Source organism: Streptomyces sp. NPDC026672, from assembly GCF_040638185.1.
GTDB lineage: Bacteria > Actinomycetota > Actinomycetes > Streptomycetales > Streptomycetaceae > Streptomyces.
In genome coordinates, this window is record NZ_JBEZXS010000005.1 from 112270 (window position 1) to 167614 (window position 55345).

The window sequence follows — 55345 nt, forward strand, 5'->3', positions numbered from 1 at the left end:
GGTAGCCGCGGTACGTCGCGCCGAGGCACACGGAGAGGAAGTCCCCCTCCTCCACCCGCCGGTCGGTGGGCCGGTGGCCGCGGCGGCCGGAGTGGGGGCCGGTGGCGACGGAGGTCGCCAGGGCGGGGCCGTCGGCGCCGTGGTCGACCAGCCGCCGCTCCAGCTCCAGGGCGAGGTGGCGCTCGGTGCGGCCGACCAGGATGGACTCCAGCAGCTCCCCGAGGGCCTGGTCGGCGATCTCCGCGCCGACCCGCAGACAGGAGATCTCCTCCTCGTCCTTGACCACCCTGAGCTGTTCGACCGCGCAGCCGAGGTCGGCCAGGCGCAGCCCGGAGGCGACCGAGGCGAGGGCGCGGTGCCGGGAGACGGTGAGGTGGTGCTCCTCGACGGCGAGGGCGTCGGCGCCCTGGCCCACCGCGAGGCCGGCCGCGGCGACGGCGGCGTCGCCGCCCGCCGGGGGCAGGACGTGCAGGCGCAGGTTCTCGTCGGGGCGGCCGTCGGAGGGGCGGTCGTCCGGCGGGGCCGGGCAGACCAGCAGGTCCTCGTCGCCGCTCCGGCCCAGGAGCAGCACGGAGTCCTGCGGGGCGGCGCCGGAGAGGTAGCGCACGTTGGCCGGGCGTGACACCAGCGCTGTGGCGGTGCCGGACGCGTTGTGGCGGTCTCTCAGCCTGTTGCGGCGGGCCGCGTACACCTCGGACATGACACGAGCGTAGGAGGCGGGGGCGGATCGTGCCGGTTGGAGCGGTGCGGTCGGGGGATTCACGGGGGTGACGGGCCCGGCCGCCCCTGCGGGAGCGCCGTCGGCTACCAGGCGGGCGGGCTGGCTATCGACCTGGCCAGGACCTCGTCCAGGAGGCGGGCCGTGGTGGGGACGTCGAGCTGGGAGTTGTCGATGATCGGCAGGCCGGAGCCGTACCAGCCCGCCATGCGGCCGTGGATGCGGGCCACCTCCTCGTCGGTGAGGCGGCGGTTGCCGGAGCGTTCGGCGTTGCGTTCCAGGACGACGTCCAGGCCGGGCAGCAGGACGACGGGGAGCAGGCCGGGGCCGACGTGCCGCTTCCAGCCGCCGAGGCCGACGACCGGGCGGTCCGGGAAGACGGCGTCGTCGAGGATGCAGGAGATGCCGTTGGCCAGGAAGTTCCGGGCGGCGAAACCGCAGGTGCGGCGGGCGAGGCGGTACTGCGCCTCCGAGTTGTCGTTCCAGCCGGACTGGGGGTCGGCGAAGCCCGAGCGGACCCATTCGCGCACGTCGTCGAGGCTGATGTGGGCGGTGGGGACCCGGCGGTGGTCGGCCCAGTACTTGGCGACGCTGGTCTTGCCGGCGCCGGCCGGGCCGATCAGCAGCACGGCCAGGGTCGTGCCCGTGGGGTCGGGAGCGGCCGTCGCGGGCGGCACGCTGGGCATCGCGACGGGGCCGCCGGGCGGCAGCGGGACGTGGCCGGTGCTGTCGGGCACGGGCGGCACCGGGGCGTGCCTGGGAGGCGCGGGCGGCACCGGTCCGGGAGGGACCTGGGCCCCCGTGAAGCCGGGTGCGGGTGGCGGTGGGGGCACGGCCGCGGGACCCTGGGGGGTTCCCGGGTGGTGCGGGCCCGGATGGTGCGCGGCCGGCGACCATCCGGCGGGCGGTGCCTGCCCCGGCTGGTGGGACGGCGGCAGCGGAGACCCCACTGCGTGCTGCATCCGGTGCACTCCGTCTCGTGTCTCTTGGCTCGCGATCGGCGCTTGCGGCGGAGTGCGCACCCCGCTCCCTACCGAACGGTACCGTCCCCTGCCGTCGTTTGGTGAAACGGCCGGGGACGGTCCGAAGTGCCCGTGCCGGAGGGCGAATCGGGCGGATGGGATGCGGGAGGACCTACTGTCCGACCTCGCCGTACGCCGCGAGCAGCACGGCCGGGTCGGGACCCTCCAGGACGGTCGGCTTGCCCAGTCCGTCCAGGACGATGAAGCGCAGCAGGTCCCCGCGGGACTTCTTGTCGACCTTCATCGTCTCCAGCAGCTTGGGCCACTGGTCGTGGCGGTAGTGCAGGGGCAGTCCGACGGACTCCAGCACGGTGCGGTGGCGGTCGGCCGTGGCGTCGTCCAACCTGCCCGCGAGGCGGCCGAGTTCGGCGGCGAAGTGCATGCCGACCGCGACGGCCGCGCCGTGCCGCCACTTGTAGCGCTCGTTCTTCTCGATGGCGTGGCCCAGCGTGTGGCCGTAGTTGAGGATCTCCCGCAGGCCCGATTCCTTGAGGTCGGAGGAGACCACCTCGGCCTTGACCCGGATGGACCGCTCGATCAGCTCGGCGGTGTGCGGGCCCGCCGGGGTGCGCGCCGCCCCGGGGTCGGACTCGATCAGGTCGAGGATCGCCGGGTCGGCGATGAAGCCGGCCTTGATGATCTCGGCGAGCCCGGAGACGTAGTCGTTGACCGGGAGGGAGTCCAGCGCGGCGAGGTCGCACAGGACACCGGCCGGGGGGTGGAAGGCGCCGACGAGGTTCTTGCCCTCGGCGGTGTTGATGCCGGTCTTGCCGCCGACCGCCGCGTCCACCATGGCGAGCACGGTCGTCGGTACGGCGATCCAGCGCACCCCGCGCAGCCAGGTGGCGGCGACGAAACCGGCGAGGTCGGTGGTGGCGCCGCCGCCGACGCCGACGATCACGTCGGTGCGGGTGAAGCCGGACTGGCCGAGCGCCTTCCAGCAGTAGGCGGCGACCTCGGCGGTCTTGGCCTCCTCGGCGTTGGGCACCTGGACGGCGACCGCCTCGTAGCCCTGTTCGGCCAGGTCCGCGCGGAGGGCGTCACCGGTCTCGGCGAGCGCCTCGGGGTGGATCACCGCGACCCGCTTGGCCCGGTCGCCGATCAGACCGGGCAGCTCATCGAGGAGCTGACGGCCGATCAGAACCTCGTAGGGCTCGGTGCCCGCCGTGCCGCCGACCTGGATCCGCGTCACCGACTCGCTCATGCTTCCTTCAACTCCAGTGCGTCCAGGGCGATTTGGGTGACCTCTTCGGGGGTGCGCCCGTCGGTCGCGACCACGGCCGAGGCGACCTCCTCGTACAGGTGCCGCCGGGCCTCCATCAGCTCGCGCCACTGCTTGCGCGGGTTGACGGCGAGCAGGGGGCGGGCGACGTTGAGGCCGGTGCGACGCACCGCCTCCTCGACGTCCATCGAGAGGTAGACGACGCGCTGCCCGCCGAGCAGGGCGCGGGTGTCCTCGTCGAGGACGGCGCCGCCGCCCAGGGCGAGCACGCCCTCGTGCTCGGCGAGCGCCTGCCGCACGGCGCTCTTCTCCAGCGCGCGGAAGGCGTGTTCGCCCTCGTCCACGAAGATCTCGGCGATGGCGCGGCCCTCGGCGGCCACGATGTCGTCGTCGGTGTCGCGGTAGCCGACGCCGAGCCGATCGGCGAGCAGCCGTCCCACCGTGGACTTGCCGACGCCCATCGGACCGACGAGGACGACGGCCGGACCGGCGCTCACCGGATGGCCAGGTGGTCGAGGTAGGACCGCACGTTGCGGCGGGTCTCGGGGACGCTGTCGCCGCCGAACTTCTCCGCCACGGCGTCGGCGAGGACGAGCGCGACCATGGCCTCGGCGACGATGCCGGCCGCCGGGACGGCGCACACGTCGGAGCGCTGGTGGTGGGCCTGGGCGGTCTCGCCGGTCACGACGTCGACGGTGCGCAGCGCGTGCGGCACCGTGGCGATCGGCTTCATCGCGGCGCGCACCCGCAGCAGCTCGCCCGTGCTGAGTCCGCCCTCGGTGCCGCCGGAGCGGCCGGAGGAACGCCTGATGCCCTCGGGTGTGCCGAGGATCTCGTCGTGCGCCTGGGAGCCGGGCACCCGTGCCAGCTCGAAGCCGTCGCCGACCTCGACGCCCTTGATCGCCTGGATGCCCATGAGGGCGGCGGCGAGCCGTGCGTCGAGGCGCCGGTCCCAGTGCACGTGCGAACCGAGGCCGACCGGGACGCCGTACGCCAGCACCTCGACGACGCCGCCGAGCGTGTCACCGTCCCGGTGGGCCTGGTCGATCTCGGCGACCATCGCCTTCGACGTGTCCGCGTCCAGGCAGCGCACCGGGTCGGCGTCCAGCTTCTCGACGTCGGCGGGGGTCGGGAGGACGCCGTACGGCGCCTTCGCGGACGCCAGCTCCACGACGTGGGAGACGATCTCGATGCCGGCCGTCTCCTTGAGGTAGGAGCGGGCGACGGCGCCGAGCGCGACCCTGGCGGCCGTCTCGCGCGCGGAGGCGCGCTCCAGGATCGGGCGGGCCTCGTCGAAGCCGTACTTCTGCATGCCGGCGAGGTCGGCGTGGCCGGGGCGGGGCCGGGTCAGCGGCGCGTTCCGCGCGAGGCCCGCCAGGACCTCCGGGTCGATCGGGTCGGCGGCCATGACCTGTTCCCACTTGGGCCACTCGGTGTTGCCGACCATGATCGCGACCGGTGAGCCGAGGGTGAGGCCGTGGCGGACCCCGCCGAGGAAGGTGACCTCGTCACGCTCGAACTTCATACGGGCCCCGCGGCCGTAACCGAGGCGCCGGCGAGCGAGGTGGTCAGCCACCGTCTCCGTGGTGATCGGCACGCCGGCGGGAAGGCCCTCCAGCGTCGCGACGAGTGCGGGACCGTGGGACTCCCCCGCGGTCAGCCAACGCAGCCTGCTCAACGGTGCTCCTCCGTGCTCGCGCCCCGGTACTGCCCTGCGCACGTGCTTCCTCACGTGCGACGACGGTCCGACCGGGGGCGCGGTCCCGGTCGCCACTTCCGATCCTCCCACGACCGGTGCCCGATCCCGGCGGCGGTCCGGAGGGCGGACGCGGGCGCGGCGGCCGTCAGCGCTCGGCGAGGGCCCGCTCGCCGGCCCTGCGCATGGCCTCCAGCGGGGCCGGGGAGCGGCCGGTCATCCTCTCCACCTGGAGCACGGCCTGGTGGACGAGCAGGTCGAGGCCGCCGACGACCGCGCCGCCGGCCATGGACCAGCGGGCGGCGAGGTCGGTGGGCCAGGGGTCGTAGAGCACGTCGAAGAGGACGGCGGGGCGCTCGGGCACGGCGGCGGCGAGCGCGTCGGTGGTGCCGGCGGGGGTGGTGGCGATCACCAGGGGCGCGCGCAGCGCGTCGGCCGCGTCCGCCCAGTCGGCCGTGCGGACCCCGACGCCGAGCCGGGCACCCCACTCGCGCATCTCGGCGGCGCGCTCGGCCCTGCGGACGTAGGCGACGACCTCACCGGTGCAGATCCGGGCGAGGGCGGCGAGCGCGGAGGACGCGGTGGCGCCGGCGCCGAGGACCGCGGCGGAGTCGACCTTCTCGACGCCGTGTTCGCGCAGCGCGGCGACCATGCCGGGGATGTCGGTGTTGTCGCCGGTCCTGCGGCCGTCGTCGGTGAACACAACGGTGTTGACCGCGTCGACGGCGGCGGCCGTCTCGCTGATCTCGTCGAGCAGCGGCAGGACGGCCCGCTTCAGCGGCATGGTCAGCGAGAGGCCGGCCCACTCGCCGCCGAGGCCGTCGAGGAAGCCGGGCAGGCCGGCCTCGTCGATCTCGAAGCGGTCGTACGACCAGCCGGTGAGGCCGAGTTCGGCGTACGCCGCCCGGTGCAGGACCGGGGAGAGCGAGTGGGCGACGGGCGATCCGAGCACGGCCGCCCGACGGGCGTCAGCGGCCCGAATTGGCATTGAACTTTTCCTTGAGCTTCAGGAACTCGTCGTAGGTCTTGGCGAACTCGGTGTTGTTCTGGCCGTCGGTCGCCACGAAGTAGATCCAGCCGTCGTCGGTCGGGTTCAGCATCGCCTTCAGCGCGTCCTCGCCGGGGTTTCCGATCGGACCCGGCGGCAGACCCTTGTTGGTGTACGTGTTGTACGGGTCCTTGTTGCTCTGGATCTCGTTCTCGCCGATGTGGATGTTGCTCTCGCCCTTCAGGTAGTTGAAGGTCGAGTCGAACTGGAGCAGCTGGTTGGTCTGGGTGTTCGTCGGCTTGAGGCGGTTGTAGATCACCTCGGCCATCTTGCGGAAGTCGTCGTGCGTCTTGCCCTCGGCCTGCACCAGGCTGGCGACGATGACGAGCTGGAACGGGCTGTCCAGGTCGAACGAAGCGGCCTTGCCCTCCAGGTCGTACTTGGTGTACTGCTCCTTGGCCTGGCCGACCATCTGCTTGAGGACCGCCTCGGGCTTCATGCCCTTGGCCGCGGGATAGGTGCCCGGGAAGAGGAAGCCCTCCAGCGGGTCCATGACGCCCTCGTGGTTGAGCGCCCAGCTCGGCAGCCCGAGGCTCTTGTACTCCTTGCCGGCGACCTTCTTGGTGGTGCCGCCGGACAGGCCGAGCCGCTTGTCGATGGCCGCGTAGACGGCGGCGTTGCGCTGGCCCGGGGTGACCATCAGGTTGTTCTGGCTCTTGGGGTCCAGCATCATCTGGACCGCGCTGGCGGCCGACATCTCCTTCTTCAGGAGGTAGGCGCCGGCCTGGATCTGTTTGCCGTTGGGATTCTGCGACTGCGCGGCGACGAACGCGTCGACGCTCTTGACGACGCCGGCCTCCTTCAGCTTGCGCCCGATGTCGTAGCCGCCGGCGCCCTTGGGGATCTCGACGGTGACCGCCTCGGACGTACCACCGCCCGCGTAGTCCGGGGCCGGGCCAAAACGATTCTGGAAGTACTGGAACCCCAGATATCCGACTCCGCCGACACCGCCGCCGAACACCAGCACGACCACCAGGCAGGCACAGCCGCTGCGCCGCTTCTTTGCGCCTTTGCCGCCCTTCGCTCCCTTGCCCCGCCGGTCGCCACGGCCGCGGCGGTCCTTGGGGTCGTCGGTGAGGCCGTCGTCCTCGTCGTCCTCGTCGGAGAAGAAGGCGTGCTCGCCCTGGTCGGGGCCCGGGTCCCAGCCGGTCTCCGGCTCCGGCTCGGGACGTCTGTGTCCGGGCGGCTCCGGCGGCGGATAGGCGTCGGGGGTGCCGTAGAAGTCGGGCTGCTCGGCGCCGTACGCGATGGGCTGCTGGCCGTAGGGGTCGCCGGGGTCGGCCGCGAAGGGGACCTGGCCGTGGGTGCCCGTGGCGTCCCAGCCGCCCTGGTGGTACTGCTCCGTCTGCGGATACTCGGCGTACTGCTGGTGACCCTGCTGGCCCTGGTGGTCCTGGTGGCCCTGGTGGCCCTGGTGGCCCTGGTGATCCTGCTGACCGTAGTACTGCTGGTACTGCTGCTGGTCGTACCCGCCCTGCTGGGCCTGGCCCCAGTCGCCGTACTGCTGCTGCGGCTCCTGCGGATACTGCTGCTGCGGCTGGCCGCCGTAGGGGGACTGCTGGCCCGCGTGGGCCTGCTGTCCGCCCCATCCGCCGTCCCCGTACAACGGGTCCTCCGGATGCCACGGTTCGGAGCCTGGGCCCCGGCCATACTCAGTCATCGATCCCCTAGAGCCGCGAGGCGGCGGTCACGCGGCTTGCCGGCCGGCTCCCGTTCCGCCTCTTGCTGTGCGTCGGCTGTTCGAACACCACCGCATCGCGCGGAACGTTACCGTATCGCGATCAGATGACCACTTCGACGCCCTCGCCGGGTGCTCTGCCTGACACCCGTTCGGATTCCAGGGCCTGCTGGAGGATCACGACGGCCGCCGCCTGGTCGATCACCGAGCGGCCCTTCTTCGCTTTCACGCCCGAGGCGCGCAGCCCCTGACTGGCCGTCACCGTCGTCATCCGCTCGTCGACCAGGCGCACCGGTACCGGGGCGATGCCCTTCGCCATCTCCTGGGCGAACGCCCGGACTTTGACCGCGGCGGGACCCTCACCGCCCCGCAGGGAACGGGGCAGCCCGACGACGACCTCGATCGGCTCGTACTCCTCGACCAGTTGCCGCAGCCGCCGGTGGGCCGCCGGGACGTCCCGCCCGGGAACCGTCTCGACGGGGGTCGCGAGGATGCCGTCGGGGTCGCACGAGGCGACCCCGATACGGGCGTCCCCGACGTCGATCGCGAGTCGACGTCCTCTTCGCATCTTCCGACCGTTTCCTTACTCTGCCGGTCCCGATCCTTACTTGGCCGTCTCGGCGACGAGGCGCTCGACGGCGTCCACGGCGTCACCGACGGCGGCCGGGTGCTGACCGCCGCCCTGGGCGACGTCCGGCTTGCCGCCACCGCCGCCGCCGAGGGTCTTGGCGGCCGTGCGGACCAGTTCGCCGGCCTTGAGACCGCGCTCGCGGGCGGCCTCGTTGGTGGCGATGACCGTGAGCGGCTTGCCGTTGTTGACCGTGAACAGGGCGACCACGGCGGCCCGTCCGCCCTGGATGCGGCCGCGCACGTCGAGGACCAGCCGGCGCAGGTCGTCCGGCGCGGTGCCGTCCGGGACCCGACCGGTCACAAGTGAGATGCCGTTGACGTCCTTGGCCGACTCGGCGAGACCGGCGGCGGCCTGGAGCACCTTCTCCGCGCGGAACTTCTCGATCTCCTTCTCGGCGTCCTTCAGCTTGCCGAGCATGGCGGAGATCTTCTCCGGCAGTTCCTCCGGACGGCCCTTGACCAGTTCCTGGAGCTGGGCGACGACCGTGTGCTCCCGGGCGAGGAAGTTGTAGGCGTCCACACCGACCAGGGCCTCGATACGGCGCACGCCCGAGCCGATCGACGACTCGCCGAGCAGCTTCACCAGACCCAGCTGGGCGGTGTTGTGGACGTGGGTGCCGCCGCACAGCTCCTTGGAGAAGTCGCCGATGGTCACCACCCGCACGCGCTCGCCGTACTTCTCGCCGAACTCGGCGATGGCGCCCTGCTTCTTGGCGTCGTCGATGCCCATGATCTCGGCGCGCACGTCGAGCTCGCGGGCCAGCACCTCGTTGATCTTCTGCTCGACGTCGGTCATCACGGCCGTCGGAACGGCGGAAGGCGAGCCGAAGTCGAAGCGGAAGCGGCCCGGCTGGTTCTCGGAACCGGCCTGGGCGGCCGTCGGGCCGAGGGCGTCGCGCAGGGCCTGGTGGGTGAGGTGCGTGGCCGAGTGGGCGCGGGCGATGGCCGTGCGCCGGCGCTGGTCGATGCCGGCGTGGACCTTGGCGCCCACGGTGACCTCGCCGACCTGGACGACACCCTTGTGCACGTAGACACCGGGCACCGGCTTCTGGGTGTCGCGGATCTCGACGACGGCACCGGAGTCGGCCCTGATGCGGCCGGTGTCGCCGATCTGGCCGCCGCCCTCGGCGTAGAACGGGGTGCGGTCGAGAACGATCTCCACCTCGTCGCCCTCGCCGGCGGCCGGGGAGGACACGCCGTCGACGAGGATGCCGACGATCGTGGACTCGCCCTCGGTGTCCGCGTAGCCGATGAAGTCGGTCTCGCCGGCGCTGTCGGCGATCGCACGGTAGGCACCGAGGTCGGCGTGGCCGGTCTTCTTGGCCTGGGCGTCGGCCTTGGCGCGCTCCCGCTGCTCCTTCATCAGGCGGCGGAAGCCGTCCTCGTCCACGGACAGCCCCTGCTCGGCGGCCATCTCCAGGGTGAGGTCGATCGGGAAGCCCCAGGTGTCGTGGAGCAGGAACGCCTTGTCGCCGGGCAGCACGGCGGAGCCGGAGGCCTTGGTCTCGGTGACGGCGGTGTCCAGGATGTTGGTGCCGGCCTTCAGCGTCTTGAGGAAGGCGTTCTCCTCGGCGAGGGCGACCTTCTCGATGCGCTCGCGGTCGGTGACCAGCTCCGGGTACTGCTGCCCCATCATGCCGATCACCACGTCGATCAGGTCCTTGACGACCGGACCGGTGGCGCCGAGCAGCCGCATGTTGCGGATGGCGCGGCGCATGATGCGGCGCAGGACGTAACCGCGGCCCTCGTTGCCGGGGGTGACGCCGTCACCGATGAGCATGGTGGCCGTGCGCATGTGGTCGGTGACCACGCGCAGGGAGACGTCCGAGGCGTGGGCCTCGCCGTAGGCCACACCGGTCAGTTCGGTGGCCCTGTTGATGACGGCCATGGAGGTGTCGATCTCGTACATGTTCTGCACGTCCTGCAGAATCATGGCGAGGCGCTCCAGGCCGAGGCCCGTGTCGATGTTCTTGCTCGGCAGGTCGCCCAGGATCTCGAAGTTGTCCTTGCCGATGCCCTCGCCCCGCTCGTACTGCATGAAGACGAGGTTCCAGATCTCCACGTACCGCTCGTCGTTGACGGCGGGGCCGCCCTCGACGCCGAACTCGGGGCCGCGGTCGTAGTTGATCTCGGAGCAGGGGCCGCAGGGGCCGGGGACGCCCATGGACCAGAAGTTGTCCTTCATGCCCAGGCGCTGGATGCGCTCCTTGGGCACGCCGACGACCTCGTGCCAGATCTTCTCGGCCTCGTCGTCGTCCTTGTAGACGGTGATCCACAGGCGCTCGGGGTCGAGGCCGTAACCCCCCTTGTCCTGGGGCGAGGTGAGCAGCTCCCAGGCGAGCTTGACGGCGCCTTCCTTGAAGTAGTCGCCGAAGGAGAAGTTGCCGCACATCTGGAAGAAGGTGCCGTGCCGCGTGGTCTTGCCGACCTCTTCGATGTCGGGCGTGCGCACGCACTTCTGCACGCTGGTGGCGCGCGGGAACGGCGGCCTGACCTCACCGAGGAAGTAGGGCTTGAAGGGCACCATGCCGGCCGGGACGAGGAGCAGAGTCGGGTCGTCCGCGATGAGCGACGCCGAAGGGACGACGGTGTGACCGCGCTCCTCGAAGAAGCTCAGCCAGCGGCGGCGAATCTCGGCCGACTCCATCAGTGGTCCTCATTCCGGTTGTGCGAGTACGTCGTGTTCCCGAGGTGCTTCGGGGTGGTGCGGTTGTTCTCGATGGCGGCGAACCGCCGGGGCGCGGGGAGTTCGGGGTCCGCGTCGATGCCCAGCGCCTCCCCCAACTCGGCCTCCCGCTGCGCCATGTTGTGGCGGACGTCGAGCGCGAAGACGACCGCGCGGTCCTTGAGGCGCTGCCCCGTCTCCAGTGCCTTGTTGGCCGCGGTCGCGGCGAGGCTCTCCGGAGTGAGCTGCCTGAGCTTGCGGTTGACCTTGGTGGTGGCCCACACACCGGCGGCGACACCGGTGGTGAACCAGAACGTACGACGGAACATCGCTCGGTCTCAGTCCTTCTTCCGCTTGCGTCGTGCGCCGGGGACCGTGCGACCCACGATCACCGTACGCCGGGCCGCGCTCACGGGCGCGTCGTCCTTGCGGCCGCCGAGGGCGCGGCGCACGCCGTAGCCGAAGGCCGCGACCTTGACCAGGGGGCCGCCGAAGGTGGAGGCGACGGTCGTGGAGAGCGCGGACGCGTTCGACGTGACCTCCTGGACGTCGGAGGCGATCGCGTCGACCCGGTCGATCTGGGTCTGCGCGGAGCGCACGGCCGCGGAGGCGTCGGCGAGCAGCGGGACGGCCTGGTCGGTCACGTCCGCGACGAGCTTGGTGGTCGCCTTGAGCGTCTGGGCCACCCTCGCCAGCGCGACGGCGAGGAAGGAGACCAGGATCGCCCAGAAGACGGCCACCAGGATCCCGGCCACCTCTCCACCGGACACCGTGCGCACCCGCTCCCTGAAACGTGATCCGAGCATCGGAAACATAAAAACCAGTGCACCGAGCCTATCGCGCCGGGTGCGCAGCTCCGTACCGCATTACCGCCCGCCGCGGGCGCGGTTCGGGAGGGGATTGTACGGACCGAACACGCTTCAGTACGCTCCGTGTTCCATGCGACGCCCTCAGGACACCGGCCCCTCGACGGACGGCGGCCTGCCGCCGGAGCCCACGGCCTTCGTGGGCCGCGCGGCCGAACTGGCCCGGCTGACCGAGGCGCTCGGCACCGCGCGGCTGGTCACGGTGACCGGGGTCGGCGGTGTGGGCAAGTCGCGGCTCGCGGCGCGGGCGGCGCGGCGGGCGGCACCCCGGGACGGGGTGTGGCGGGTCGAGCTCGCCTCCGTGCGGGACGCCGGACTCCTGGACCACGCGCTGGTGGAGGCGCTGGGGCTGACCGACCACACCACCCGGCCGCCGCGCGAGGCGCTGCTCGCCCGGCTCGCCGGGAACGGCCGGCCGCTGCTGGTCCTGGACGGGTTCGAGCACCTGGTGGCGGAGTGCGCGGCGCTGGTCGGCGACCTGCTGCGGCGGGCACCGGGGCTGCGGGTGCTCGCGGTGGGGCGGCGGCCCCTCGGGCTGACGGGCGAGCGGCTGTTCCCGCTCGCGCCGCTGGCCGAGGACGAGGCGGTCGAGCTGTTCACGGACCGGGCGGCGCAGCAGGGGCTCGACGTGCGCGGCCACGGGGACGTACGGGAGCTGTGCCGGCGGCTGGACGGGATTCCGCTCGCGCTCGAACTGGCGGCGGGCCGGCTGCGGGTCCTGTCCCCGGGGCAGGTGCTGGAGCGGCTGGACGACCGGTTCCGGCTGCTGACCGGCGGGTGCCGCGACGCCCTCCCCCGGCACCAGACGCTGCGCACGGCGATCGGCTGGAGCCACGAGCTGTGCGCGCCGGCGGAGCGGCTGCTGTGGGCGCGGCTCTCGGTGTTCGCGCACTCCTTCGACCTGGAGGCCGCCGAATACGTGTGCAGCGGGGACGGCCTGCCCGCCGAGGACGTCCTCGACACGCTGTCCGAGCTGGTCGCGCAGTCCGTGGTCGCCCGCGAGGAGGGCGCGACGGGTGTGCGCCACCGGATGCTGGAGACGGTCCGGGCGTACGGCGCCGACTGGCTGGAGGCCACGGGCGACGCGCCGCGGCTGCGGCGGCGGCACCGGGACTGGTTCATGGGTCTCGCGACCTGGTGCGAGCTGGACTGGTTCTCCCCCCGGCAGGCGGAGGTGGCCGCCCGGGTGGAGGCGGAGCTGCCGAATCTGCGGGTGGCCCTTGAGCACTGTCTGACCGAGCCGGACGAGACGCATCTGGGCCAGTACCTCGCGGCCTCCCTGTGGTTCTACTGGGCGGGCTGCGGGCGTCTTTCGGAGGGGCGGCGCTGGCTGGAGCGCAGTGTGGAGCCGGCCGCCGGGAACGGCGGGTACGAGCGGTCCCGGCTGAAGGCGCTGTGGGTGCTCGGGTACGTGGCGATCCTCCAGGGCGACAAGGTGCCGGCGCTGGCCGCGCTCCAGGAGTGCCGTGCGGAGGCGGAGCGGGTGGCGAACCCGGCGGCGGAGGCGTACGCGGAGCACCGCACCGGCTGTCTGGCCCTGGTCACGGACGACATGCCGCGCGCGGAGGCGCTGCTGCGCTCGGCGCTGGCCCGCTACCGGGCGATCGGCGAGCTGAACAGCAACGTACTGATGGGCCAGGTCGAGCTCGCGATGGCGCGGGCGTTCCGGGGGGACCTGCCGGACGCGGTGCGGCTGTGCGAGGACGTGCGCCGGGTGTGCGAGGACCACGGGGAGCGCTGGACGCGGTCGTACGCGTTGTACGTCCTGGCCTACGCGGCCTGGCGGGACGGTGATCCGGCGGGCGCCCGCGCGCTGCTCGCGGAGTGCCTGGCTGCGGCGCACGCCTTCCGTGACCTGCTGGGTTCGGTGCTGGCGGTCGAGCTGCTTGCCCTGGTCACGGCGACGGAGGGCGATCCGGAGGAGGCGGCGGTGCTCCAGGGCGCGGCGAGCGTGATGTGGCCTTCGGTGGGGCTGCCGCTGTTCGGTTCGGCGTACTACAACGCGCCGCACGAGCTGTGCGAGGCGACGGCCCGTGCGGCGCTCGGGGACGAGCGGTACGCGGCGTGTGTGCGCGACGGCGCGGGCCTGGACCGGGAGACGGCGGTGGCGCGGGCGCTCGGCGGGCACGGGGGCCGGCCGTCGGCCGCGCCGACGGCGCCGCGCGGGTCGGTGCGGGCCGCCCGGGAGGGGGCCGGAACGCGAGAACCCGCCGCCTCCCCCACCCGGAAGGGCGGGGAGACGGCGGGCTGAGGTACCGCGCCGGGGCTGGGGTCAGCGGGCGTAGTACTCGACGACGAGCTGCTCGTCGCAGATGACCGGGACTTCCTTGCGGTTCGGCTCGCGGTCCAGGCGGAACGCCAGGGCCTTGAGGTTCACCTGAAGGTAGCGGGGGGTCTCGCCGTCGGGGGCGAAGCCGCCCTCACGGGCGATCTGGAAGAGCGTCTTGTCCTTGGAGCGGTCGCGGACCTGCACGACGTCGTCCGGGCGGACGCGGAAGGACGGCTTGTCGACCTTCTGGCCGTTGACCTGGATGTGGCCGTGGACGACCATCTGGCGGGCCTGGTAGATCGTGCGGGCGATGCCCGAACGCAGGACCAGCGCGTCGAGGCGACGCTCCAGCTCGACGATCAGGGCCTCACCGGTCTTGCCCTGGACCTTGGACGCGCGGTCGTAGGCGCGGACCAGCTGGCGCTCGGAGATGTCGTACTGAGCGCGCAGGCGCTGCTTCTCGAGCAGACGGACCTTGTAGTCCGAGTTCTGCTTGCGGCCGCGGCCGTGCTCACCCGGCGGGTAGGGACGGGCCTCGAAGTACTTGACGGCCTTCGGGGTCAGCGCGATGCCGAGGGCACGCGACTTCTTGACCTTGGGACGGGACTGGTTCGCCACGTTCTTTTCCTTCTTCGATTCGGCTGCCTCAGGGTTACGGGAGGTCGCATCCGCAGCCTGGGAATCCCGGCGAGTCCCTGGGGACGTGCCAGGCAGCCGCTCCCTGGTCTGGGCACATACGTGCAGCACACGAACGGCCCACCGACCGGTCCCGGAACCCCGGGTGGTGGTGGGCTGCCCGCGACACCTACGACGGTGCGCGACGCTCCTGGATCCGAAGATCCGGCTGGTCGTCCCGCCTGAGGCGCCGACCTGGGGCCGGACACGGGACTCAGCACTGCTCGGGATTCTACAGGGTGGTCAGGACCGCTTGCGACCGAGGTGCTTCCTGGTCCATTCGACCGCGTCGGCGTAGCGCGCCTCGGCGCCGTGCCGGGTCGGGGTGTAGTACTCGCGGTCCTGGAGGGCCTCGGGTGCGTACCGCTGGGCGGCGATGCCCTCGGGCAGGTCGTGCGGATACACGTACCCCTGGGCGTGGCCGAGTGCGGCGGCGCCCTTGTAGTGGCCGTCGCGCAGGTGCGGCGGTACGGGGCCCGCCAGTCCCTTGCGCACGTCCTCCAGGGCGGCGCCGATGGCGGTGGTCGCGGCGTTGGACTTGGGGGCCAGGGCGAGGGCGATGGTGGCGTGGCTGAGGGTGAGGGCGGCCTCGGGGAAGCCGATCATGGCGACGGCCTGGGCCGCGGCGACCGCCGTGGGCAGGGCGTTCGGGTCGGCTAGGCCGATGTCCTCGCTGGCGGAGATCATCAGTCGGCGGGCGATGAAGCGGGGGTCCTCGCCTGCCTCGATCATCCGGGCCAGGTAGTGCAGGGCGGCGTCGACGTCGGAGCCGCGGATGGACTTGATGAGGGCGCTGGCGACGTCGTAGTGCTGGTCGCCGTCGCGGTCGTACTTCACGGCGGCCCGGTCGACCGTCTCCTCCAGCGTGGCCAGGGCGATCTCGGCCTCGCCCTTGTCCAGGGCGGCACCGGCGGCGGCCTCCAGGGCGGTCAGCGCGCGACGGGCGTCCCCGCCGGCGATGCGCAGCAGGTGGTCCTCGGTGTCCTCGGGCAGGGCGACGGCGTCCTTGAGTCCGCGTTCGTCGCTCAGGGCCCGGCGCAGCAGGCCGCGCACGTCGTCGTCGGTGAGGGGTTCGAGGGTCAGCAGCAGGGAGCGGGAGAGCAGCGGGGAGATCACCGAGAAGTACGGGTTCTCGGTGGTCGCCGCGATCAGGGTCACCCAGCGGTTCTCGACGGCCGGGAGGAGGGGGTCCTGCTGGGCCTTGCTGAAGCGGTGGATCTCGTCGAGGAAGAGGACGGTCTCCTTGCCGAAGCCGCCGGTGGCGCGGCGGGCGCCGTCGATGACCGCGCGGACCTCCTTGACGCCCGCGGTGATCGCCGACAGTTCCACGAACCGCTTGTTGGTGGCCTTGGAGACGACGTAGGCCAGGGTGGTCTTGCCGGTGCCCGGCGGGCCCCAGAGGATCACCGAGGAGGGCCCCGCGGGTCCGCCGGCGCCCTCGCCGACGAGGCGGCGCAGGGGTGAACCCGGCTTCAGCAGGTGTTGCTGGCCCACCACCTCGTCGAGGGTGCGCGGGCGCATCCGGACGGCCAGGGGACTGCCGGCCGGGTCCTTCTCCTGGCGTTCTTCTGCTGCGGCGGTGAACAGGTCGGGTTCCACGCCTGAAACCCTAGTTCACCGCACTGACAGTCCCCTCCGGACCGTCAGCCGGTCCAGAAGTCCCACCAGCGGGTCAGGATCAGCATGCCGATGACACCGATGTGCACGACCGGCAGGACCCAGGTGAACTCGCCGAAGAAGCCCTTGAGCCAGCTCGGGGCGGGCAGGAAGCCCTTGCGGACGTTGAACGACGTCACGTACCAGAACATGACGATCGTGGCGACCCAGGCGAGGCAGCACCACAGGCACAGGGCGTTGATCCGGTACAGGGACTGGAACTGGAGCCAGGTGACGAATCCGACGCCGAACAGCGTGCCGAAGTTGAAGGTGAGCCAGTACCAGCGCGGGAAGCGGGCTCGGGTGAGCAGGCTCATGCCGACGCAGATCACGATGCCGTAGCAGACCAGGCCGAGCATCGGGTTGGGGAAGCCGAAGGCGGCGGCCTGCTTGCTCTCCATGACGCTGCCGCAGGAGACGACCGGGTTGAGGCTGCACCCGGGGGTGAACGTCTTGCCCTCGACCTTGGCCTCGAGGAGCTTGAACTTGTCGATCGTGATGACCCACGCGGCGAGGAGGCCGGCCGCGCCGGTGATCAGCAGCAGCACGGCGAAGGCGCGGCTGCCGCCCTCGGTCCGGGCGGCGGCGGGGGCACGCTCGGGTCCGGGTTCGGTGGAGACGTCCTTGACTGTCGTCTTGCTCATCACGCCGATTCCGTCTGCTTGAGAGTTGGAACTTCTTCGGGCACGGGTCATTGTGCCGTACCAGGGGGCTCGTCCACCGTTCGGTGGACATAAGGAGGTACGCGCGAGCGCCTCTGACCGTTCGGTTCCAGCCTGCACCCGGGTGCGGAAATCGTCCCTCCGGGGGAGGTGGCGTGCGCCGGGTTGACGCCCCGCGCCAGTGTGCGGTGCCCGGGTACGGCGAAGGCGCCGGTTCCCGGTGGGGACCCGGCGCCCTGGCGTCGCGGATCAGCCGAGGCGGGACTCCAGCTCGGCCACGATCTCGTTCACGCCGATCGCCGTCTGCTCACCGGACTCCATGTCCTTGAGCTGGACGACGCCCTCGGCGAGGTCGCGCTCGCCGGCCACGAGCGTGTAGCGCGCCCCGCTGCGGTTGGCGTTCTTCATCGCGCCCTTGAGCCCCTTGTGGCCGTACGAGAAGTCGGCGGCCACGCCCGCCCGGCGCAGCTCGGTGACCTTGGCGAACAGCAGGCGGCGCGCCTCCTCGCCGAGCGGGACGGCGAACACGCTGGTCGCGGAGGGCAGTTCGAGGCGTACGCCCTCGGCCTCCAGGGCCAGGACCGTGCGGTCGACGCCGAGCGCCCAGCCCACCGACGGCAGCGCGGGGCCGCCGATCATCTCGGACAGGCCGTCGTAGCGTCCGCCGCCGCCCACCGCGGACTGGGAGCCGAGCCCGTCGTGGACGAACTCGAAGGTCGTGCGCGTGTAGTAGTCCAGGCCGCGCACCAGCCGCGGGTCGTCCTCGAAGGCCACGCCCGCCGCGGTGATCAGCTCGCGCACCTCCTCGTGGTACGTCTTGCAGGCGTCGCACAGGTAGTCGCGCAGCAGCGGGGCGTCCGTCAGCTGCTTCTGGACGTCGGGACGCTTGTCGTCGAGCACGCGCAGCGGGTTGATCTCCGCCCGGCGCAGGGTGTCCTCGTCCAGGTCGAGACCGCGCAGGAAGTCCTGGAGGGCGGCCCGGTACACCGGACGGCACTCCTTGTCGCCCAGGCTGTTGAGCAGGATGCGGAAGTTCCTGAGCCCGAGCGAGCGGTACGCCTGGTCGGCCAGGATGATCAGCTCGGCGTCGAGCGCCGGGTCCTCGGCGCCGATCGCCTCGGCGCCGACCTGGGAGAAGTGGCGGTAACGGCCCTTCTGAGGGCGCTCGTAGCGGTAGTACGAGCCGGAGTACCAGAGCTTGACGGGCAGGTTGCCGGTCTTGTGGAGGTTGGCCTCCAGCGCCGCGCGCAGCACGGACGCGGTGCCCTCGGGCCGCAGGGCGAGCCGGTCGCCGCCCTTGGTCTCGAAGGCGTACATCTCCTTGGTCACGATGTCGGTGGACTCGCCGACACCGCGTGCGAAGAGCTCGACGTTCTCGAAGCCCGGCGTCTCGACGTAGCCGTAGCCGGAGGTCCGCAGCGGGGCGGCGATGGCCTCGCGGACCGCCAGGTACGCCGCGGAGTCCGGCGGGATGAGGTCGTACGTGCCCTTGGGGGCCTTGAAGGTGCTCACGGAGTCTTTCGTCACATTCCTCGTCGGGGAGCGTCCGCGCTCCCGAGGCCGGCGGCCACCTGTCGCAGATACGAGTTGGTGGCGCGTTCCTGGCCGATGGTCGTCTGGGGGCCGTGGCCGGACAGCACCACGGTCGAGTCGTCGAGCGGCAGGCACACGCGGGCCAGCGAGTCGAGCATCTCGGCCATGTCACCGCCGGGCAGGTCGGTGCGTCCGATGGAGCCGGCGAACAGCAGGTCGCCCGAGAAGAAGACCGACGGGACGTCGGCGGTCTCGGGCATCCGGAAGGTCACCGACCCCTTGGTATGGCCCGGTGCGTGCGCGACGGAGAACTCCAGGCCCGCCAGCTCCAGCCGGCTGCCGTCGGACAGCTCCCTGACGTCGTCCGGCTCCCCCACGGTCAGCTCGCCCAGGAGCGGCATGCCGATGGACCGGCCGATCCCCTTGCCGGGGTCGCTCATCATGTACCGGTCGGCGGGGTGGATCCAGGCCGGCACGTCGTGCGCTCCGCACACGGGGACGACCGAGGCCACGTGGTCGATGTGGCCGTGGCTGAGGACGACGGCGACGGGCTTGAGCCGATGCTTCTTCAGCGTCTCCTCGACTCCCCGGGTGGCCTCGTGGCCCGGGTCGATGATCACGCACTCCTCACCGGCGGCGGGGGCGACGAGGTAACAGTTCGTCCCCCAGGCCCCGGCGGGGAACCCGGCAATGAGCACGATCGTCCTTCGTTGTGTCGATACGGGCGGGCCCCGGAACGGGCCACACCTGCCGTCAGAGCCTACCGGCGCTGCCGTTTCCTCAGCCAACCCATATACGGTACGGGGCTACACGCAGCAGTCGGCTCGCAGAACGCGTACGTACCGGTCGACACACGACACGCATGAGGAGAGAACCCGGTGGTCAGCCAGGAGCAGCGGCGGCGTCAGCTCGCCCGGGAGAAGTTCTTGCGGCAGCAGCAGCGACGCACCAGCGCACGGCGCAAGTCACGCATGCGCAACTCCGTGATCGCGTCGGTGCTGGGCGTCATCGTCATCGGCAGCGTCGCGCTGTACACGACCGGGGTGCTGAAGGACGACGACGGCAAGGCGAACGCCAGCTCGGACGTCACCCCCAGCGCCGCCCCCAGTGCCGCCCCCACCAGCAAGGCCCCCGACCCCTGCGAGAAGCCCGCGGCGGGTTCGGTCGGCAAGCTCCAGTGGAAGAAGGAGCCCGCACAGACCGTCGACAAGTCGGCGAAGTACACGATGAAGCTGGCGACGACCTGCGGTGACATCGACATCGCGCTGAAGGCGTCGGCGGCACCGCACACGGTGAACTCGTTCGACTTCCTCGCCGGGAAGGGCTTCTTCGACCACACCAAGTGCCACCGGCTCACCACCAACGGCATCTACGTGCTCCAGTGCGGCGACCCGACGGGCACCGGCAGCGGCGGGCCGGGCTACACCATCCCGGACGAGAACCTCAAGGACAAGAGCCTGAAGGGCAACGTGTACCCGGCGGGCACGGTGGCGATGGCGAACACCGGTCAGCCGCACTCCGGCGGCAGCCAGTTCTTCCTGGTGTACCAGGACAGCCAGCTGCCGCCCACCTACACGCCGTTCGGCACGATCGACGCCGCCGGCATGAAGGTGCTGACGAAGATCGCCGCCGCGGGCGAGAACACCGGCGCCGGCGACGGTGCGCCGAACGCCACCGTCGTCATCAACAAGGCGACGGTCCAGAAGTCCTGATCATCCCGACGGTCGGCTGCGGAATTTCGGTCGTGCTGGATGCGGACAGGCAACCCGCCGGTCGCCTATGTTGGCCGTGACGAAACTGTGGACGATGCCCGGGGGCACAGCAGCCCCTCGCAGGCATCATGTGGAGGAGGCGCTGTGAGCAGCGACCCGTGGGGCCGCGTCGACGAGACGGGGACCGTGTACGTGCGTACGGCCGACGGCGAGCAGGTCGTCGGTTCCTGGCAGGCCGGCTCCCCCGAGGAGGCGTTGGCCTACTTCGAGCGCAAGTACGAGGGCCTGGTTGTCGAGATCGGCCTCCTCGAGAAGCGCGTGCGGACCACCGACCTGTCCGCGAAGGACGCGCAGGCCGCGATCGACCACCTCCGGGAGCAGGTCGAGGCGCACCACACGGTCGGTGACCTGAGCGCGCTGCGGACCCGGCTCGAGCAGCTCGTGGCGACGGTCGACGCGCGCCGCGAGGAGCGCAAGCAGCAGCGGGCGAAGCAGTCCGACGAGGCCCGCAAGGCCAAGGAGGACCTGGTCACGGAGGCCGAGCAGCTGGCGCAGTCCGACCAGTGGCGGGCGGCCGGTGAGCGGCTGCGGGCCCTGGTGGACACCTGGAAGGGGCTGCCGCGTCTCGACCGCAAGTCGGACGACGAGCTGTGGCACCGCTTCTCGCACGCGCGCTCGGCGTTCTCCAAGCGCCGCAAGGCCCACTTCGCGCAGCTCGACGCGCAGCGCGAGGACGCCCGCAAGGTCAAGGAGAGACTGGTCGCCGAGGCCGAGTCGCTGTCCGACTCGACGGACTGGGGCGCGACGGCGGCCCGTTACCGCGAGCTGATGGCGGACTGGAAGGCCGCGGGCCGCGCCCAGCGCGAGCACGAGGACGACCTGTGGAACCGCTTCCGCGGCGCCCAGGACGTCTTCTTCGCCGCCCGCAGCTCGGTGTTCGCCGAGCGGGACGCGGAGCAGTCGGAGAACCTGAAGCTGAAGGAGGAGCTGGCCGAGGAGGCCGAGAAGCTCCTGCCGATCAGCGACCTGAAGGCGGCCCGTGCCGCCTTCCGCTCGATCAACGAGCGCTGGGAGGCCATCGGGCACGTGCCGCGCGACGCGCGTCCGAAGGTCGAGGGCCGGATGCACGCGGTGGACCGGGCGCTCCAGGACGCCGAGGAGACGGAGTGGCGCCGGACCAACCCGGAGGCGCGTGCGCGTGCCGCGGGTCTGACCGGTCAGCTCCAGGCCGCCGTGGACAAGCTGAAGGGCCAGATCGAGCAGGCCCGCGCCCAGGGCAACTCGGCCAAGGCCGACAAGCTGGAGCGGGAGCTGGAGGGCCGCCAGGCCCTCCTGGACCAGGCCCTCAAGGGCCTCCAGGAGTTCGGCGGCTGACCCAGTCGGCAGTCAGCACGGAGAGGGTCCCGTACGGACTACGTACGGGACCCTCTCCGTGCCCCGAAGGGGCGCGGGGAACTGCGCGACCAGCCACAACGCACCCGCAGCTGAAAACGGCGCACTCAGCGAGGCGTCACGCCCGGGTACGAGCGGACGTCACCCGGTACACGTCGTACACGCCCTCCACACCACGTACCGCCTTGAGGACGTGCCCCAGGTGCTTGGGGTCGCCCATCTCGAAGGTGAAGCGCGAGGTGGCGACGCGGTCACGGGAGGTCTGGACGGCCGCCGACAGGATGTTGACGTGCTGGTCGGACAGGACGCGGGTGACGTCCGACAGCAGCCGGGAGCGGTCCAGCGCCTCGACCTGGATCGCGACGAGGAAGACCGAGGACTGCGTGGGCGCCCACTCGACGTCGAGGATGCGCTCGGGCTCACGGGACAGCGACTCGACGTTGACGCAGTCGCTGCGGTGCACCGACACACCGCTGCCGCGGGTGACGAAGCCGATGATCGGGTCGCCCGGGACGGGTGTGCAGCAGCGCGCGAGCTTGACCCACACGTCGTCCACGCCCTTGACGACGACACCCGGGTCGGCGCTGGAGCGGCGCTTGCGGCCTCGGGTGCGAGTGGGCGGGACGGCCTCGTCGATCTCCTCGGTGGCCGCCTCCTCGCCGCCGAGCGCGGAGACGAGCTTCTGCACCACGTTCTGCGCGGCGACGTGGCCCTCGCCGATCGCGGCGTACAGCGCGGAGATGTCCGGGTAGCGCATCTCGTGCGCGAGGGTGACCAGCGAGTCGCCGGTGAGGATGCGCTGGATCGGCAGGTTCTGCTTGCGCATCGCGCGGACGATGGCGTCCTTGCCCTGCTCGATGGCCTCGTCGCGGCGTTCCTTGGAGAACCAGGCCCGGATCTTGTTGCGGGCGCGCGGCGACTTGACGAAGCCGAGCCAGTCGCGGGAGGGGCCTGCGCCGGGTGCCTTGGAGGTGAAGACCTCGACCAGGTCGCCGTTGTCCAGGGTGGACTCGAGCGGTACGAGGCGGCCGTTGACCCGTGCTCCTATGGTCCGGTGGCCGACCTCGGTGTGGACGGCGTACGCGAAGTCGACGGGGGTGGCCCCGGCCGGGAGCGCTATGACGTCGCCCTTGGGCGTGAAGACGAAGACCTCGTTGCGGGACAGGTCGAAGCGCAGGGACTCCAGGAACTCGCTGGGGTCCTCGGTCTCCTTCTGCCAGTCGAGGAGCTGCCGCAGCCACGCCATGTCGTTGAGGTGGTCGTCCTTGCCCTTGCCGGACGACTTGGGCACGTCGGTGCGGACCTTGGAGGCGCCGGCGACGGCCTCCTGCTTGTACTTCCAGTGCGCGGCGATGCCGTACTCGGCGCGGCGGTGCATGTCGAAGGTGCGGATCTGCAGCTCGACCGGTTTGCCGTTGGGTCCGATGACCGTCGTGTGCAGCGACTGGTACATGTTGAACTTGGGCATCGCGATGTAGTCCTTGAACCGGCCGGGGACCGGGTTCCAGCGCGCGTGCACCGTGCCGAGGGCGGCGTAGCAGTCGCGGACGGTGTCGACCAGGACGCGGATGCCCACCAGGTCGTAGATCTCCGCGAAGTCACGGCCGCGGACGATCATCTTCTGGTAGACGCTGTAGTAGTGCTTGGGGCGGCCGGTGACGGTCGCCTTGATGCGGGCGGCGCGCAGGTCGGCCTGGACCTCGTCGGTCACTATGGCCAGGTACTCGTCACGCTTCGGTGCCCGCTCGGCCACCAGCCGGACGATCTCGTCGTACATCTTGGGGTAGAGGATCGCGAACGCGAGGTCCTCCAGTTCCCACTTGATGGTGTTCATGCCGAGGCGGTGGGCGAGGGGCGCGTAGATCTCCAAGGTCTCGCGCGCCTTCTTCTCCTGCTTCTCGCGCTTGAGGTAGCGCATGGTGCGCATGTTGTGCAGGCGGTCGGCGAGCTTGATGACCAGGACGCGCGGGTCCTTGGCCATCGCGACGACCATCTTGCGCACGGTCTCGGCCTGCGCGGCCTCGCCGAACTTGACCTTGTCGAGCTTGGTGACGCCGTCCACGAGCAGCGTGACCACGTCGCCGAAGTCGCGGCGGAGGTCCTCCAGGCCGTACTCGGTGTCCTCGACGGTGTCGTGCAGCAGGCCGGCCATGAGCGTGGCCGGATCCATGCCCAGCTCGGCGAGGATGGTGGTCACCGCGAGGGGGTGCGTGATGTACGGGTCGCCGCTCTTGCGCTTCTGGCCGCGGTGCCAGCGCTCGGCGACCTGGTAGGCGCGTTCGATCTGGCGGAGCGTGGCGTTCTCGATCTTGGGGTCGTTGCTGCGCACTATCCGCAGCAGCGGCTCCAGGACCGGGTTGTACGGGTTCGCGCGCTGGACGCCGAGCCGGGCGAGGCGGGCGCGGACGCGGTTGGAGGAGCCGGAGCGGGCGGGGGCGGTTGCCGACGGGCGCACGGCCGGGGTGGCCGGTTTGGGACGCACGGCCTCGGCCGGCTTGTCGGCGGGAGCGGACTGGGCGTGCTCGACCGGCCCGCGGGTGTCGTTCTTCGTGGTCGACACGTTCGGCGCGGGCTTGGCCGCGGGCGCCGAGCCGGGCTCGGGCTTGGCGGCGGTCAGTGGCTGGGCCTCGTCTGGCAAGAGGGCTCCTCGTGCGCGATCCGGGTCCCCCGGTCAGGCTCCGGAGGACCCATGGTAGCGATCCTCCGCTCCGGCATCCCCTTCAGCCGGGTGTGAGGGCCGTCTACGGGAGAAACACGAGGGGTTGCCACAGGATTCCGTCGGCCTTGCCCCGGGGTGCGCGGCAGGTGTCCTGCGGGTGCCCCGGATGTGCCGCCGTGGAACGCCGACGGCCGCCCCCTGGTCCGGGGGCGGCCGTCGGTGTTGTCCGCGGTGGTGGCCGAAAAGGGCCGTCAGAGCTGGAGCAGGGCCTCCAGGGGTGCGCCGGCCAGGGCCGGCGACAGGCGGCCGCGGCCGCCGAGGAAGCCGAGTTCCATGAGGACCGCTATGCCCGCGACCTCGGCGCCCGCCCGGTGGATGAGCTGGACCGCCGCCCCGGCGGTGCCGCCCGTGGCGAGGACGTCGTCGACGATCAGCACCCGGTCGCCGGAGCTCAGGTCCTCGGCGTGCACCTCGATCTCCGCCGAGCCGTACTCCAGGTCGTACGCCTGGCTGAGCGTGGCTCCGGGGAGCTTGCCCGCCTTGCGCACGGGGACGAATCCGACGCCCGCGCGGACGGCGACCGGGGCGCCCAGGATGAAGCCCCGGGCCTCCAGGCCGACGACCTTGGTCGCGCCGGTGTCGACGGCGACCGCGGCCAGCGCGTCCGTGAGGGCGGTGAACGCCGCCGGGTCGGCCAGGAGCGGGGTGATGTCCTTGAACATCACCCCCGGCTCCGGGTAGTCGGCCACATCACGGATCCGGCTGAGCAGCAGGTCTGCGAGTTCGGTCATCGACGCTTCCCCGAGGGTCGGCCGCGGCCCCGGCCGCGGGACGCGGGCTGGTTGCGCGGACCCACCACGGCGGGCGCCGCGTCCTCAGGGTCCTCGACGGCCGCGGTCCGACCGTCGGCGAGTTCCTCCTCCGCGGCGGCCTGGGCCCGCTTGGCCAGGACGCGCTTCCTGAGCGCCTTCATCTGCGGCTCGCGTTCCTTGAGGTCGGCGACGAGCGGCGTGGCGATGAAGATCGAGGAGTACGCGCCGGCCGCGAGGCCGACGAACAGCGAGAGCGAGATGTCGTTGAGCGTGCCCGCGCCGAGGAAGCCGCCGCCGATGAACAGCAGGCCGGCCACCGGGAGCAGGGCGACCACGGTGGTGTTGATGGAGCGGACCAGCGTGCCATTGATCGACTGGTTGGCGACGTCGCCGAAGGTGAACCGGGTCTGCTTGGTGATGTCCTTCGTCTGCTCCTTGAGGCTGTCGAAGACGACGACCGTGTCGTAGAGCGAGTAACCGAGGATCGTCAGCAGACCGATGACCGTACCGGGCGTGACCTCGAAGCCGACCAGGGCGTAGATGCCGGTCGTGATGGTGATGTCGTGGATCAGGGCGACGAGGGCCGCGAGGGCCATGCGCCACTCGAAGGCGATCGCCAGGTAGATCACCACGAGGACCATGAAGATGCCGAGGCCCTCCCAGGCCTTGTTGGCGATCTGGTCGCCCCAGCTGGGGCCGACGAGGTCCGCGTTGATGCTCTCCGGGTTGAGGTCGAGGTCCTTGGCCAGCTCCGCCTTGGTGGCGTCGGACTTGTCGGTGTCCATACCGGCGATCTGGATGCGCAGACCGCCGGTGCCGAGCTTCTGGACGACCGCCTCGTGGCCGGCGGCCTCCTGGGCGTAGCTCTCCGCCTGCGCCACCGAGACGCTGGTCTTCGGGGTGGTGAAGACGGCGCCGCCCTGGAAGTCGATGCCCATGTTGAGGCCGCGGACCGCCAGGCCGACGATGGCCGTGATGGTGATCAGGATCGAGATGCCGTACCAGAGCTTGCGCTTGCCGACGAAGTCGTAGCTGATCTCGCCGCGGTGCAGTCGGGCGCCGAGGTTGCCGAGTTTCGACATGCTCACGCCTCCTTCGTCTCGACGGGGGCGGAGGGACGGCGGGTGCGGCGCAGCGGCGGTTGGGCACCCAGGCTCTTCGGGTCGAGGCCGGACCACTTGTGGCCCTGGGCGAAGAACTTCCGGCGGGCGAGGATCGTCATCAGCGGCTTGGTGAAGAAGAAGACGACGACCACGTCGAGCACGGTGGTGAGACCGAGGGTGAACGCGAAGCCCTGGACCTTGCCGACGGTGACGATGAACAGCACCGCGGCGGCGAGGAACGACACGAAGTCGGAGACCAGGATGGTGCGCCGGGCGCGCGGCCAGCCCCGCTCGACGGCGGGACGCAGCGAGCGGCCCTCCCGGATCTCGTCCCGGATGCGTTCGAAGAACACGATGAACGAGTCCGCGGTGATACCGATGGCGACGATGGCACCGCAGACCGCCGGCAGGTTCAGCGCGAAGCCGATGGCCGGGCCGAGCAGCGACATGAGCACGTAGGTCAGGATCGCGGAGACGATCAGGGAGGCGATCGCGACGAGCGACAGACCGCGGTAGTAGACCACCAGATAGATCACGACGAGCGCGAGGCCGATGGCACCGGCGAGCAGACCGGCGTGCAGCTGCTCACCACCGAGGGCGGCGGTCACCGTGGTGACGCTCTGCTCCTTGAAGGACAGCGGGAGCGCGCCGTACGACAGCATGTTGGCGAGGCTCTGGGCCTCCTCCTGCGTGAAGCTGCCGGAGATCTCCGCCTGGCCGCCGGTGATGGACTGGCTGACGTACGGGCTGGAGACGACCTCGCCGTCGAGGACGATGCCGAACTCGTTCTGCGGCTGCTGGTTCTGGGCGAGCTTGCCGGTGATGTCCGCGAACTTCTTGGCTCCGCCGGAGGTGAAGTTCATCTGGACCTGCCAGCCGGAGGCGGTCTGGGTGTCGAAGACCGCCTGGGCCTTCTTGACCTCGGTGCCGTCCACGGCCGCCGGGCCGAGCGCGTACTTGTACCAGACCTTGTTGATCTCGCCGCAGGCCAGGGTGGGCTCGCCGGGCTTGACGCCCTGACCGACGTTGGCACGCTCCGACGCCTTGTCGCAGTTCAGCTTGGCGTAGGCGGCCTGGAGCGCGGCGGTCGCGGCGTCGCCGCCGTCGGTCGCCGGGGCGGAGGGGGGCGGGGAGGCCGGGGCGGTCGGCGACGGCGTGGTGTCGGCCTTCAGACCCTCGGGGATCACACGGCCCTGCGTGGTGGCGGAGGCCGTCGGGGACGCGGAGGAGGACGAGGTCGCCTTCTCGCCGGAGCCGGCGGACCCGGAGGCGCTGCTCGACGGGCTCGGCGAGCCGCTCGCGCCGGACGCGGTGGGCGAGGGGCTGGGCGTCTGTGCCGCCGGGGTGCTCGGCTCGCTGTTGAGGACCGGGCGGAAGTACAGCTTCGCGGTGGTGCCGACCTGCTGGCGGGCCTCTTCGGAGTTGGTGCCCTTGGGGATGTTGACGATGATGTTGCTCGTCCCCTGGGTCTGCACCTCCGCCTCGGAGACACCGAGGCCGTTGACACGGCGGTTCATGATGTCGACCGCGGTGTCCATGTTCGCCTTGTTGATGGCGGACCCTTGGTCGGCCTTCGCCTGGAGCGTGATGCTCGTCCCACCGGCCAGGTCGATACCGAGGCGCGGGGTGGTGTGTCCGGAGGCGAACATGCCACCGGTGAGCGCCACGATGGCGATCAGGATGAGGGCCAGCGAGCGCCCTGGCTTGCTCTGGGCGCTCGCGCTCCGGCCCTTCTTAGGTGCTGCCACCTTCTCGAACTCCCTCTCGGGCCGCTCCGCGCCGGGTGGGTGCGGTCGGCCATGGCATGGTGTCGGGATCCCGTACGCAATACGCACGTGCCCGGGGGGTGCGGGGCGCGAGCGGATCGCGCCGCACTGCCCCGGACACGGCTACTTCGCGTCGGAGTCGCCGTCGGTCTTCTTCGGCTCGTCGTCCGTCGTGGCGCCGGCGGGCTCGGCCTTGTCGGCCGGCTTGTCGGCGGCGTCCTTCTTCCCGAGGTCGACGGCCTGGTCGGCGGAGGCGGCGGCAGCGTCGGCGGACTCGTCGTCCTCGGTGAGGGAGGAGGCGTCGTCGGGGACGACGTCGGAGTCGTTCTTCAGGTCGTGCTCGATGCCGTGGACGATGCGGTTGTACTCGTCGTCGGTGAGGACGGCACCGATCGCGTTCTTCGCGAAGAGCAGTTCGACGCCGGGGCCGGCGTCGAGGAGGACCGTGTCCTCGTTGACTTCCTTGACCGTCGCGTACATGCCCCCGATCGTGCGGACTCCGGAGCCGGGCTGGACGTCGTTCCGCATGGCGGCGGCCTGCTGCTGCTTCTTCTTGGCCGAGCGCGTCATCAGGAACATGGCCGCGATGAGCACGATGAACGGGAGAAGGGTCAAGGTATTCACGGGACGGGGTTTCCTTCGCGCGACCGCGGCGGACGGCGGCCTGGGGGATGGGGTGTGGACGGCGCCACCCGTGAGGGCGGCATCGGCGGAGTCTAAGCGAGTCCGCGCGCATGGAACAACGCTCAGCATCGCACCTGGGTTCCTGACGCGGCCAATGCCCTCGCCGTCACGCCCCGAACAGGTCCTGTTGTCCGTTTCCCGCAGTTGACGAGCCGGGTGCGGTGAGACCGAGGTGTGCCCAGGCCGCCGGGGTGGCGACGCGTCCGCGGGGGGTGCGGGCGAGCAGTCCCTCACGGACCAGGAAGGGCTCGGCGACCTCCTCCACGGTCTCACGCTCCTCCCCCACCGCGACGGCGAGCGTCGACAGACCGACCGGTCCGCCGCCGAACAGCTTGAGCAGGGCCTCCAGGACGGCGCGGTCGAGCCGGTCGAGGCCGCGGGCGTCGACCTCGTACACGGCGAGGGCGGCTGAGGCGATGTCCCGGGTGATGAAACCGTCGGCCTTGACCTGCGCGTAGTCCCGCACGCGGCGCAGCAGGCGGTTGGCGATGCGGGGCGTGCCGCGGGAGCGGCCGGCGATCTCGGCGGCGCCGTCGGCCTCGACCTCGACGTCGAGGAGGTGCGCGGAGCGGTGGACGACGCGCTCCAGTTCGGCGGGCTCGTAGAACTCCATGTGCGCGGTGAAGCCGAAGCGGTCGCGCAGCGGAGGCGGCAGCAGTCCCGCGCGCGTGGTGGCGCCGACCAGGGTGAAGGGCGGGAGGTCGAGGGGGATGGCGGTGGCACCGGGGCCCTTGCCGACGATGACGTCGACGCGGAAGTCCTCCATCGCCATGTAGAGCATCTCCTCGGCGGGCCGGGACATGCGGTGGATCTCGTCGAGGAAGAGGACCTCGCCCTCCTGGAGGGAGGAGAGGATCGCCGCGAGGTCGCCCGCGTGCTGGATGGCGGGGCCGCTGGTGATGCGGATGGGGGCGCCCATCTCGGCGGCGATGATCATGGAGAGGGTGGTCTTGCCGAGGCCGGGGGCGCCGGAGAGCAGCACGTGGTCGGCGGTGGCGCCCCGCGCGCGTGCGGCGCGCAGGACCAGGTCGAGCTGTTCGCGCACCTTCTCCTGGCCGATGAACTCGCCCAGGTCCTTGGGACGCAGGGCGGCCTCGACGGCCTGGTCCTCACGATCGGCGGACGCACCGACGAGCCGCTCGGGGGCGGGGCTGTCGGTGGTGTCGTCCCAGTTCACTGCGGGTCTCCTAGCGGGGTGTGCCGGGGAGGGTCGGTCGGCGGGCGCGGGGCCGTGGTCAGCGGGCCCTGTTGAGGGTCTGAAGGGCCGCCTTGAGCAGGGGGCCCACCTGGGGCGCGCCCTCGGCGGCCTCGGCCTGCGGGGTCACGGCGGCGACGGCCTCGTCGGCCTCGCGGGTGGCGTAGCCGAGGCCGATCAGGGCGGCGTGCAGCTGGTCGCGCCAGCCCTGGGTGACGGGGGCGCCGACGACGGGGGCGCCGAGCGGTTCGCCGAGGCGGTCCCTCAGTTCCAGGAGCAGCTTCTGGGCGCCCTTCTTGCCGATGCCGGGGACGGCGGTGAGCGCCTTCTCGTCGCCGGTCGCCACCGCCCTGCGCAGGGCGTCCGGGGAGTGCACGGCGAGCATGGCCTGGGCGAGGCGGGGGCCGACGCCGCTGGCGGTCTGGAGCAGCTCGAAGACCTGGCGCTCGTCGTCGTCCGAGAAGCCGTACAGCGTCAGCGAGTCCTCCCGTACGACGAGGGAGGTGGCCAGCTTGGTCTGCTGGCCCTTGCGCAGCCGCGACAGGGTGTCGGGGGTGCACTGGACCGCGATGCCGATGCCGCCCACCTCGACCACCGCGGAGTCGGGGGCGAGGGCGGCGACCGGTCCGCTCACGAAGGCGATCATCCCGTACGGCCTTTCGATGTGTGCAGGGCGACGGCCTGCTGGAGTCGGTTCTGCGCGGGGGCGCGCCAGATGTGGCAGATGGCGAGTGCGAGGGCGTCGGCGGCGTCGGCGGGCCTGGGCGGCGCGTCGAGCCGCAGGAGCCGGGTGACCATGGCGCCGACCTGGGCCTTGTCGGCGCGGCCGCTGCCCGTGACGGCGGCCTTGACCTCGCTGGGTGTGTGCAGGGCGACCGGGATGCCGCGGCGGGCGGCGCACAGCATGGCGACGGCGCTCGCCTGGGCCGTGCCCATCACCGTGCGCACGTTGTGCTGGCTGAACACCCGCTCCACGGCGACGAATTCGGGCCGGTGCTCGTCCAGCCACGCCTCGATGCCCTGCTCGACGGCGACGAGTCGGTGGCCCAGTTCGGCGTCCGCGGGTGTGCGGACGACGCCGACGCCGAGCATGGTCAGCGGCCGGCCCGCGACCCCCTCGACCACCCCGACACCGCATCGGGTCAGTCCCGGGTCCACTCCCAGCACGCGCACCCGCGCCCCTCCCTTCACTCTCCCCCGGCCACCGCCGGGCGATACCCCCGGATCGTGCAGGCTATCCGGTGGCACTGACAAAGCGACGGGCCGACGGGTGTGTCCCCGTCGGCCCGTTGAGACCGTGCAGCCCGCGGTGGCGCTACGCGTCGACCTTCTCCATGATCTCGTCGCTGACGTCGAAGTTGGCGAAGACGTTCTGCACGTCGTCGCTGTCCTCCAGCGCGTCGATCAGCCGGAAGATCTTGCGGGCGCCCTCCTCGTCCAGTTCGACCTGGACGGACGGCACGAAGCTCGACTCGGCGGAGTCGTAGTCGATCCCGGCGTCCTGGAGGGCGCTGCGGACCGCGACCAGGTCGGTGGCCTCGCTGACCACCTCGAAGGTCTCACCGAGGTCGTTGATTTCCTCGGCACCCGCGTCCAGGACGGCGCCGAGGACGTCGTCCTCGCCCAGTCCGCCCTTGGGGACGATGACGACGCCCTTGCGGCTGAACATGTACGACACCGAGCCCGGGTCGGCCATGTTGCCGCCGTTGCGGGTCATGGCGACCCGGACGTCGGAGGCGGCGCGGTTGCGGTTGTCGGTGAGGCACTCGATGAGCACGGCGACACCGTTCGGGCCGTAGCCCTCGTACATGATCGTCTCGTAGTCGGCGCCGCCGGCCTCCAGGCCACCGCCGCGCTTGACCGCGGAGTCGATGTTCTTGTTGGGGACCGACTGCTTCTTGGCCTTCTGGATGGCGTCGTAGAGCGTCGGGTTGCCCTCGATGTCGACGCCGCCCATCCGCGCGGCGACCTCGATGTTCTTGATCAGCTTCGCGAAGAGCTTGCCGCGCTTGGCGTCGATCACGGCCTTCTTGTGCTTCGTCGTAGCCCATTTAGAGTGGCCGGACATCTGCCTGTCTCCTTCGCGTAACCCATCTCTGCAACGAACTCCCCCAGACCTTAACGGCTGGAGGGAACCCCCGGAGATCCTACAAGGACTCGGGTGTCCGGTTGGCGCGCACCATGTCCACGAACAGCGCGTGCACACGGTGGTCGCCGGTCAGCTCCGGGTGGAACGACGTGGCCAGCGCGTTGCCCTGGCGGACCGCGACGATGTGGCCGTCGTGCTCGGCGAGCACCTCGACCCCGGCGCCCACGGACTCCACCCAGGGGGCACGGATGAACACCCCCTCCACAGGATGGCCCGGTACGCCCCGGACGTCGACCGCGGCCTCGAAGGACTCGTTCTGCCGGCCGAAGGCGTTGCGGCGCACGATCATGTCGATGCCGCCGACGGTCTCCTGGCCCGAGCGCGGGTCGAGGATCTTGTCGGCGAGCATGATCATGCCGGCGCAGGTGCCGTAGACCGGCATGCCGTCCCGCACGCGCGCCCGGAGGGGTTCCATCATCCCGAAGAGGACGGCCAGCTTGGAGATGGTCGTGGACTCGCCGCCCGGGACGACCAGACCGTCGACCTCGGCGAGTTCCTCGGGGCGCCGCACCGGCCTGGCCACGGCGTCGGCCGCGGCCAGGGCGACGAGGTGCTCCCGTACGTCGCCCTGGAGGGCCAGGACGCCTACGACAGGAGTGTTCATGGGGCGACTACCAGCCGCGTCCGGCGTAGCGCTCGGACTCGGGGAGGGTGTCGATGTTGATGCCGACCATGGCCTCGCCGAGGTTGCGCGACGCGTCCGCGACGACCTTGGGGTCGTCGTAGAAGGTGGTGGCCTTGACGATGGCGGCGGCGCGCTTGGCCGGGTCGCCGGACTTGAAGATGCCGGAGCCGACGAAGACGCCCTCGGCACCGAGCTGACGCATCAGGGCGGCGTCGGCCGGGGTGGCGACACCGCCGGCGGAGAACAGCACGACCGGGAGCTTGCCCAGCTCGGCGACCTCCTTGACCAGCTCGTACGGGGCGCGCAGCTCCTTGGCCGCGGCGTACAGCTCGTGGTTGTCGAAGCCGCGCAGACGGGCGATCTCGTTCTTGATCTGGCGCAGGTGGCGCACGGCCTCGACGACGTTGCCGGTGCCGGCCTCGCCCTTGGAGCGGATCATGGCCGCGCCCTCGGCGATGCGGCGCAGTGCCTCGCCCAGGTTGGTGGCACCGCACACGAACGGCGTGGTGAACGCCCACTTGTCGGAGTGGTTGACCTCGTCGGCCGGGGTGAGCACCTCGGACTCGTCGATGTAGTCGACGCCGAGGGACTGGAGGACCTGGGCCTCGACGAAGTGGCCGATGCGGGACTTGGCCATGACCGGGATCGAGACGGCGCCGATGATGCCCTCGATCATGTCCGGGTCGGACATGCGGGCCACGCCGCCCTGCTGGCGGATGTCGGCGGGGACCCGCTCCAGCGCCATGACGGCGACGGCGCCCGCGTCCTCGGCGATCTTCGCCTGCTCCGGCGTGACGACGTCCATGATCACGCCACCCTTGAGCTGTTCGGCCATGCCGCGCTTCACGCGCGCGGTGCCGGTCTCGGGGGCCTGGTTTTCGGAGAGCGTGCTGGACACGGGTGACCTCACTCGGTGAAGACGGAGTTCTGTGCTGGACCGAGGAAACGTGAGTGGACCAGTCCACGGCAAGGGCCAATGAAAGGGCAGTGGATCATTTTCGGCCGGGCGGCTGCCCCTCAGGCGGCGCGGTCGACCAAAGCCGTGGGGGGTTCGTCGTCCATTTCGAAGGCCAGGGGGAAGGGGGCGTGGCCGGCCAGGCGGAACCAGCGGACCTTGCGGTGCTCGCGCAGCCGGCGGGCCGCGCCCACCGCGTCGTTGTGGAAGCGGCGGGCCATCGGCACACGGCGCACCGCCTCGGTCAGTTCGCGCGCCGCCGAGTCCCCGCCTGGCGCCTCCCGAACCGCCTCCACCTGCGGCGCCTCCGCGAAGACCGCGCGCAGCGCTTGGCTCAGCTCGCTCTCGGCGACCTCCCGCTGCTCCTCCTCGGCCTGCCGGGCCGCGTGCGCCGCCTCGTACAGGACGATCGAGGCGGCCGGGTCCAGCACGCCCGACGTCGCCAGTTCCTGCGCCACGGACGCCCGGCGCAGCAGCTGGGCGTCGAGCGCGGCGCGGGCCGCGTCGATGCGGGCGTGCAGCCGGTCGAGCCGGCCGGCGGTCCAGCTCAGGTAGAGGCCGACGGCGACGAGGACGGCGATGATCCAGAAGAACGTAGCGCTCACGGGCGGCACGATAGCTCTGCCGAGCGGGCGGTGGGGTCGTGCGGGATGTTGTTCTGCCGTCCGGGGGCTGCCGCCCCCGGGCCCCCGCTTCGGCCTTCGGCCTCGTCCTCAAACGCCGGACGGGCTGAAAAAGCCCCAAACCAACCCGGGTCAGTCCCTCGCCAGGCCCAGGCGGGCGCGCAGGCCGCTGCCTCCGCCGCCCGTGCGGTCGTCCGTGGCCACCGCCGCCGCGCCCGCCGTGACCGTCTCGTAGACCGAGAGGATGTCCGCGCCCACCGTCGACCAGTCGAAGCGGCGCACGTGGGCGCTGCCGCGTTCGCTCAGTTCGGCGCGGCGGGCCGGGTCGGCCAGCAGGCGCAGGGCCGCCTCGGCCAGCGCGTCCGCGTCCTCGTTGGCGAACAGCTCGCCCGCCGCCCCCTGGTCCAGGACCTGCGCGAAGGCGTCCAGGTCGGAGGCGAGGACGGGGGCGCCCGCCGACATCGCCTCGACCAGGATGATCCCGAAGCTCTCGCCGCCGGTGTTGGGGGCGACGTACAGGTCCACGCTGCGCAGGAACCGCGCCTTGTCCTCGTCGCTGACCATGCCCAGGAACTCGACGCGCGGGCGGAGCTCGGCCGGCAGCGTCTCGACGGCCTCCTCCTCGTCGCCCCGCCCCGCGACCAGCAGCCGGGTCCCCGGACGGGCCGCGAGGATCGCGGGCAGGGCCCGCATGAGCACCGGCAGGCCCTTGCGGGGCTCGTCGATGCGGCCGATGAAGCCGATGGTGTCGCCCTGCCAGCGGGGCTCGGGCTCGGCCCGCGCGAAGAAGTCGACGTCGACGCCGTTGGGGATCACCACCGCGTCGCCGCCCAGGTGCTCCACGAGGGTCCGGCGGGCGTACTCGCTAACCGCGATGCGCGCGCTGATCTTCTCCAGGGCGGCCTGGAGGATCGAGTACGCGGCGATCATCGCCCGCGAGCGCGGATTGGAGGTGTGGAACGTGGCGACGATCGGCCCCTGCGCCGCCCAGCAGGTCAGCAGGCCCAGGGACGGCGACGTCGGCTCGTGGATGTGCACCACGTCGAACGCGCCCTCGTGCAGCCAGCGCCGCACCCGCGCCGCCGACAGGAAACCGAAGTTCAGCCGGGCCACCGAGCCGTTGTACGGCACCGGGACCGCGCGGCCGGCGGAGACGACGTACGGCGGGAGCGGGGTGTCGTCGTCGGCGGGGGCGAGCACGGACACCTCGTGGCCCAGGCGGATGAAGTACTCGGCCAGGTCCCTGATGTGGAACTGGACGCCGCCCGGCACGTCCCAGGAGTACGGGCAGACGATGCCGATCCTCACGGCGTTCCCCTCCCGGGGTCCAGGTCCGCGAGCCACAACCGCTGAAGCATGTGCCAGTCCTCCGGATGGTCGGCGATTCCCGTGGCGTAGGCGTCGGCCAGCGCCTGTGTCATCACAGACGTCTTCTCGGCCCGGGTACCTGTCCCGGGTACCTCGACCGGGGGATGGACCCGGCCCTGCATGACGGGTGAGTCGTCGTACCAGAGGGTGACGGGCAGCAGCAGCGCGCCCGTCTGCTGGGCGAGCAGCGCCGGGCCCGCGGGCATCCGGGCGGCCTCGCCGAAGAAGTCGACCCGCACCCCGGAGGTGGACAGGTCCCGGTCGGCGACCAGGCACACCAGGCCGCCGTCGCGCAGCCGCCGGGCCAGGGTGCCGAAGGCGGAGCCGCCGCTGTGCGGCAGCACCTCCATGCCCAGGCCCTCGCGGTAGGCGACGAACCGGTCGTACAGCGTCTCCGGCTTGAGGCGCTCGGCGACCGTGGTGAACGGCGTCTCCAGCTTGGTGGTCACCCAGGCGCCCGCGAGGTCCCAGTTACCCAGGTGCGGCAGCGCCAGGACCACCCCGCGGCCGGAGGCGAGGCCGTCGGTGAGGTGGTGGAGGTCCTTGGGGTCGAAGCCCGACCTGATCCGCTCGGGGCTCCAGGCAGGCAGCCGGAAGGACTCCATCCAGTAGCGCAGGTACGAGCGCATGCCCGCGCGCGAGAGCTCGGCCAGGCGCTCGGGGCTCGCGTCCGGCACCACGCGCGCGTAGTTGCTCTCCAGCCGCTGGACGCCCTTGCCGCGCCGCTTCCAGGCGGCGTCGGCGATGGAGCGGCCCAGACGGGCGGCGACCGGCTCGGGGAGCTTCTTCACGGTGCTCCAGCCGGCGCCGTACAGCGCGTCGGTCAGCCGCTCGGCGACGCTCACGTCGTCGCCTCCCGCTGCGCGGCCGCCTCGGCCTCGGCGGACTCGCGCCGGACGGTGACGACCCGCTGGACCAGGGTGACCAGGCTGCCCACGGCGACGATCCACAGGGCGACGGGCAGCAGGTACTGGATGCCGGGCACGCCGAACTTGTGCAGGCCCGCGAAGCCGGCCGCGACCAGCGAGATCACCAGCCGCTCGGCACGCTCGACCAGCCCGTTGACGGCGACCGGCAGGCCGATCGACTCGCCGCGGGCCTTGGTGTACGAGACCACCTGACCGCTGGCCAGGCAGAAGATCGAGACCGCGCACAGCACGTTGTCGTCGCCGCCGCCCGCGTACCACAGCGCGAAGCCGCCGAAGATCGCGCCGTCGGCGACCCGGTCCAGGGTGGAGTCCAGGAAGGCGCCCCAGCGGCTGGAGCGGCCCAGCTGGCGGGCCATGTTGCCGTCGACGAGGTCGGAGAAGACGAAGAGCGTGATCACGACCGTCCCCCAGAAGAACTCCCCCCTGGGGTAGAAGACCAGCGCGCCCGCGACCACGCCCGCGGTGCCGAGGAGCGTCACCGTGTCGGGACTGACGCCCCGGCGGATGAGGAACGAGGCGAACGGTGTGAGAACACGCGTGAAGAAAGCACGCGCGTACTTGTTCAGCATGGCCTTCCCGACGGTCGGTGTGGCCGCGCGGCCCCTGCTGGCCACCGGCTGGCCCATCGTAGCCACGCGCGCGCGTGGGCGGCGGGCGGGCACCCGGACACGTACCGGTGTCCGCGCGACGGCGCCCGGGTGACGTCCGGCGACGCGAACGACGTCCGCCGTATGGACGCACCGTGACGGGAGTGGAAAGCTCGAAGGACCGCGGGCGTCGCCGGAGCCGCACCGCACGCGGCCCGGTCTGCCCGCGCCCACAGTGACCTCACCGTGCACGGGAGGCAGGATCATGGGCGACAAGGCGAACGCACACCCCGGGGCCGCCGGCAGGGCAACGGCGGCCGACCACCCCGCGTCCGTACGGAATGTGGTGCTGGTCGGCCACTCCGGAGCGGGCAAGACGACCCTGGTGGAGGCTCTCGCGCTCACCGCGGGAGCCGTGAACCGGGCGGGCCGCGTCGAGGACGGCGGCACCGTCTCGGACTACGACGAGATCGAGCACCGGCAGCAGCGCTCGGTGCAGCTCTCCCTGGTGCCCGTCGAATGGGACGGGATCAAGATCAATCTTCTGGACACCCCCGGGTACGCCGACTTCGTCGGGGAGCTGAGGGCCGGTCTGCGGGCGGCGGACGCGGCCCTCTTCGTCGTCTCGGCCGCGGACGGCGTCGACGGCTCGACCCGCATGGTCTGGGAGGAGTGCGCGGCCGTCGGCATGCCCCGCGCCATCGTCGTCACGCACCTGGAGGCCGCCCGCGCGGACTTCGAGGAGACGACCCGGATGTGCGCGCGGGCGTTCGGCGGCGACGACCCCGACGCCGTGCTCCCGCTCTACCTGCCGCTGCACGGCCCCGAGGGAGCGGACGGGCACGCGCCCGTGACCGGACTGGTCGGCCTGCTGTCGCGCAGGCTCTTCGACTACTCGTCCGGGCGGCGCGAGGAGTCCGAGCCCGGCCCCGACCGGCTCCCGGACATGGACGAGGCCCGCGACCGGCTCATCGAGGGGATCATCGCGGAGAGCGAGGACGAGACCCTGATGGACCGCTACCTCGGCGGCGAACAGGTCGACGTCAAGACGCTGATCGAGGACCTGGAGCGGGCCGTCGCGCGCGGTGTGTTCCACCCCGTCCTCGCGGCGGCGCCCGCGGCCGAGGGCGCCCGGCAGGGCATCGGCACCGTCGAACTCCTCGACCTCATCACCCGCGGCTTCCCGACCCCGCTGGAGCACGTGGTCCCCGGGGTCGCCACGGTCGACGGCAGGGCACGCGAACTGCGGCCCTGCGATCCGGACGGCCCGCTGGTCGCCGAGGTCGTGAAGACCTCCTCCGACCCCTACGTCGGCCGGGTCTCCCTCGTCCGCGTCTTCTCCGGCACCCTGCGCCCCGACGAGACGGTGCACGTCTCCGGGCACGGGCTCGCCGACCGCGGACACGAGGACCACGACGTCGACGAGAAAGTCGGCGCCCTGTCCACGCCGTTCGGCAAGCAGCAGCGCCCGGTGACCCACGCCGTCGCGGGCGACCTCGCGTGCGTGGCGAAACTCGGCCGCGCGGAGACCGGGGACACCCTCTCCGCCAAGGACGACCCGCTGCTGATGCAGCCCTGGGAGATGCCCGACCCGCTGCTGCCGCTCGCCATCCAGGCGCACAGCAAACCCGACGAGGACAAGCTCTCGCAGGGCCTCGGCCGGCTGGTCGCCGAGGACCCGACGATGCGCCTGGAACAGAACCAGGACACCCACCAGGTCGTCCTGTGGTGCCTCGGCGAGGCCCACGCGGACGTCGCCCTGGAACGGCTGCGCAACCGCTACGGCGTCCAGGTCGACGTCGTCCCCCACAAGGTCTCCCTGCGGGAGACGTTCGGCGGCCGGGCGGCCGGGCGCGGACGGCACGTCAAGCAGTCCGGCGGGCACGGGCAGTACGCGATCTGCGAGATCGAGGTCGAACCGCTGCCCGGCGGCTCCGGCGTCGAGTTCGTCGACAAGGTCGTCGGGGGCGCCGTGCCGCGGCAGTTCATCCCGTCGGTGGAGAAGGGCGTACGGGCACAGTGCGCCAAGGGGGTCGCGGCCGGCTATCCGCTGGTCGACGTCCGCGTCACCCTGCTCGACGGCAAGGCGCACTCGGTGGACTCCTCCGACGCCGCCTTCCAGACGGCGGGCGCGCTGGCGCTGCGGGAGGCCGCGGCCGACGCCAAGATCCATCTGCTGGAGCCGGTCGCCGAGGTGAGCGTCCTGGTCGGCGACGACTACGTGGGCGCCGTGATGAGCGACCTGTCCGGGCGGCGCGGCCGGGTCCTCGGCACCGAACAGATCGGCTCAGGACGGACGTTGATCCGCGCCGAGGTGCCCGAGTTCGAGATCGGCCGGTACGCGGTCGACCTGCGCTCCCTCTCGCACGGCACGGCCCGCTTCGACCGCGCCTACGCCCGGCACGAACCCATGCCCCCACAGGTCGCCGAGCGCATCCGCGAACAGGCGGGGGACGCCCCGTAACCGACCGGCGCGCACGCGATGCGGAGCGCAACCCTCCGATACGGCGGACGGCTTCGGCCGTCCGCCGACGGATGTCGGCGCGGCCGGATACGCTGAACATGTGATCACGCCGTGCCACTTCGGCACGACGGCCTGTTCAACAGGTGTGCGGGGCGCGGAAGTCGGGAAGGCCGCAGGAGCGACACGGCGGCGATGGGGGGCGGGATGTCGATCGGAACCGAGTGGGACGGGCCACAGGTGCCCGTCGCGGGCGACGGGGCCCAGGCGGCGACCATGGCACTGGCCTCGGCGGCCTACCGGGACTCCCCGGTCGAGGACATCAAGAAGGCCGACAACGACTGGCACAAGTCCTCCGTGAAGCCGCCCAGGCTCGCCCTGTTCCGGCCCAACCTCGGCGAGGCGTTCTCCCGCGCCGTGGTCGACCGGATGCTCGGCGGCGGCCGCAAGCCTCTCATCCAGTCCTTCGGCATCGAACCCCAGGTCGTCGTCGAGCACGCGCTCGCCGCGAACAACATCCGGCGCACGCGCGACAACCAGCTCAGCACGATCATGGTGCTCTGCGGACTGCTCTTCCTGCCGGGGCTCATCGTGTGGCTGCTGGTCTTCCAGCTGCGCGCCATCGTCGCCAAGCGCCCCGACAAGCGCGCCGGCACCCTCGCCACCGCCCTGCTCGTCGGCGTGGGCGTGGTCGCCCTGATCTTCCTGATCCGCATGCCGTTCACGGGCTTCTGGGCCTGGTACGCACGCGCGGCGGTCGTCGCCCCCGTCCTCGGCTGGTACTGGGCCCGCCGGGTCTGCGAGCGCACCGCCAAGGACCTGCGCGACCGCTGGGACGGCCTGCTGTCCGGCACCAGCATCGGCGCCAAGGTCCCCGAGGCCGTGCCGAGCAGCCCCGGCGAGACCGCCGCCGAGGCGCTGCGGCAGTCCCTGGCCCGGCTCAGCGCCGAGCAGCAGTCCAACTCGGTCTTCTACGCCGGCCCCAAGGGCATACTCGGCATGGGCACCCGCTGGGGCAGCTGGCAGCTCGCCGAGGACCTGGTCTCCGCCGACCCCGGCCGCGAGATCCACCCCTTCCGCAGCTGGGACGTCATCCGCTCCATCCACGACCAGCTGGGCATGCTCCAGCGCGGCCCGCTCAACACCGGCGGCTTCCCCAAGCCGTCGATACGCCACTGGATCGTCACCCCCATCGGCGAGAACGCGGGCGGTGTCTCCCGCCCCGAGGGCACGGACATCGAGGCGTACCAGTACAAGCCGCACGCCATACAGGAGATCTGCAACAAGCAGCAGTTCGGCAGCGGCGACCGGCACTACCTCGGTGTGCAGTGGACCCTGTGGGACGGCCAGCTCGTCATCACCATGCTGATCACGGTGACCGTGCTGCACCAGACGCTCCGCATCGAGGTGACGGGACACGCGCTCGGCCCGGTGCACTCCCTGTTCACGTCGAAGTCCTCGGCGCCGACCCGGACGGTCAACAAGTCGGTCAAGTTCTGGGAGACCCGCACGATCAAGCTGCCGCTCGTCCCCGCCGACGAGGTCGTACGGCTGGCCGCGCGGGCACCGCTGAACTGGTACCCGCCGCTGCTCAACTGGCTCGGCGGCTCGCTGGGCCTGCCCGAGCCGTTCGGACTGCGGCACGCCTGGGCGGACCAGCCGTGGCGGCACCGCTTCATGGCCGACGACGCGCTGCGCGCGGCCACCCCGGTGCTCCGGGTCGTCCACTCCGCGGCCATCAAGGTCCTGGAGGAGAACGGCGTGGACACCTCCAAGTTCAGCGCCCGCTCGTCCGCCCTCAGCGGAGGCGTGCAGGACGCCTCCCCCAAGAAGGCCGACCTCTACGACGCCTGAGCCCGCGGGGCTCCTCAGCCCTGCGGCCAGGCGCCCGCGAGCATCGTCCGGGTGTCCGCGAGCAACTGGGGCAGCACCCTCGTGTGACCGACGACCGGCATGAAGTTCGTGTCCCCGCCCCAGCGCGGGACGATGTGCTGGTGGAGGTGGGCCGCGATCCCGGCGCCCGCCACCGTGCCCTGGTTCATGCCGATGTTGAACCCGTGCGCCCCCGACGCCGTCCGCAGCGCCGTCATCGCCTGCTTGGTCAGCTCGGCCAGCTCCACGGTCTCCGGCCCGGTCAGATCGGTGTAGTCGGCGACGTGCCGGTACGGCACGGTCATCAGATGACCACCGTTGTACGGGTACAGGTTGAGCACCGCGTACACGTGCTCGCCCCGCCGGACGATCAGCCCGTCCTCGTCCGACTTCGCCGGGATCGAGCAGAAGGGACAGCCGTCCTCGGCCCCCGGACCGGTGGGCTTGTTCTCGCCCTGGATGTAGGCCATCCGGTGGGGCGTCCACAGGCGCTGGAACGCGTCCTGCGTCCCCACTCCGATCTGCTGTTCCGGCTCACTCGTCATGCCAAGCAGCATATGGCTTCGCCCGTTCGCGGCGTGTCGCCGGGGTTGCGGGAACCCGGTCCCGGGCGAAGCTGACCGGGTGGACGACGACAGCCCCGAGGCACGCTGGGAACACCGCGCCGAGATCCCCCTCTCCGTGGCGTCGCTGGTCTTCCTGGGCGCCTACGCCGTCCTGGTCCTGTGGCCCCGCCCCGGCACCACGTGGGACGACCTGTGGCTGGCCGTCCTGTTCGCCGCGTGGGCACTGTTCGCGGTGGACTACGCGGCCCGCTGGCGGCTGAGCGGACAGGGGCCGCGCTTCGTGCGGATCCACTGGCTGGACACGGTCGTCCTCTTCCTGCCCCTGCTGCGCCCGCTGCGGATCGTGCGGATCTACGAGTCGCTCCAGCGCCGCCGCGGACTGCCCCGGCTCACCCTGCACGCACGGGTGATCGCCTACGCGGGCCTGTCCGCGGTGCTGCTCGGCTTCACCGGCGCGCTCGCGGTCTACCAGCAGGAACGCAACGCGCCCGGCTCGGAGATGCGGACCTTCGGGGACGCCGTGTGGTGGGCCTGCGCGACGCTGTCCACGGTGGGCTACGGCGACGTCGTGCCGGTGACCACGTTCGGCCGGGCGATCGCGGTCCTGGTGATGGCCTGCGGCCTGGCCCTGCTGGGCGCGGTCACCGGCTCGTTCTCCTCCTGGCTCCTCCAGGTCTTCGCCCGCGAGGACGACGAGAGGCCCCCGGCGGCCTGAGCCGGCCGGGGGCCTCTCGTGCGGTGCGCGGGGCGCCGGGTCAGACCTGGACCCGGTCCGCCACGACCTGGGCGATCTTGGCGATGGCGTCGTCGAACGGGATGCCGTTCTCCTGCGAGCCGTCGCGGTAGCGGAACGACACCGTGCCCGCGTTCATGTCCTCGTCACCGACGATGATCATGAATGGGACCTTCTGCTTCTGCGCGGTGCGGATCTTCTTCTGCATCCGGTCCGAGGAGGAGTCCACCTCGACGCGCAGCCCCTGCTTCCGGGCCGCCGTGGCGAACTTCTCCAGGTACTCGACGTGCCCGTCACCGATCGGGATGCCGACCGCCTGGACCGGGGCCAGCCACGCCGGGAACGCGCCCGCGTAGTGCTCCAGGAGCACCGCGAAGAACCGCTCGATGGAGCCGAACAGCGCGCGGTGGATCATGACCGGACGCTGCTTGGAGCCGTCGGGGCCGGTGTACTCCAGGTCGAAGCGCTCCGGCAGGTTGAAGTCGAGCTGGATGGTCGACATCTGCCAGGTGCGGCCGATGGCGTCCTTGGTCTGGACGGAGATCTTCGGCCCGTAGAAGGCGGCGCCGCCCGGGTCGGGCACGAGCGGCAGGCCCTGCTTCTCGGCCACCTGGCGCAGCGTCTCGGTCGCCTCCTCCCAGACCTCGTCGGAGCCGACGAACTTCTCCGGGTCCTTGGTGGACAGCTCCAGGTAGAAGTCGGTCAGACCGTAGTCGCGCAGCAGGCCGAGGACGAAGGTGAGCGTCTTGTCGAGCTCCTCCGACATCTGCTCGCGGGTGCAGTAGATGTGCGCGTCGTCCTGGGTGAAGCCCCGCGCGCGGGTCAGCCCGTGCACGACGCCCGACTTCTCGTACCGGTACACGGTCCCGAACTCGAAGAGGCGCAGCGGCAGTTCACGGTACGACCGGCCGCGCGCGTCGAAGATCAGGTTGTGCATCGGGCAGTTCATGGGCTTGAGGTAGTAGTCCACGCCCTCGTCGAGCTGCATGGGCGGGTACATGCCGTCGGCGTACCAGTCCAGGTGGCCCGAGGTCTCGAAGAGCTTCCCCTTGGTGGCGTGCGGGGTGTAGACGAACTCGTAGCCCTCCTCCTCGTGCCGGCGGCGCGAGTAGTCCTCCATCACCCGGCGGACGATGCCGCCCTTGGGGTGGAAGACCGCGAGGCCGGAGCCGATCTGCTCCGGGATGGAGAACAGGTCGAGCTCGCTGCCGAGCTTGCGGTGGTCGCGCTTCTCGGCCTCGGCGAGGAAGTCGAGGTACGCCTTGAGCTCGTCCTTGGAGGGCCAGGCGGTGCCGTAGATGCGCTGGAGCATCGGATTCTTCTCGCTGCCGCGCCAGTAGGCGGCCGCGTTGCGCATCAGCTTGAACGCCGGGATGAGCCGGGTGGAGGGCAGGTGGGGACCGCGGCAGAGGTCCTTCCAGCACAGCTCGCCGGTCTTGGCGTCCAGGTTGTCGTAGATCGTCAGCTCGCCGGCGCCGACCTCGACGTCCGCGCCGTCGTCGCTGGAGGCCGAGCCCTTGAGGCCGATCAGCTCCAGCTTGTACGGCTCGTCGGCCAGTTCCTCGCGGGCGGCCTCGTCGGTGACCACACGGCGGGAGAACCGCTGGCCGCGCTTCTGGATCTCCTGCATCTTCTTCTCGACGGCCTTGAGGTCCTCGGGCGTGAACGGCTTCTCGACGTCGAAGTCGTAGTAGAAGCCGTCCTTGACCGGCGGGCCGATGCCCAGCTTGGCCTCGGGGAAGATCTCCTGCACGGCCTGGGCCATCACGTGCGCGGTGGAGTGGCGCAGGATGGCCAGACCGTCCTCGGAGGTGATGTCGACACCCTCGACGGTCTCGCCGTCCTCGACCTCGTACGCCAGGTCCTTCAGCTGGGAGCCCACGCGCGCGGCGATGATCGAGCGCTCGCCGGCGAAGAGCTCCGCGGCCGTGGTGCCCGTCGTCACCGTGCGCTCTTCCCGCTCGGAATCGCGTTGGATGATCACACGGACGTCTGACACCGGTCTCTCCTGACTGAAGACGAATGCGGGCGCCGTACCAGGAGCGCGCGCATACGGGATCGTACCGACCCGGACGCCCCGACCGCGAAACGGTTACCCTCGGTCCCCGCTCAGTCGCAGTCGTCCCCGCTGCACGCCTCCTCGAAGAAGTCCAGGTTCTCCTGGAGCGACTTCATCAGCCGGTCCCGCTCGGCCTCGTCCACCTGTACCGGGGCGACACCGGAGGCGCCGGTCAGCCGGCGGAAGCCGCCCCGGCTCTCCAGCCGCCCGTGCACCCGCACCGGCAGTCCGACGAGGTGCGCGTGCCCGGCGATCCGGTACGCCTCCTCGTCCAGGGTCACCCGGACGTGCGGCACCTCGGCGCCCGCGATGACGCGCAGCCGTACGGAGCCCTCGCCGCGCGGTCCCGAGCGGCGCATGCGTTCCACGACGCCGGTGACCCGGACCGGCACCGACGGTTCGTCGCGCAGATAGCGGGCGCCCGCCGCGCGCAGCGCGGGCAGGTCGCCGGGCGAGAACTCGACGGGTTCGGCGGTGGCGGAGCAGCCCTCGGGGACACCGGCGGCGGGCGACCACTCGACGGCGATGCGGGCGCCCTCGGTGCCGCGCACCAGGGTCACCAGGGCGTCGGTGAGCTCCCGGCTGACCCCCGCCTCGACGGCGCCGTCGAAGGCGTCCATGCCGCCGGTGGCGCGCTGGTAGTCGATGGCCTCGCGGGTGGCGTGCAGCGCGTGGTGCAGGCGTACGGAGAGGGGGCGCCCGGTGCCGACGGGCACGAACGCGGTGAGGCCGCGGCCGTCGGCGGGGAAGCCGACGAGGACGTTGTCCAGGGCCGCGGCGGCGGAGCGGCGGTGCCGCGCGCCGTAGTAGCCGGCCCGCGCGCGGGTGGCGAGGGCGCCGGCGAGCAGGGTCTGGCGGGCGGCGGTGCGCAGGTGTTCCCCGACGGTCCAGGAGGCGGCGTCGGCGGGCCCGCTCGGCACGTCGCGCCACCAGTGGATCTCGTCGCTGGGGACGGCGAGGGCGACCAGGATCTCCCGGGCTGAGGGCGTGCCGCTGCGGGTGAGCGCGACGACGGCCTCGCCGAGCAGGTCGTCGCTGTCGGGGAAGGCACGGCTCTCGGGCACCAGCAGACTGGTCCCGGCGCCGCCCGGCCCGGGTGGGGTCCAGCGGCCGTAGCGGCCGGGGGCGCCGCCGCGGCGCTGCCAGCCGTGCCGGTGCAGCAGGGCGCTGAGCACGGCCGGGTCGACGTCGGCGGGGTCGGGGGGACGGTTCCAGTGGACGCCGTGCACGCCCGGTACCCCCTGCACGCCCTGCACGCCCTGGTCGGTGGGGTGCGGTTTGACGTCCCGCAGGGACTCGTCGTACGGACGGTGCCTCATGGTCTGCCTCCCGTACCGACCCGCGTCATGATCTCGCAGAGGGCCCGGTCGTCGAAGATGCGCGAGGTCGGTATCCGCACGGTGGTCCGGTGCCGGCCGGTGATGGGGTGTCCGGCCAGGTTGACCCAGTAGCAGCAGTGCCGCAGGTCGAGGCGGTCGTGGCTGGCGCGCAGCCAGTCGTCCTGGGACCTGGGCACGAGCATGACGACGAGGATCTTGTGCACCGAGACCGGGGTGCGGGCGAGCTTGCGCAGGTGGTCGTTGTCGAGGGTGAAGGAGAAGGAGCGGCCCAATTTCGGGGGCGGGGGCGCAGCCCTCTCCGTTGAGGGTGGTGGCGGGAGACGGGCGGGCGGGTTGGGGGCGATCTGGTAGGTGCACTTGAGCTGCACCTTGATGGTGACCTCGTCGTCGACCGTGTGTCCGGGCGAACCATGACTGACGTGCCAGTCGATGCCGTTGTCCGGGAACGGCTGGGACAGCGAGCAGCCCGCGGCCGCGGCGACCGCGTGCAGATAACCCACCTGCAATGTCTCCATGCAGGCGGTGGTGGCGAGTGTGCCGCGATGGGGGCCCGTGCGTTCGGGCAGCAGCCCGCCCCGCTCGGGCTGCGCTATCGCCATGACCAACAGCCTTCCACGCCTGAGTGAATCCCCGCACGGACCCGCTGAACTGCAAAGACCCGTACTCCTGTTGTGTCCTCGCTGCGTACGGCGCAAACAGCCCGGGTATCACCAAACAGGCAGAAGACGGGACGTCAGCTGCCGTGGGTGAACGAGGAGTTGTGTAGGCATGACGTGCTGGTACGAGGGGCCACTGGCCGCCTTCGACACGGAGACCACGGGCGTGGACGTCGAGACCGACCGGATCGTGTCGGCCGCCGTTGTCGTCCAGGACGCCCCGGGCACCCGGCCCCGGGTGTCCCGCTGGCTGATCGACCCGGGTGTGCCGGTGCCGGAGGCGGCGACGGCGGTGCACGGGCTGACCGAGGAACACCTTCAGCGCAACGGCCGTTGGCCGGCGCCGGTGATGTACGAGATAGCGGAGCAGCTGGCCGAGCACGCGGCCGTGCACCGCCCTCTCGTGGTGATGAACGCTCCCTTCGATCTGACGCTCCTGGACCGCGAGTTGCGCCGCCATCGCGCCTCGTCGCTCGACCGCTGGTTCGAGTCGGCACCGCTGCTGGTGCTCGACCCGCGGGTCCTGGACAAACATCTGGACCGCTACCGCAAGGGCCGTCGCACGCTGACGGACCTGTGCGCGCACTACGGCGTGGTGCTGGACGGCGCGCACGACGCGGGCGCGGACGCGCTGGCCGCGCTGGAGGTCGTACGGGCCCTCGGGCGCCGCTTCGCCTCCCGCCTCGAACGCCTCTCCCCCGCCGAGCTGCACACCCTGCAGACCACCTGGCAAGCGGCCCAGGCCCGCGGCCTCCAGGCATGGTTCGCACGCAGTGGTTCGGAGGAGTCGGTGAACCAGGACTGGCCGCTTCGGCCGGACCTGCCGGCCGCGGCCTGAGCCCGGACGGCCGCCCGGCACGACAACGGCCCGTCCGCTGGTCGCGGACGGGCCGTTGTTTCCGGGTGGGCGATACTGGGTTCGAACCAGTGACCTCTTCGGTGTGAACGAAGCGCTCTCCCACTGAGCTAATCGCCCGGCAACGGGTTGAACAATACAGGTCCGGGCGGGCTGGGTTCAAACCGCTTCGAGGTGTGCGAGCAGTCCGCGCCGCCCGGCGCGCATCATCAGCCGGTGGTTGGCCTGGAAGAGGGGGCGTCCGGGTACGGCCAGCCTCCTCAGGAGGGGCTTGTCCACGTCCACGACCTGGTCGTAGCGGGCGAGGGTGCCGGGGCCCTCGGCGGTGAGCGTCCAGCGGGCCCAGCCGGCGATGTCCCCGCTCACGACGACCTCCAGGACGCCCGCGGCCGGGTCGTGGCGGGACTCGCGCACGGTGAAGGTCAGGGAGTAGGGCAGCAGGGAGCGGACGGTGACGACGCCGGTGGTGTCGTCGAGCCGGGTCACCGAACGCACCTGGGGCCACCAGCGGGGGTAGTCCTCGGCGCGTTCGAGGACCGGGTACACGACGGCGGGCGGCACGGGCAGGTGCCACAGGCTGCGGAAGCGGTAGTGGGTCCAGTCCATGGGCGGAGTCTGCCCCGGGGGTGCCGGGCGGCGGATGATCTGAGTACGCGTACTCATGCCGCGTCTGGTGACGTGGACCACACTCCCCTTACGAGCGCCGCCGCCCGTGCGACGGCGCTCCCCCGAGCCGCCCGCGCGCAGGGGCCGGTGACGTCCTCTCGGAAGTGATCCGGCCTCAGATTTCCTGTGTGCGCGGCGGACTTGAGGGCGGCTGGAATATGCCTGCGGTCGTTCTTCCGGAGAATTACGCGGGCATTCCCGAAAAGGTGCGGCGTTTCCCCGGAAGTCCGGCGGCCGATTCTTCTCGGCGTTCGCGTCGGTGCGCTCGGAGCGGGCGGCCGGACTCCCGGACGATGGTCACCTTGGGTGACGGGACTCCGGCGGCGGCATGCCCGGCGAGCGGGAACACGACGGCGGCCCGTCCGCTGGTCGCAGACGGGCCGCCGTGTCCGGGTGGGCGATACTGGGCTCGAACCAGTGACCTCTTCGGTGTGAACGAAGCGCTCTCCCACTGAGCTAATCGCCCGGGCGCACGGAGAACATTACCCCATGTCAGGGGTTGCCCCCGACCACCGCGGAAGGACGCCCGCGCCCGTCCGGCGTCACTGGTCCTCGATCTTCCAGGGCATGACCACGCCGAACTTCCAGAGGTAGATCCCGAGCAGGACGCCGATGACGACCAGGCCGATCACGGTCAGGGTGATGTTGCGGCGGCGGACCTTGGGGTCGAGGGCGCGCTGGGCGGCCTCCGTGACCTTGCGTTTCGTCCAGCGCAGCACGAGCTGGGCCCAGACGAACTCGGTCGCCCAGATCGCCATGCCGCCGAAGATCACGACCCAGCCCGGTCCGGGCAGGGGCAGCATGACGACGCCGGCGGCCACGACCGCGAGGCCGACGACGAAGACGCCGACCTGCCAGCTCACGTGCAGCGCCCGGCGCGCCTTGATGAAGTCCGGCGCCCTCGATCCGAGTCCCCGCTCGTCCCGCGCGCCGTCCTCGTCCTCGTCCGCGCCTTGCGAGGCCACGGTGGTCTCGCTCTGCCCGTCACTCCCCGTATTCATACGACCAAACCCTACCCGAGTGAAACCGGTCACCGGAATGGTCGTACCTCTCGTAAGGGATCTCGGCCGGAAGAGTTACGTAAAGACACGCAAAACACTCAGAGGGGTTTACAACGGCACCGTAGGTGGCATGTCGATTTCGCCGACGTGCGAATCCCCGAGCGCACACTGAGCGAAAGGCCCTGGCGCTTATGAACACCACGGTCAGCTGCGAGCTGCACCTGCGCCTCGTTGTGTCGAGCGAGTCCTCCCTGCCCGTCCCCGCGGGCCTGCGGTACGACACGGCCGACCCCTACGCCGTGCACGCCACCTTCCACACCGGAGCCGAGGAGACCGTCGAGTGGGTGTTCGCCCGCGACCTCCTCGCCGAGGGCCTGCACCGGCCCACCGGTACCGGCGACGTCCGCGTCTGGCCCTCCCGCAGTCACGGTCAGGGCGTCGTGTGCATCGCCCTGAGCTCTCCGGAGGGTGAGGCCCTGCTCGAGGCCCCGGCGCGGGCCCTGGAGTCCTTCCTGAAGCGGACCGACGCCGCCGTGCCGCCCGGCACGGAGCACCGGCACTTCGATCTGGATCAGGAGCTCTCCCACATCCTGGCGGAGAGCTAGGCCGCCCCCACAGACCGCCCGACGCCGTCCACTCGGGGAGACGGCTCGGGCCACGACAACCGCATACGGCATCGCCGACGCCGTCACCGTGAGTTCTCACGGCGGCGGCGTCGGTGTGCGTACGGGCACCCGGCGCGGGCCGCAGGGGGCAGTGGGGAACCGAAGGTTCTCGCAAAACCGTTCTACCGGCGGTCCAGCCATTACCATCGGCCAGCATCGGCGGGCGCCTGCCCGACCCCCAGCCCAGGGAGCGAAACGTGCTGATCACCCACGACACCCGGTGCGCGCTCGACACCGTGGTGGATCTGGTGAACACCGCGCCGGAGCACGAGGCGGCGGCGGACGGGCTGTCGGACGTGGTGGCCCTCACGGATTTCGTACGAACGCACGACATCTCCGACGTGGGGCTGCTGTCGGACTTCGATCTGTCGGCGGTGCGCAGGATCCGGGCGCGGTTCGCGGGGATCTTCGCCGCAGAGGACCCCCGGAAGGCGGCCGCGATGATCAACGAGCTGGTGGCCGCGGCGGGCACGACGCCCCAGCTCACGGACCACGACGGCTACGACTGGCACGTGCACTACTTCGCGCCCGGCGCCTCGGTGGCCGACCACCTGGCCGCCGACTGCGGGATGGCGCTGGCGTTCTTCGTGGTCGCGGGCGAGCAGGAGCGGCTGCGGCGCTGTGAGGCCCCGGACTGCCGGCGGGCCTTCGTGGATCTCTCCCGCAACCGTTCGCGCCGCTACTGCGACAGCCGTACCTGCGGGAACCGGCTGCACGTGGCGGCGTACCGGGCGAGGCGCAAGGAGGCGGCGGGCTGATCACCCGGCCCGCTTCGCGACGCCCTTTTGATGCCGACGTCAGCCCGGCGGGTGGCGCCGGGACTGACGTGTACGGCTCACAGCAACAGCAGATCGTGCAGCGCAGCCATGAGGAGCAGACACCCGATCACCGCAAGGAAGATCATCAGCGGTGGCTGGGAAAGGGCGAAGAGGCACCCGCGCGGCTCGTCCTTCGGCGGCGCGGCCTCGCTCTGTTCCGTGTCCAGCATCTCGCGGCGATGATGACCCAGCGGACACCCTGTCCGCGATCAACACGCCCGAAATAGGCGGGAGTTCACTGAATTCCGTTCTGTCCGGTTCGATTCGTTCCGGGCGGTGAACACTTCCGCCCGGCGCGGGGACGAACCCTGTCACTCCGGTGCGCCGGGCGACCGGCCCGGGGCGCGGCCGGTGCTACGCCCCAGGTGAGGTCATATGCCGTGCTTCTTGAGGATGGCCTCGATGTCGCTGAAGTCGTCCGTCGGGCCGGCCGCACCGGTCGCACCGGCCGCACCGGTCCCACCGGCGGCGCGGGGCGCGGCGGGCCGGGCGGCCGGACGCGTCGCAGGACCGAGGGCGGGTGCCGAGGCGGCGGGCGCCACGGTGTCGCCCCGCCGCTCGGCACGGGCCGCCTTGCGCTCGGCACGGGTGCCGCCGCGTCGGCGTTCGACGGCGCGGGTGGTCGCGAACAGGGCCCAGGCCACGCCGAGCACACCGAAACCGGCCCAGGCGGTCGGGCTGAAGGCGGTGTCGGCGAGCCAGCCGACGACACCGGTCATCACCAGGCCGATCGGCACCAGCGAGTAGGCCGCGATGCGAGCGGCCGCGAGGAAACGCTTGCGGTAGGCCGTGACGGCGGCCACGCCCAGGCCGGCCGCGGACACGGCGGAACAGACGGTCTCGGCAATCATCCGGTCCTCCAGGCGGGCTCGGGCGGTCGGGGCGCGCGGCACCTCATGACGCGCCGCGTCCCTTCCATCGTGCACCGCCCCCGTCCCGCCGTGCCATGCCCGGACCCGACATCAGGGACATCTCCGGGTCGCCTCCTCCCCAGGTGCCGGTCACGGGCGCACACCCGGTGCCCGGCGTCCGTCGGCGGAGTGCGGTCGATTGGGTCGCCGCCCGCCGGCCTGGAAGACTGTGGACCATGAACGACTCCTCCCCCGCCGCACCCGGCCGCTCCTCCCCCGCCGCACCCGGCCACTCCTCCCCCACCGCACCCGGCCACTCCTCCCCCGCCGCACCCGTCCCTGTCCTGGACGTGTGGTGCGAACTCCAGTGCCCGGACTGCCGCACCGCACTGGACGACCTGCGCGCCCTGCGGGCCCGCTACGGCGACCGGCTGGAGCTGCGGCTGCGGCACTTCCCGCTGGAGAAGCACGGGCACGCCTTCGCCGCCGCGCAGGCCGCCGAGGAGGCGCTGGAGCAGGGGCGGGGCTGGGAGTACGTCGAGGCCGTGCTCGGCCGGGTCGAGGAGCTGGACCGCCGCGGGGAGCCCTTCCTCGTCGAGGTGGCCGGGGAACTCGGCCTCGACGCCGAGGAGTTCGACACCGCGCTGATCGACGGGCGGCACATCCTGGTGGTCGACGCCGACCAGGCCGAGGGGAAGGCGATCGGCGTCACGGGCACCCCGACGTACGTCATCGGCGGCGAGCGCCTCGACGGCGGCAAGAGCCAGGAAGGGCTGCGCGAGCGCGTCGAGGAGATCGCGGACCGGCTGCTGGCCGAACGGGGCTGACCTCAGAGCAGGTTCTTGTACATCGCGTACAGCACGGGCGCGTAGCCGAGGGAGTCGTAGAGGCGCTCGGCCGGGGTGTTGCCCGCGAAGACGTTGAGGCCGAGGGTGTCCCTGCCCGCGGCGATCGCCTGGGCCTCGGCGAGCAGCATCAGCGAGCGGCCGTGGCCCCGGCCGCGGAAGCGGGCGTCGGCCTCGACGTCGTACACGAACGCCTTGTCCGCGAGCGCCACCCACAGCGTGCCGACCGGGGTGCCCTCGTGCTCCAGGACGCTGAAGCGCATGCCCTCGGTGGCCATGCCCCGGGGCAGCAGCCGGGCGTGGTCCCGCTCGGACTTCTCCCGCGCCTGTTCCTCGGGCACGCCCCGCTGGACCCAGCTGCGCGCGTAGTCCACGAGCCCCCGGGCGTGCCATTCCGTGTACTCGGCCTCGGTCATGGGCCGGCCCCGGCTGCCCTCGGGGAGCGCAGGGGCGGTGGTGCCGAGCGGTTTCTCCATGCCGCGGTTGCGGTGGACGTAGCCGAGGGACCGGGCCAGGCGCAGCGCCGGGGCCGACTCGGCGGGCACGGTGATCTCGACGCGGGTGCAGCCCCAGCCGCGGACCACCTCCTCGGCGGCGAGGGCGGCGACGGCTCCCCGGCCGCGCCCGCGGTCCGGTTCCTCGATGCGCAGGGAGCCGATCGTGGCGACGGCGGGCCCGAAGACGGAGTGGGTGGCGAGGCGGACCTCGCCGACGGGCCGGCTGTTCACGCACACCTGGTAGTGGCGCGACAACGCCCCGTCGGCGGCGTGCTGGAGCGGCTCGGTGGGCCGCAGGGTGGTGGTCATCACCGGTGTTCTACCCGTCGCGGCGCCCGTCGTCAGCTCATTTCCGGGCGGCCCGCTGCTCAGGGGTCGAGGTCGTCCCCGGAGCGCTCGTCGAAGATCCGCATGGCCTTGGCGGTCACCGGGCCCGGGGCGCCCGGCAGTTCGCGGTCGTCGACGCGGTGCACGGCCTGGACGTCGCGCAGGGTGGAGGTGAGGAAGACCTCGTCGGCGCGGTCCAGGACGTCCAGGGGCAGGTCGGTCTCGGTGGCGCCGGTCCACTCGACGGTGAGGGCGCGGGTGATGCCGGCGAGGCAGCCGGAGGCGACGGGCGGGGTGTGGATCTCGCCGTCGAGGACGACGAAGACGTTGGAGCCTGTGCCCTCGCAGAGCTGTCCGACCGTGTTGGCGAACAGGGCCTCGGAGGCGCCCTGCCGGTGGGCGCGGGCGAGGGCGACGACGTTCTCGGCGTACGAGGTGGTCTTCAGGCCGGTGAGGGCGCCGCGCTCGTTGCGGGTCCAGGGGACGGTGATCACGGCGGTGGTGTCGGGGCGCCGGGCGGTCTCGCCGAGGGCGACGACGAGGGTCGGGCCGCGGTCGCCGCGGTCGGAGCCGAGGGGGCCGTGGCCGCCGGTGTAGGTGATGCGCAGCCGGCCGAGCGGCATCGGGTTGGCGTCGAGGACGGCGGCGCAGGCGCGGCGGACCTCGTCGTGGTCGGGGTCGGGCAGGCCGAGCCCGCGGGCCGAGCGGGTCAGCCGGTCGAGGTGCCGGGTGAGCGCGAACGTCCTGCCGTCGGTCGCCTTCACGGTCTCGAAGATGCCGTCGCCCACGGTCAGTCCGTGGTCGAAGACGGAGACACGGGCGGACTCCACGTCCTGCAGCCCGCCGTCCAGCCAGATCCTCATGGGTGAGTCCCTCCGCTCGCGTCGTACGTGCCCGACGCTACCGCGAGCAGCCGGGACGCCTTCAGTTCGGTCTCCCGCCACTCCCGTTCGGGGTCGGAGCCCCAGGTGATGCCGGCGCCGGTGCCGAAGCGCAGGGCACCCGCGGCGCGGTCGACCCAGAAGGTGCGGATGCCGACGGCCAGCTCGCCGGTGCCGCGGTCGGCGTCGACCCAGCCGATGCCGCCGCAGTACGGGCCGCGGGGTGCCGTCTCCAGGTCGCGGATGATGCGCAGGGCGCTGGACTTGGGCGCTCCGGTGACCGAGCCGGGCGGGAAGGCGGCGGCGAGCAGTTCGGGCCAGCCCGCGTCCTCGCGCAGTTCGCCGCGGACGGTGGACACGAGGTGGACGAGTCCGGGGTGCTTCTCGACGACGCACAGGTCGGGGACGGTGACGCTGCCGGTGGCGCAGACGCGGCCGAGGTCGTTGCGGACGAGGTCCACGATCATGACGTTCTCGGCGTGGTCCTTGTCGAGCAGGTCGGCCTCGGTGCGGCCGGTGCCCTTGATGGGGCCGGACTCGACGGTGCGGCCGGTGCGGCGCAGGAAGAGTTCGGGTGAGGCGGTGGCCGTCTCGACGCCGTGCGCGGGCAGACGGATCGTTCCGGCGTACGGCGCCGGGTTGCCGCGGGCCAGCAGGGAGGTGAGGGCGTCGACGTCGGCGTCCGGTCCGACGGGCGCCGAGAGCACCCGGCAGAGGTTGGCCTGGTAGACCTCGCCGGTCGCGATGCGTTCGCGCACGCTGCGTACGCCGGCGGTGTACGCGTCGTGGTCGAGGGACGACGTCCAGTCGCCCGTGGCGGGTCCCCGCCAGCGTCCCGGCACCGGCGCGGGTACCGGCTCCTCGCGTACGTCCGCGAAGCGGGCGCAGGTCAGCCGGCCCTCGAAGTCGGCGCAGACGGACCAGAATCCGCTGGACTCCAGGGCGGCGGGGTCGTCGGTGACGTCGAGCAGACCGGTGGCGACGCGGTCGCCGAAGCGGGCGAGGGGAGGGAGCCGGTGCACGCGGTCGAGTCTAGGTCGGGGTGTCCCCGGGGTGGCCCGGGCGTGTCCCGCGGGTGCCCTGACCACGTCGTCCGGTGGGCACGGCGCAGCACGCTGCGTAAACGCGTTTTTGTGCTCGCCGGGGAATCCGCTAGAGTTCAACACGTCGCCGGGACGCGCAAGCCGACCGAACCGACAGGCGGACGTAGCTCAGTTGGTAGAGCGCAACCTTGCCAAGGTTGAGGTCGCGAGTTCGAGCCTCGTCGTCCGCTCGTAGGAAGTGGGGGTTCTCCCGATCCCCTACACTCCTGGTGGAGTGGCCGAGAGGCGAGGCAACGGCCTGCAAAGCCG

At 71.7% G+C, this 55345-nt stretch carries 52 protein-coding genes and 4 tRNA genes (2 of these 56 running past the window's edge); 12 read left to right on the forward strand and 44 right to left on the reverse strand.

From position 1 onward, the window contains the following. From AB0F77_RS07215 to AB0F77_RS07265, 11 genes are all read right to left on the reverse strand, one after another. Positions 1–700 carry the 5' portion of an aminopeptidase P family protein gene (locus AB0F77_RS07215; protein WP_361942846.1) on the reverse strand. Its footprint begins 413 nt before the window's first position, so only the first 700 of its 1113 coding nucleotides appear in the window; its start codon is at positions 698–700; the stop codon falls past the left edge of the window. Positions 701–804: 104 nt separating this feature from the next. After that, complete coding sequence (locus tag AB0F77_RS07220; protein WP_361942849.1) at positions 805–1680, reverse strand: Pro-rich N-terminal domain-containing protein; 876 nt, start codon at positions 1678–1680, stop codon at positions 805–807. A 172-nt stretch (positions 1681–1852) separates the two neighbouring features. Next, the gene (aroB, locus tag AB0F77_RS07225) at positions 1853–2944 is read right to left on the reverse strand and encodes a 3-dehydroquinate synthase (protein ID WP_361942852.1); all 1092 of its coding nucleotides are present in this window, start codon (positions 2942–2944) and stop codon (positions 1853–1855) included. Further along, a complete protein-coding gene (locus AB0F77_RS07230) occupies positions 2941–3423 on the reverse strand; it encodes a shikimate kinase (RefSeq protein WP_361943476.1) in 483 nt (160 codons plus the stop codon). The genes aroB and AB0F77_RS07230 overlap by 4 nt, the downstream gene beginning before the upstream one ends. Positions 3424–3455: 32 nt before the next feature. Beyond that, positions 3456–4640, reverse strand: a complete 1185-nt coding sequence (aroC, locus tag AB0F77_RS07235; RefSeq protein WP_361942855.1) for a chorismate synthase — start codon at positions 4638–4640, stop codon at positions 3456–3458. Between the two features lie 166 nt (positions 4641–4806). Beyond that, positions 4807–5646, reverse strand: a complete 840-nt coding sequence (locus tag AB0F77_RS07240; RefSeq protein ID WP_361942858.1) for a shikimate dehydrogenase — start codon at positions 5644–5646, stop codon at positions 4807–4809. After that, positions 5627–7366, reverse strand: coding sequence for an endolytic transglycosylase MltG (mltG, locus tag AB0F77_RS07245; RefSeq protein ID WP_361942861.1), 1740 nt, complete (start codon positions 7364–7366; stop codon positions 5627–5629). Before mltG ends, AB0F77_RS07240 begins: the two co-directional genes overlap by 20 nt. 121 nt (positions 7367–7487) lie before the next feature. Beyond that, on the reverse strand, positions 7488–7952 hold the full coding sequence (ruvX, locus tag AB0F77_RS07250; RefSeq protein WP_361942864.1) for a Holliday junction resolvase RuvX: 465 nt from the start codon (positions 7950–7952) through the stop codon (positions 7488–7490). Positions 7953–7988: 36 nt separating this feature from the next. Beyond that, positions 7989–10661 (reverse strand): alanine--tRNA ligase, encoded by a 2673-nt coding sequence (alaS, locus tag AB0F77_RS07255; protein WP_361942867.1) that lies wholly within the window; start codon positions 10659–10661, stop codon positions 7989–7991. Continuing rightward, a complete protein-coding gene (locus AB0F77_RS07260; protein WP_361942870.1) occupies positions 10661–11008 on the reverse strand; it encodes a hypothetical protein in 348 nt (115 codons plus the stop codon). Before AB0F77_RS07260 ends, alaS begins: the two co-directional genes overlap by 1 nt. Positions 11009–11017: 9 nt before the next feature. Next, positions 11018–11458 carry a DUF948 domain-containing protein gene (locus AB0F77_RS07265; RefSeq protein ID WP_361943479.1) on the reverse strand — a complete coding sequence of 147 codons (441 nt, stop codon included), beginning with the start codon at positions 11456–11458 and terminating at the stop codon, positions 11018–11020. 160 nt (positions 11459–11618) lie between these two features. Here AB0F77_RS07265 and AB0F77_RS07270 point away from each other — a divergent pair, with 160 nt between their 5' ends. Continuing rightward, positions 11619–13796 carry an AAA family ATPase gene (locus tag AB0F77_RS07270; protein WP_361942873.1) on the forward strand — a complete coding sequence of 726 codons (2178 nt, stop codon included), beginning with the start codon at positions 11619–11621 and terminating at the stop codon, positions 13794–13796. 21 nt (positions 13797–13817) lie between these two features. On the opposite strand, the gene rpsD is transcribed toward AB0F77_RS07270, so the two are convergent. From rpsD to AB0F77_RS07295, 5 genes are all read right to left on the reverse strand, one after another. After that, the gene (gene rpsD, locus AB0F77_RS07275) at positions 13818–14432 is read right to left on the reverse strand and encodes a 30S ribosomal protein S4 (RefSeq protein WP_129310266.1); all 615 of its coding nucleotides are present in this window, start codon (positions 14430–14432) and stop codon (positions 13818–13820) included. A 300-nt stretch (positions 14433–14732) separates the two neighbouring features. Then, positions 14733–16088, reverse strand: coding sequence for a replication-associated recombination protein A (locus AB0F77_RS07280; protein ID WP_361942877.1), 1356 nt, complete (start codon positions 16086–16088; stop codon positions 14733–14735). A 44-nt stretch (positions 16089–16132) separates the two neighbouring features. After that, on the reverse strand, positions 16133–16789 hold the full coding sequence (locus tag AB0F77_RS07285) for a vitamin K epoxide reductase family protein (protein ID WP_361942881.1): 657 nt from the start codon (positions 16787–16789) through the stop codon (positions 16133–16135). A gap of 267 nt (positions 16790–17056) precedes the next feature. Next, entirely contained in the window at positions 17057–18319 is a 1263-nt protein-coding gene (hisS, locus tag AB0F77_RS07290) for a histidine--tRNA ligase (protein ID WP_361942884.1), read from the reverse strand. 11 nt (positions 18320–18330) lie between these two features. Next, on the reverse strand, positions 18331–19038 hold the full coding sequence (locus AB0F77_RS07295; RefSeq protein WP_361942887.1) for an MBL fold metallo-hydrolase: 708 nt from the start codon (positions 19036–19038) through the stop codon (positions 18331–18333). 180 nt (positions 19039–19218) lie between these two features. Here AB0F77_RS07295 and AB0F77_RS07300 point away from each other — a divergent pair, with 180 nt between their 5' ends. Both AB0F77_RS07300 and AB0F77_RS07305 read left to right on the forward strand, forming a co-directional pair. Next, positions 19219–20052, forward strand: coding sequence for a peptidylprolyl isomerase (locus AB0F77_RS07300; protein ID WP_361942890.1), 834 nt, complete (start codon positions 19219–19221; stop codon positions 20050–20052). A 144-nt stretch (positions 20053–20196) separates the two neighbouring features. Next, on the forward strand, positions 20197–21426 hold the full coding sequence (locus tag AB0F77_RS07305) for a DUF349 domain-containing protein (RefSeq protein ID WP_361942893.1): 1230 nt from the start codon (positions 20197–20199) through the stop codon (positions 21424–21426). Between the two features lie 136 nt (positions 21427–21562). Here AB0F77_RS07305 and AB0F77_RS07310 read toward each other — a convergent pair whose 3' ends face one another. The 15 genes from AB0F77_RS07310 to pgsA form a co-directional block, all read right to left on the reverse strand. Next, positions 21563–24082 carry a RelA/SpoT family protein gene (locus tag AB0F77_RS07310; RefSeq protein WP_361942896.1) on the reverse strand — a complete coding sequence of 840 codons (2520 nt, stop codon included), beginning with the start codon at positions 24080–24082 and terminating at the stop codon, positions 21563–21565. A gap of 272 nt (positions 24083–24354) precedes the next feature. Continuing rightward, entirely contained in the window at positions 24355–24894 is a 540-nt protein-coding gene (locus tag AB0F77_RS07315; RefSeq protein ID WP_361942899.1) for an adenine phosphoribosyltransferase, read from the reverse strand. Continuing rightward, positions 24891–25997 carry a protein translocase subunit SecF gene (gene secF / locus AB0F77_RS07320; protein WP_361943482.1) on the reverse strand — a complete coding sequence of 369 codons (1107 nt, stop codon included), beginning with the start codon at positions 25995–25997 and terminating at the stop codon, positions 24891–24893. Before secF ends, AB0F77_RS07315 begins: the two co-directional genes overlap by 4 nt. Before the next feature lie 2 nt (positions 25998–25999). Continuing rightward, entirely contained in the window at positions 26000–27766 is a 1767-nt protein-coding gene (gene secD / locus AB0F77_RS07325) for a protein translocase subunit SecD (RefSeq protein WP_361942903.1), read from the reverse strand. 141 nt (positions 27767–27907) lie between these two features. Then, the gene (gene yajC / locus AB0F77_RS07330) at positions 27908–28408 is read right to left on the reverse strand and encodes a preprotein translocase subunit YajC (RefSeq protein ID WP_361942906.1); all 501 of its coding nucleotides are present in this window, start codon (positions 28406–28408) and stop codon (positions 27908–27910) included. Between the two features lie 166 nt (positions 28409–28574). After that, entirely contained in the window at positions 28575–29645 is a 1071-nt protein-coding gene (gene ruvB / locus AB0F77_RS07335) for a Holliday junction branch migration DNA helicase RuvB (protein ID WP_361942909.1), read from the reverse strand. A gap of 58 nt (positions 29646–29703) precedes the next feature. After that, positions 29704–30309 carry a Holliday junction branch migration protein RuvA gene (gene ruvA / locus AB0F77_RS07340; protein WP_361942912.1) on the reverse strand — a complete coding sequence of 202 codons (606 nt, stop codon included), beginning with the start codon at positions 30307–30309 and terminating at the stop codon, positions 29704–29706. Beyond that, entirely contained in the window at positions 30306–30836 is a 531-nt protein-coding gene (gene ruvC / locus AB0F77_RS07345) for a crossover junction endodeoxyribonuclease RuvC (RefSeq protein ID WP_361942916.1), read from the reverse strand. Before ruvC ends, ruvA begins: the two co-directional genes overlap by 4 nt. Before the next feature lie 142 nt (positions 30837–30978). After that, on the reverse strand, positions 30979–31731 hold the full coding sequence (locus AB0F77_RS07350) for a YebC/PmpR family DNA-binding transcriptional regulator (RefSeq protein WP_361942919.1): 753 nt from the start codon (positions 31729–31731) through the stop codon (positions 30979–30981). 79 nt (positions 31732–31810) lie between these two features. After that, positions 31811–32416, reverse strand: coding sequence for a pyridoxal 5'-phosphate synthase glutaminase subunit PdxT (gene pdxT, locus AB0F77_RS07355; RefSeq protein WP_361942922.1), 606 nt, complete (start codon positions 32414–32416; stop codon positions 31811–31813). A 7-nt stretch (positions 32417–32423) separates the two neighbouring features. Then, entirely contained in the window at positions 32424–33335 is a 912-nt protein-coding gene (gene pdxS / locus AB0F77_RS07360; protein WP_361942925.1) for a pyridoxal 5'-phosphate synthase lyase subunit PdxS, read from the reverse strand. 119 nt (positions 33336–33454) lie between these two features. After that, entirely contained in the window at positions 33455–33997 is a 543-nt protein-coding gene (locus AB0F77_RS07365; protein WP_361942929.1) for a hypothetical protein, read from the reverse strand. A 150-nt stretch (positions 33998–34147) separates the two neighbouring features. Continuing rightward, positions 34148–35323 carry a glycosyltransferase family 4 protein gene (locus AB0F77_RS07370; RefSeq protein WP_361942932.1) on the reverse strand — a complete coding sequence of 392 codons (1176 nt, stop codon included), beginning with the start codon at positions 35321–35323 and terminating at the stop codon, positions 34148–34150. Beyond that, positions 35320–36228, reverse strand: a complete 909-nt coding sequence (locus AB0F77_RS07375) for a phosphatidylinositol mannoside acyltransferase (protein ID WP_361942936.1) — start codon at positions 36226–36228, stop codon at positions 35320–35322. The genes AB0F77_RS07370 and AB0F77_RS07375 overlap by 4 nt, the downstream gene beginning before the upstream one ends. After that, positions 36225–36938, reverse strand: a complete 714-nt coding sequence (pgsA, locus tag AB0F77_RS07380) for a phosphatidylinositol phosphate synthase (protein ID WP_361942939.1) — start codon at positions 36936–36938, stop codon at positions 36225–36227. Before pgsA ends, AB0F77_RS07375 begins: the two co-directional genes overlap by 4 nt. Positions 36939–37164: 226 nt before the next feature. On the opposite strand from pgsA, the gene AB0F77_RS07385 reads away from it, so the two are divergent. Continuing rightward, positions 37165–39363, forward strand: a complete 2199-nt coding sequence (locus tag AB0F77_RS07385) for an elongation factor G-like protein EF-G2 (protein WP_361942942.1) — start codon at positions 37165–37167, stop codon at positions 39361–39363. A 204-nt stretch (positions 39364–39567) separates the two neighbouring features. Further along, the gene (locus AB0F77_RS07390; protein ID WP_361942945.1) at positions 39568–41214 is read left to right on the forward strand and encodes a hypothetical protein; all 1647 of its coding nucleotides are present in this window, start codon (positions 39568–39570) and stop codon (positions 41212–41214) included. 14 nt (positions 41215–41228) lie between these two features. Here AB0F77_RS07390 and AB0F77_RS07395 read toward each other — a convergent pair whose 3' ends face one another. Next, complete coding sequence (locus AB0F77_RS07395; RefSeq protein WP_361942948.1) at positions 41229–41789, reverse strand: HIT domain-containing protein; 561 nt, start codon at positions 41787–41789, stop codon at positions 41229–41231. Positions 41790–41856: 67 nt separating this feature from the next. Here AB0F77_RS07395 and AB0F77_RS07400 point away from each other — a divergent pair, with 67 nt between their 5' ends. Continuing rightward, complete coding sequence (locus AB0F77_RS07400; RefSeq protein WP_361942951.1) at positions 41857–42513, forward strand: ion channel; 657 nt, start codon at positions 41857–41859, stop codon at positions 42511–42513. Between the two features lie 40 nt (positions 42514–42553). Here the strand turns inward: AB0F77_RS07400 and thrS are convergent, their stop codons facing one another. The 3 genes from thrS to AB0F77_RS07415 form a co-directional block, all read right to left on the reverse strand. Next, positions 42554–44530, reverse strand: coding sequence for a threonine--tRNA ligase (gene thrS, locus AB0F77_RS07405; RefSeq protein WP_361942954.1), 1977 nt, complete (start codon positions 44528–44530; stop codon positions 42554–42556). Between the two features lie 110 nt (positions 44531–44640). Then, positions 44641–45909, reverse strand: coding sequence for a hypothetical protein (locus AB0F77_RS07410; RefSeq protein WP_361942957.1), 1269 nt, complete (start codon positions 45907–45909; stop codon positions 44641–44643). Beyond that, positions 45906–46529, reverse strand: coding sequence for a DUF4365 domain-containing protein (locus AB0F77_RS07415; RefSeq protein WP_361942960.1), 624 nt, complete (start codon positions 46527–46529; stop codon positions 45906–45908). Before AB0F77_RS07415 ends, AB0F77_RS07410 begins: the two co-directional genes overlap by 4 nt. Positions 46530–46698: 169 nt before the next feature. On the opposite strand from AB0F77_RS07415, the gene AB0F77_RS07420 reads away from it, so the two are divergent. After that, a complete protein-coding gene (locus tag AB0F77_RS07420; protein WP_361942963.1) occupies positions 46699–47424 on the forward strand; it encodes a 3'-5' exonuclease in 726 nt (241 codons plus the stop codon). 66 nt (positions 47425–47490) lie between these two features. Here the strand turns inward: AB0F77_RS07420 and AB0F77_RS07425 are convergent. The 4 genes from AB0F77_RS07425 to AB0F77_RS07440 all read right to left on the reverse strand — a co-directional run bounded on the left by AB0F77_RS07425 (position 47491) and on the right by AB0F77_RS07440 (position 49109). Beyond that, positions 47491–47562 (reverse strand) — tRNA-Val (locus tag AB0F77_RS07425). A gap of 39 nt (positions 47563–47601) precedes the next feature. After that, positions 47602–48048, reverse strand: a complete 447-nt coding sequence (locus tag AB0F77_RS07430; protein ID WP_361942966.1) for an SRPBCC family protein — start codon at positions 48046–48048, stop codon at positions 47602–47604. A gap of 454 nt (positions 48049–48502) precedes the next feature. Next, positions 48503–48574, reverse strand: a tRNA-Val gene (locus tag AB0F77_RS07435). 76 nt (positions 48575–48650) lie between these two features. After that, a complete protein-coding gene (locus tag AB0F77_RS07440; protein ID WP_361942969.1) occupies positions 48651–49109 on the reverse strand; it encodes a TIGR02611 family protein in 459 nt (152 codons plus the stop codon). A gap of 191 nt (positions 49110–49300) precedes the next feature. Here AB0F77_RS07440 and AB0F77_RS07445 point away from each other — a divergent pair, with 191 nt between their 5' ends. Then, on the forward strand, positions 49301–49714 hold the full coding sequence (locus AB0F77_RS07445; protein ID WP_004002642.1) for an SsgA family sporulation/cell division regulator: 414 nt from the start codon (positions 49301–49303) through the stop codon (positions 49712–49714). A gap of 257 nt (positions 49715–49971) precedes the next feature. Then, positions 49972–50532, forward strand: coding sequence for a CGNR zinc finger domain-containing protein (locus tag AB0F77_RS07450; protein WP_361942972.1), 561 nt, complete (start codon positions 49972–49974; stop codon positions 50530–50532). A gap of 77 nt (positions 50533–50609) precedes the next feature. Here AB0F77_RS07450 and AB0F77_RS07455 read toward each other — a convergent pair whose 3' ends face one another. Both AB0F77_RS07455 and AB0F77_RS07460 read right to left on the reverse strand, forming a co-directional pair. After that, on the reverse strand, positions 50610–50762 hold the full coding sequence (locus tag AB0F77_RS07455; protein WP_235458847.1) for a hypothetical protein: 153 nt from the start codon (positions 50760–50762) through the stop codon (positions 50610–50612). Positions 50763–50963: 201 nt separating this feature from the next. Then, positions 50964–51443 carry a hypothetical protein gene (locus AB0F77_RS07460; RefSeq protein ID WP_361942976.1) on the reverse strand — a complete coding sequence of 160 codons (480 nt, stop codon included), beginning with the start codon at positions 51441–51443 and terminating at the stop codon, positions 50964–50966. A 236-nt stretch (positions 51444–51679) separates the two neighbouring features. On the opposite strand from AB0F77_RS07460, the gene AB0F77_RS07465 reads away from it, so the two are divergent. After that, complete coding sequence (locus AB0F77_RS07465; RefSeq protein ID WP_361942979.1) at positions 51680–52270, forward strand: DsbA family protein; 591 nt, start codon at positions 51680–51682, stop codon at positions 52268–52270. Between the two features lie 2 nt (positions 52271–52272). On the opposite strand, the gene AB0F77_RS07470 is transcribed toward AB0F77_RS07465, so the two are convergent. From AB0F77_RS07470 to AB0F77_RS07480, 3 genes are read right to left on the reverse strand one after another with little or no spacing between them, the layout of a single operon-like run. Continuing rightward, positions 52273–53094: a GNAT family N-acetyltransferase gene (locus AB0F77_RS07470; RefSeq protein WP_361942983.1), complete on the reverse strand. Its 822-nt coding sequence runs from the start codon at positions 53092–53094 to the stop codon at positions 52273–52275. Positions 53095–53153: 59 nt separating this feature from the next. Then, positions 53154–53975 (reverse strand): aminodeoxychorismate lyase, encoded by an 822-nt coding sequence (locus AB0F77_RS07475; protein ID WP_361942986.1) that lies wholly within the window; start codon positions 53973–53975, stop codon positions 53154–53156. After that, positions 53972–55015, reverse strand: coding sequence for a chorismate-binding protein (locus AB0F77_RS07480; protein ID WP_361942989.1), 1044 nt, complete (start codon positions 55013–55015; stop codon positions 53972–53974). Before AB0F77_RS07480 ends, AB0F77_RS07475 begins: the two co-directional genes overlap by 4 nt. Positions 55016–55193: 178 nt before the next feature. Here AB0F77_RS07480 and AB0F77_RS07485 point away from each other — a divergent pair. Continuing rightward, positions 55194–55266: transfer RNA gene (locus tag AB0F77_RS07485), tRNA-Gly, on the forward strand. Positions 55267–55304: 38 nt separating this feature from the next. After that, positions 55305–55345 (forward strand) — tRNA-Cys (locus AB0F77_RS07490); it runs 33 nt beyond the window's last position.

What these genes read in the sequence shown, in the direction of transcription:
- AB0F77_RS07270 (WP_361942873.1), top strand. Translation starts at nt 11,619, where the DNA reads ATGCGACGCCCTCAGGACACCGGCCCCTCGACGGACGGCGGCCTGCCG.
- AB0F77_RS07240 (WP_361942858.1), bottom strand. Translation starts at nt 5,646, where the DNA reads ATGCCAATTCGGGCCGCTGACGCCCGTCGGGCGGCCGTGCTCGGATCG.
- AB0F77_RS07460 (WP_361942976.1), bottom strand. Translation starts at nt 51,443, where the DNA reads ATGATTGCCGAGACCGTCTGTTCCGCCGTGTCCGCGGCCGGCCTGGGC.
- AB0F77_RS07470 (WP_361942983.1), bottom strand. Translation starts at nt 53,094, where the DNA reads ATGACCACCACCCTGCGGCCCACCGAGCCGCTCCAGCACGCCGCCGAC.
- AB0F77_RS07390 (WP_361942945.1), top strand. Translation starts at nt 39,568, where the DNA reads ATGTCGATCGGAACCGAGTGGGACGGGCCACAGGTGCCCGTCGCGGGC.
- AB0F77_RS07385 (WP_361942942.1), top strand. Translation starts at nt 37,165, where the DNA reads ATGGGCGACAAGGCGAACGCACACCCCGGGGCCGCCGGCAGGGCAACG.
- AB0F77_RS07260 (WP_361942870.1), bottom strand. Translation starts at nt 11,008, where the DNA reads ATGTTCCGTCGTACGTTCTGGTTCACCACCGGTGTCGCCGCCGGTGTG.
- AB0F77_RS07440 (WP_361942969.1), bottom strand. Translation starts at nt 49,109, where the DNA reads ATGAATACGGGGAGTGACGGGCAGAGCGAGACCACCGTGGCCTCGCAA.
- AB0F77_RS07285 (WP_361942881.1), bottom strand. Translation starts at nt 16,789, where the DNA reads ATGAGCAAGACGACAGTCAAGGACGTCTCCACCGAACCCGGACCCGAG.
- AB0F77_RS07315 (WP_361942899.1), bottom strand. Translation starts at nt 24,894, where the DNA reads ATGACCGAACTCGCAGACCTGCTGCTCAGCCGGATCCGTGATGTGGCC.
- AB0F77_RS07420 (WP_361942963.1), top strand. Translation starts at nt 46,699, where the DNA reads ATGACGTGCTGGTACGAGGGGCCACTGGCCGCCTTCGACACGGAGACC.
- alaS (WP_361942867.1), bottom strand. Translation starts at nt 10,661, where the DNA reads ATGGAGTCGGCCGAGATTCGCCGCCGCTGGCTGAGCTTCTTCGAGGAG.
- mltG (WP_361942861.1), bottom strand. Translation starts at nt 7,366, where the DNA reads ATGACTGAGTATGGCCGGGGCCCAGGCTCCGAACCGTGGCATCCGGAG.
- pgsA (WP_361942939.1), bottom strand. Translation starts at nt 36,938, where the DNA reads ATGGGCCAGCCGGTGGCCAGCAGGGGCCGCGCGGCCACACCGACCGTC.
- AB0F77_RS07230 (WP_361943476.1), bottom strand. Translation starts at nt 3,423, where the DNA reads ATGGGCGTCGGCAAGTCCACGGTGGGACGGCTGCTCGCCGATCGGCTC.
- AB0F77_RS07445 (WP_004002642.1), top strand. Translation starts at nt 49,301, where the DNA reads ATGAACACCACGGTCAGCTGCGAGCTGCACCTGCGCCTCGTTGTGTCG.
- AB0F77_RS07395 (WP_361942948.1), bottom strand. Translation starts at nt 41,789, where the DNA reads ATGCTGCTTGGCATGACGAGTGAGCCGGAACAGCAGATCGGAGTGGGG.
- AB0F77_RS07350 (WP_361942919.1), bottom strand. Translation starts at nt 31,731, where the DNA reads ATGTCCGGCCACTCTAAATGGGCTACGACGAAGCACAAGAAGGCCGTG.
- AB0F77_RS07430 (WP_361942966.1), bottom strand. Translation starts at nt 48,048, where the DNA reads ATGGACTGGACCCACTACCGCTTCCGCAGCCTGTGGCACCTGCCCGTG.
- pdxT (WP_361942922.1), bottom strand. Translation starts at nt 32,416, where the DNA reads ATGAACACTCCTGTCGTAGGCGTCCTGGCCCTCCAGGGCGACGTACGG.
- AB0F77_RS07455 (WP_235458847.1), bottom strand. Translation starts at nt 50,762, where the DNA reads ATGCTGGACACGGAACAGAGCGAGGCCGCGCCGCCGAAGGACGAGCCG.
- AB0F77_RS07465 (WP_361942979.1), top strand. Translation starts at nt 51,680, where the DNA reads ATGAACGACTCCTCCCCCGCCGCACCCGGCCGCTCCTCCCCCGCCGCA.
- ruvA (WP_361942912.1), bottom strand. Translation starts at nt 30,309, where the DNA reads ATGATCGCCTTCGTGAGCGGACCGGTCGCCGCCCTCGCCCCCGACTCC.
- ruvX (WP_361942864.1), bottom strand. Translation starts at nt 7,952, where the DNA reads ATGCGAAGAGGACGTCGACTCGCGATCGACGTCGGGGACGCCCGTATC.
- AB0F77_RS07220 (WP_361942849.1), bottom strand. Translation starts at nt 1,680, where the DNA reads ATGCAGCACGCAGTGGGGTCTCCGCTGCCGCCGTCCCACCAGCCGGGG.
- secF (WP_361943482.1), bottom strand. Translation starts at nt 25,997, where the DNA reads ATGTCGAAACTCGGCAACCTCGGCGCCCGACTGCACCGCGGCGAGATC.
- AB0F77_RS07410 (WP_361942957.1), bottom strand. Translation starts at nt 45,909, where the DNA reads ATGAGGCACCGTCCGTACGACGAGTCCCTGCGGGACGTCAAACCGCAC.
- AB0F77_RS07415 (WP_361942960.1), bottom strand. Translation starts at nt 46,529, where the DNA reads ATGGCGATAGCGCAGCCCGAGCGGGGCGGGCTGCTGCCCGAACGCACG.
- aroB (WP_361942852.1), bottom strand. Translation starts at nt 2,944, where the DNA reads ATGAGCGAGTCGGTGACGCGGATCCAGGTCGGCGGCACGGCGGGCACC.
- AB0F77_RS07475 (WP_361942986.1), bottom strand. Translation starts at nt 53,975, where the DNA reads ATGAGGATCTGGCTGGACGGCGGGCTGCAGGACGTGGAGTCCGCCCGT.